A 57,671-nucleotide genomic window follows, 5' to 3' on the forward strand; every position below is an offset into this window, starting at 1 on the left:
TACTCTTATTTAGTTTTCAGGGTGCAAAATCTTGTAAGTCTGGTAGCGACAGCGAAGAGGTCACACCTGTTCCCATGCCGAACACAGAAGTTAAGTTCTTCAGCGCCGATGGTAGTTGGGGGCTTCCCCCTGCGAGAGTAGGACGCCGCCAGGCACATTAAAAAGAGTTAAGCATTATGCTTAGCTCTTTTTTTGTAAAAAAATATTACTGATTTCAATAAGAAGAAAAGGTAATTTTTTATTAATAAAACCATATTATTCTATTGTTTTTGCTATTGTTGCCAATTTATTGACTGTTTTCCAATTACGAACGGTGAATGGAACACCTAATTTCTGAAGTTGATTTGCCAGCTTAGCATTGCGAATACTATTATAAAAAAGAAGATAGATTTCTTTATCTTGGATATGGTACTTTTCTTTTTCATGTTGAAATCCCTTTAAGTTTTCTAGATCTTCTTTGGAAGGAGGATTAAGAAAACAAGCCACATAGAGACTCTCTCCGACAGAAGCTGTTTCTGCTTCTATAATCTCCTCCGCGGAAAAGGGACAATTTGCCATTAGCTGTTCCCATTCTTCTGCAGTTCTCAAAATCGTAAAAATAGAAAGTCCAAAATCTTGCATGATTTTATTCTCTATTTCTTCTCGCAATATCTTCTTCTTCTTGTCCGATTGAAATAAGATATTTCCACTTTGAATATACGTTTGAACGTTTTTAAGATCTAATGCTGTAAGTGATTCTCGTAACTCAGCCATTTTAATTTTATTTTTTCCGCCTACATTAACACCTCGTAATAATGCAATGAAAACTGGCATAGTTTATCAACTCCCTTATATACCTATTTTTATTATTTTACTCTGCTTATTGAGACAATGCAAAATACGAATCAACAATGATAAATGCTAACAAATTCTCTAAGAAGCTGTGGATAGGAAATAACCTGATTTTTTGATATAATAACAATTAGCTTAAATGATGATTAATTTTCAATACATAAAGGAGGTGAGTAAGCATGTTTCTGGAACTTTTTAATAGTGCCATTATAGATTCTTCCATCTTTTATATGTATTTCGGTGTCATGTTGATGACGATGGGGATCATGTACTTTGTTCATTTTCATCATAATAATCCGATTGTATATGATTACGTACTGGGTGATAAACATCGAAATATTAAAATCAATATCAGATATATGGATAAAACGTTCATTATTAATGAGCCCTTTATCATTTGGCTTATCGTAACATGTAAAAGAATAGATGAAAAAGACGATAAAAATGACAGTGCAGCCTCTTATTTTAAGAAGAAGTTTAAAATAAGAGGAGGACAATTATGGAAAAAAAGGGCTTACTCACAGCCTTTAAAAAATATCAGCTTTTAATTATTGTACTATTGTTGACTGTTATACTTGCAGGGTGTGGAGCAAATACTGCTCCTATTGACAGTTCATCGACAGGATTTTTTGATCATTATTTTGTGTATCCTTTTTCACTTTTGATTAAAAAAATAGCTTTTTTGTTTCAAGGTAATTACGGGATTGCAATTGTTTTGATTACAATTATTATTCGGTTTGTATTGATGCCATTTTTTATTCGACAGTCAAAGAATAGTAAAGACTCTCAAAAGAAAATGGCAGTGATGAAGCCGGAGATGGACCTGATTCAAAAGAAATATAAGGGCAAGAGCAGTACAGAAGATCAGCTAAGTATGCAGAGAGAATTAAGCTATCTTTATAAAAAGCATAATTTTAATCCTGTTAAAATGGCGGTAGGGTGTTTGCCACTAATTATTCAGATGCCTATTCTGATTGGGTTCTATTATGCTATTATGCGTACTCCAGAGATAGCGGAGCAGTCATTTCTGTGGTTTAGTTTAGGAGAAACAGATCTTTTATTTGTTGCTTTTGCTGTGCTTATTTATTATCTGCAAGCAAGAGTAAGTCTCATTGGATTAGAAGAAGCCCAGCGAAAGCAAATGGCTATTATGAGCTTCTTATCTCCAATTATGATTGCAGTTATCTCTTTAAATGTCCCTTCAGCATTACCTTTATATTGGGCAGTTAGTGGAATATTTATGATTATACAAACACTCATTATAAAAAAATATGTACATTAATAAAAAGACTTGTAAATAAACGGTATAAAATCCCCCTTTTATCATTATATGGAGGGGGATTATTACTGTAAAAATTAATTTTTCAAGGAATGTAACAACTTAATGGAAGATTTTAAGAGAAAAATATTAAAAAGAAGCAATGCATTTTATATGAAGAGAAAATGGGATAGAGGTGTTCATAACTCCATAGTCATTCGCAATAACACTTATAAACAACACTCAATTTGGATAAACTAATAGAGAAGTAATGATCAAAAAAATAATTAGAAAAAATTTAAAAAGGGTCTTGCATTATTCTCTAAAAGAGGATATAATAAATCTTGTCCCTAATTAAGGGATAGAAAAAATAATCATTCATATCGCGGGGTGGAGCAGTCTGGCAGCTCGTTGGGCTCATAACCCAAAGGTCGTAGGTTCAAATCCTACCCCCGCAACCAAATTAAGATCCAGATTTTTTACCATTGGAGTACTGGATAAAGTAAGCATACATAATTTAGGTCCGGTAGTTCAGTTGGTTAGAATGCCTGCCTGTCACGCAGGAGGTCGCGGGTTCGAGTCCCGTCCGGACCGCCATGATTTTTAAAATAATAGTAATCGGCAGCACATGGTTTCCGCTAAGAAACATGTGTTTTTTTAATGCATAAATGGATTATTGTTACTTGAGATTTAAAAAATAGGTAAAATAGTTTTTATCAATAATTTGTATCGATTTTTATGACATAAATTTTTATTTTTTGGCTTTGATTTGCTATGATAAGTAGTAGATTAAAAAAGCTTGTATTCGTTTATGGTTTAACGAATAGTTCGGTTTGTTAGCTAAGCATATGAAAAGTTGACTTCGTTGTGAAATACTTCTTAGGATGGGGACTGCTCTGCCTGTCCCAACGAAACATTTGTGAAATTTTCCCAATGTGAAATAAAGGAATTGGTGATCGTATGGATGAATTTTCATTTATTAATGCCATCAAACAAAAAGCTTATAGTCAGCCAACATTAGTCAAAGGAATTGGCGATGATGCAGCTGTTTTTCGCAGTACATCGGATATTGTTACAACGGTAGATACGTTTGTTGAGAATATCCATTTTTCTTTAGAAACCATGCGTCCATTTCATATCGGGTATCGGGTACTAGCGGCAAATATCAGCGATTTAGCTGCAATGGGGGCAGAGCCTGCTTTTTATTTAGTTTCTATGTGTATTCCAAAAACATGGAACCAGAAAGCGTTAGAGGAAATTTATCAAGGAATGCATGAGCTGGCATCCTTGCATCAAATGGATCTAATTGGTGGCGACACGGTTTCAAGTGACCGTTTAATGATCTCTATTACAGCAATGGGATATGTACCGAAAGATCAAGCTAGATTTCGAAGTGATGCGCAGCCAAACGATATCATCTTTGCTACTGGAACATTGGGAGATTCCCGGGCAGGCTTAGAAATATTGCTGCAAGGCCAGGAATGTAAAAGCCAGGACTATTATATCCAACGTCATCGCCTTCCAGAGCCGAGAGTGGCATTGGCGCTAGGATTACGGGAAATAAATCGGGTGGCGTTAAATGATATTAGTGATGGAATTTCAAATGAAGCAAATGAGATAGCAGAAGCTTCTGGTGTGGGGATTTTCATTATAGAAGACAGCGTTCCTGTTTCTGAAAGTTTTCATCAGTTTTCTGAAGAGCAGCAGTACGAATGGAAATTGTCAGGTGGAGAAGACTTTGAACTTCTCGGAACAATATCAAAAGCAAATTGGCCGAGGGTCCAGGAAATTGCTGACCAGATAAATACGCCTATCCGGCAGATTGGCTATGTCTATGAAGCGGAAGAACCGCGTGTTCTGATTCAAACACATGGAGAGACAAAACAATTAACGAAAAGCGGATACACACATTTAAAGTAGGTGGAATCATTGTTGCAGTTGTTATTAAAAACAGAAAAGGATACACAAGATTTTGCATATCAGCTAGCTGAGAATTTACAGCCTAACGATGTCTTAACCCTTGAAGGTCAACTTGGTGTTGGAAAGACTACTTTTACAAAAGGGTTGGCGAAGGGGTTGGGAGTGAAGCGTAATATCAGTAGTCCAACTTTTACCATTGTGAAGGAATATCGCGGGCGTTTACCACTATATCATATGGACGTGTATCGGTTAGAGAATTCGATGGAGGATATTGGTTTTGACGATTATTTCTTTGGCGATGGCATCACAGTAATTGAATGGGCTAGTTTTATTGAAGATTTTCTTCCCAAAGAACGGCTGGATATTAAAATGCATTATGCAGATAATGAGAATCAGCGTGAAATTACACTTACTCCTTTCGGGGAGCATTTTGAACAAGTTGTTAAAGCATTGAGTTAGGAGTTTTTTTATGAAAATACTTGCAATGGATACTTCCAATCAAGTTTTAAGTGTGGCATTATTAGGTGATAAACAAATAATTAGTGAAGTCACTACAAATATCGCTAAAAATCATTCCGTGCGTTTAATGCCTGCAGTGGAAAAGCTGATGAAGGATGTGAACGTGACCCCTTCTGAATTAGATCGTATTGTTGTTGCAAAAGGGCCGGGATCTTATACTGGAGTCCGGATTGGATTAGCTACAGCAAAAACAATGGCATGGGCTTTAAATATACCGGTTATAGGTGTGTCTAGCCTGGAGACGCTGGCTTATCAGGGGCTTTTATTTGATGGAATCATTTGCCCATTTTTTAATGCCAGACGCGGTTTAGTTTATACAGGGGCATATCAATGGAAAAATGAAACCCTTGAAACAGTAATGGATGAAGAAAATATTTTAATGACGGACTGGCTTGCAAAGTTGAAAGAATCAGGAGAAAAAATCTTATTTTTAAGTCAGGATATCGAACTTTTTAAAAATGTTATTATAGAGCAGTTGCAGGATAAAGCTGTGATTGCTGATATATCATTTCAACTTCCAAGAGCAGCTCATTTGGCGCTTCTAGGCAGAGGAAAAGAAGCTGACTCTGTTCATGCACTTGTTCCGAACTATCTTCGTTTAACAGAAGCGGAAGCAAATTGGCAAAAGCAGCAAAAGGAGAAAGCAAACCGATGAGTGCGTTTGTTATTCGTGAGATGAAGTTGGAAGATGTTCCAGGAGTGTTGGCAGTAGAAGAAGCAACATTTGAAGGACCGTGGGATGCAGATATATTTTATAAAGAACTCTGTGAAAACGATCATGCTTATTACTTTGTAGCCTGTGTGGATGATCGAATTATTGGCTACATTGGTACGTGGATAGTATTTGGAGACGGACAAATTACAAATTTTGCTGTTCATCCAGATATGCGAGGACAAAAAATTGGTGAGAAATTATTCGGTTATGTGATGACTTTTATGGCTAGTAGAGGAGTAGAACGACTTTCACTAGAAGTACGTGTCTCAAATACGGCTGCACAATCTTTATATAAGAAGTTTGGGCTTGTTGCTGGTGGAATTCGAAAGCATTATTACACGGATAATTTTGAAGATGCTATTGTTATGTGGGTGAATGTAAAATGAAAAAAGACACAGTGATATTAGGTATAGAAACAAGTTGTGATGAAACAGCTGCATCGATTGTAAAGAATGGACGCGAAATTCTTTCGAATGTGGTTGCATCTCAAATTGAAAGTCACAAGCGTTTTGGTGGTGTTGTACCTGAGATAGCTTCAAGACACCATGTAGAGCAAATTACCATGGTTTTAGAAGAAGCAGTTCATCAAGCTGAAGTAGGCTGGAATGAAATCGATGCAATTGCTGTTACAGAAGGACCAGGCTTAGTAGGAGCGCTTCTTGTTGGTGTTAATGCAGCAAAAGCTTTAGCCTTTGCAAAAAATAAGCCACTTATTGGTGTGCATCATATTGCTGGACATATTTATGCAAACCGCTTGGAAAATGAATTTGAGTTTCCACTTTTGGCATTGATTGTTTCAGGAGGACATACCGAGCTTGTCCTGATGAAAGATCATTACATGTATGAATTAATTGGTGAAACAAGAGATGATGCTGCTGGTGAAGCTTATGATAAAGTTGCAAGGATGTTAAAACTCCCATATCCGGGAGGGCCAGAAATTGATCGTTTGAGCAAAGAAGGAGAGGCAACGATTGAATTTCCACGTGCTTGGCTAGAAGAAGGAAGTTATGATTTTAGTTTTAGTGGCCTAAAATCCGCTGTTATCAATACGCTTCATAATGCAGAACAGCGTGGGAAAACGTTAGAGCCTTCAGAGGTTGCAGCAAGCTTTCAGCAAAGCGTTATTGAAGTATTGACGGAAAAAACATATCGTGCGGCGCAAGAATATCATGTGAAGCAGGTTATTGTTGCTGGCGGTGTTGCAGCAAATAAAGGGTTACGAGAAAGTTTAAAAGATCGCTTTAGTAATGGTCATGCTGATTTGTATATTCCACCAATTCATTTATGTACAGATAATGCGGCTATGATTGCGGCAGCAGGAACCATTTTATACGAAAAAGAGAAATTTGTAGAACTTGATTTAAACGCAAATCCTTCATTAATGTTAGAATAGGTATAATAACAATTTAAACTTACTAGCGAGATTTATCGCAGTCCCAGTGGGAAGACCCCGCAGAAAAAAGCGAACTTCTTTTTTCGAAGAGATGAGCTCGGGGCCCGTGGAAAGTGTAGTGTTTTCCGTAGCGGTCGTATTAAGCTGACAACGTAGGTAATCAAAGCCCCAGCCCGTTTCAGTGAGGGATGGAGCAGACTAAGTTCGCGACGTCGTGTCTCAGGCGTCTGCACTAGTACATCCATGTGCAAACCCCCATTGAATAAAGTTTTACTTTATAAAAAATGTCTATGCTGAAATGATTGCTAATACCTATTGTAATAGATTATAATGTGTGATGTTTTCATGGAAATCAGGAAAGCAACAGGAGAAATTTGGTGGGAATCCGATGAATAAAAAACAAAATTATTATTTTCAAACTGATTTAATCTTATTATTGCTTGCTTTTGCAATAATAAGTTTTTTGGCAGTGTATAATGCACAGCAACTAGAGCAGTATAATACGAATTTTCTAATACGGCAAATGCTCTTTTATGCAATTGGGGTTGGAATGATTGCGTCTGTGCAGTTTTTAGACTTAGAGCAATTGTATAAAACAAGTCTCTATATTTATATCGGCGGGATTGTATTACTGGCATTTATTCCTATTAGCCCAGATTTTATTGCAAGAGAAATAAATGGTGCGAAAAGTTGGTATACCTTTATACCAGGATTAACGCTTCAGCCAGCAGAATTTGTTAAAATATCCACGATTCTATTTTTGTCGGCAGTAATCAGCAAGCATAAGGAAAAGTATGAAGTAAGTACGTTAAAGACAGATATACAACTTCTTGGTAAGCTATTATTGTATACAGCAATACCTGTATTTTTAATTATGCTACAGCCAGATTTCGGAACAGCAATGGTTTATTTATTCATAGTAGGAATGCTGATTATTCTATCAGGAATTAATTGGAAAATCATTTTTTCTTTAATTCTATCAGGTGTTGCTGTTATAGCCAGTGCTTTATTTATAGTTATTGAATTTCCAGGGTTTGCTGAAGAAACACTCGGAGTTCAGCCTTATCAAATCGATCGTGTCATGACTTGGTTTGATCCGTCACAGCAGTCAGCAGACGCGAACTTTCACTTTGAACGCTCACATATGGCGCTAGGATCAGGACAGTTATTTGGAAAAGGAATGGGAAGTATTGAGGTAAACTATCCGGAAGCCCAGACGGATTTTATCTTTTCTGTCATTGGAGAAAGTTTTGGGTTTGTTGGCAGTGCTTTCGTGGTCCTTCTTTATTTTATGCTTTTATATAAATTAGTAACACTTGGGTTAAATATATATAAGCATTCGCCATTCGGAGCTTATTTCTGTTTTGGGTTTTTAAGCTTAATGCTTGTTCATGTTTTTCAAAACATTGGGATGACTGTTGGAATTATGCCAGTAACTGGTATTCCTTTACTTTTAATCAGTTATGGAGGAAGTTCCGTTATGTCAACGATGCTTGGCATGGCTGTTATTTATAGAGTAGCGGTAGAAGAAACTATCCAGAATGATTATTTATTTAAATAATATAATATAAAACAAAAACGCATGGAGATTAAATTTTCTCATGCGTTTTTGCTTTATATAATTATCGAATGCGTCGCATATTAGGTTTTAACGTCGCAAACATTTTTAAGTATCCAATGTGTTGAACGCGGGGCGTGGAATCGGCACCTGCCACAAATGTTTTTAAGTGTAAAGTAAGCGTGTCATTGTTGTCCAGGCCAGCTAACCTGACAATAACATTGGTAAGCGTGATCCAAGTCTCAAGACTTGTTCGTTCTTAGGCCATAAAGAAAACTATCCTATAAATTGATGCTCCATCATATCTTCATCATGTACCTTAACAATCACGGATTCAATCTGATTATCCCTTACAGACTGTATGGTAAACAACAGATGCTTATAATGTACCGTATTCTCTTGGTGGTCGGGCTGTTGTTCCATTAATTCGGATAAAAAGCCATCTAATGTCTGATGCGGTGTGTCAATTGGAAAAGCGACGCCAAGAGTCCCTTCTAAGCTAAATAAGCTGATCGATCCATTAATGAAGTAGCGATTACCGGAAAGCGGTAAAATGTCCTTTGATTCTAACTCTGTTGCTATCGGTTTTCGATCTCCCAACAAATCGTTCGTAATATCTCTAATAATATCTTCTAAGGTAATTAATCCGAATGTTCCTCCAAATTCATCAAGAACGATGGCAATACTGTAGTTTCGTTCATTCATATCTTTAAAAACCTCATCCATTTCTTGATTCATTCTGACGTATGCAGCAGGACGAATCAAATGATGGAGGGAAAAGAAAGCAGTCGATGCACCTGATTTTAGACTTTGGAAGAAATCTTTTACATGTAATATCCCTGCAATTTGGTCAATATCTTCATCATAAACTGGAATTCGGGTGAATTCGGTTTCTTGTACAATAGAAAATACTTCTTCCAACGTTGCATCCATTTGTAGAACAGTTAAATCTGTACGATGTGTTGCAATCTCTTCTACATCTTTGCCGCTAAATTCGATAATATTCTGAGCCTCTTGTTGTTGCTCTTCTGACGGTGATGTTGCTTCTATATTTGTTTTTGAAAATGAATTAGGAAACAACCGTGATAAACTTTTTATGATAAGCTGCGGATGATTTTTTGCCAACCACTTTGGAAAAAAATAACCTAAACTAATCCATAAACCAAATAATAAAATACTGGAAAGTCCTATGATAATAAACTCATTCATTGTTTGTGAAAAAGGTAAAACAGAATTAGAGAGAATTTGACCAAGTGGGAGAGTAACAGCCACAGTAAGCCATGCGCTGCTAAAAAGGCCAATAAACATAAGTATAAAGGGAAGGGAATGAAGAAGCGTATTTGCATTTAAACGTACTTCTACCTTGGTTGATTGAGATAACCTTGCTTCTTTGACAGCATAATACATCAAACTGGTAAGAATGAAACAGATAAAGGTAATGATGGGTATCCCCACGAGACAACAACCTCCATTTATCATTTTGAAATATTAGTTTTGTTAAAAAATAAGTTTACTATATTTAGAAAAACGCAGCAACGTTCATCTCATGTAAAAAAGCAGGCAATCATTTTGCCTGCTTTTAGTATACAACGATCTGAAAATTATATCAATTGCTTAATCTTCTTCTAGCACAGTCCATTCATCCATAAACTGGTCTAATTCTTCTTTTAACGTTGTTAATCTATCCGTTAATTCCATTGTCTTTTTATGATCATCAAATACGTCTGGCTTGGTCATTTCTGCTTCGATATCAGCAATCGCTTCTTCCTTCTGTTCAATTAACGTTTCTAATTCTTCAATTCGGCGTTTTCGTTTACGTTCTTCACGCTGGCGTTGCTTTTCTTCCTGGAAGCTGAGTTTTTTTGCAGAAACGGTATTCTCTTCGGTTACTTTTTGTTGTTTTTGGAGCTCTAACAAACGCCATTCTTCTTCTTCTGCCTTTTTCTCTAAATAATAATCATAGTCACCAAGATACATTTTCACACCGCTTGTCTGCATTTCTGCAACTTGATCGGCAATACGGTTAATAAAATAACGGTCATGGGAAACAAATATAATTGTGCCAGGAAAATCGATTAAAGCACTTTCTAATACTTCTTTGCTATCAATATCCAAGTGGTTTGTCGGTTCATCAAGGATAAGTAAGTTTGCCTTCTGCATTTTTAATTTTGCCAAGGCAAGTCTTGATTTTTCACCACCACTTAAGGCGGATACAGGCTTTAAGACATCCTCACCAGAGAATAGAAAATTTCCGAGAATGGTACGAATATCTTTTTCATTAATTAGCGGATAGTCATCCCATAGCTCTTGAAGAACGGTTTTATTCGAGTTTAAATTTGCCTGTTCCTGGTCATAATAGCCAACTTGGACATTTGTGCCTAGTTGTATCTCCCCTTGATCAGGCTGCATCTTGCCAATAATCGTTTTTAACAAGGTGGTTTTACCGACTCCATTTGGTCCAACTAATGCGATACGATCACCACGGTTCGCATGCAAGGTGATATTTTTAAAAGTTGGCTGCTCTGTATCTGGATATTGAAATGTTAACTCTTTTATTTTTAATACATCATTCCCGCTCTGGCGGTTTACCTGGAAGGAAATAGATGCTGAAGATTCATCCCCGGCAGGGTGGTCAAGGCGATCTATTTTTTCAAGTTTTTTTCTTCTGCTTTGAGCTCGTTTTGTTGTAGAAGCACGTGCTAAATTACGCTGAATAAAATCTTCCAACCGCTTTATTTCTGTTTGCTGTTTTTCAAATTCTTTTTTCTCTTGCTCATAATCAAGTGCTTTTTGTGTTAAATAGTTACTATAGGTTCCATGGAATTTTTTAGAATGATGTCTGGAAATTTCATAAACAATAGATACCGTTTTGTCTAAAAAGTAGCGGTCATGGGAAACAATAATGATCGCTCCCGGGTAATTTACTAAATATCCTTCTAACCATGTAAGTGTATCAATATCTAAATGGTTTGTCGGTTCATCGAGAATAAGAAGCTGCGGTTTTTGTAAGAGGAGTCTGCCAAGAGCAAGCCTTGTTTTTTGTCCGCCGCTTAGATCTGTAATTGAAGTATCATAATCATAATCACCAAAGGATAATCCATTTAATACCGATTTTATTTCCGCTTGATACGTATATCCACCGTTCAATTGATACTCATTTTGTAGCTTATCATATCGGATGAGCAGTTGCTGGTAGTCCGCTTCGTCCATACTGGAAGCGTCCGCCATTTGTAATTCCAGCTCCCGTAATTTTTTCTCCATAGTCAGAAGTGGAGAAAAGACATCCAGCATTTCTTTCCAAATCGTTTTTCCAGACTCTAATGTCATATGCTGAGAGAGGTAGCCAAATGTTAAATCTTTTGGCTTGAACATTTCACCACCATCAAAAGGCATTTCGCCTGCCATTATTTTGAGAAGTGTTGATTTTCCGGCTCCGTTCCGGCCAACAATTGCTATACGTTCATTATCTTTAACTTCCATTTTTATGTTAGAAAGAATCTCTTCTGCTCCAAAGGATTTAGAGATTCCGTTTAATTGCATTAAAATCATCGTTGCCATCCTTTCTAAATATGAACAAAGCTGGGAAATGAATATATTTATTCTTTTTTCTTTTTGACTAATCTTACTCAACTATCGCACCTAAGAATAAGCATATATATCTTGCTATCTCAGGATGAACATGTTCTCCAGTACCATGCTTACTTTTTGATTACATATCCGGCCATTTTGGAATTGGTGATTGTGCATAGCTCCCGCTCCGGCCAACCACTCCGCTTTCCATGGGGACGGCTTCAGCTAACTTGAAAAGAAAACCGCTTTTCAAGTGGATCTTCAGCTCGCCCTGTTCCCATAGGAGTCTGCGTGGTTGGCCTCCGCTCTGATGGGATTCTACAGCGAACGAAAGAAATAACATTTTGATGAGTTTGACGAAATAACAGCTTTCGCCTGAACAACCAATGATGACAGAATGGATATGAAATACAGAGAATAGCTTTCATGCACAGAAATCAATCTTAGCAGAACATTTTACCATACAGCATGAAAAATATGTCTTATCTGATCAAACATCTATTAGGTGAGTTGTTTTCCACGTATAGAACATCTAACTAGCGGAGGCGGACCGTTTTGACTCCTGAGGGATCAGCACCATCTGAAGATCCACTTTTGCCAAGTGCTCTTCTTGGCAAAAGTTAGCTGAAGAGCGTGCCCCTAGGAAGGCAAAACGGTCCGCAGCAGCGGCGCTTTACACTTCACCTTCTACTCTTTCTTTGTCAAGGAAGTTATCAAAAGAACGATCAACTCCTGTTTCTATATAAATGAAGTTTCTTTTTAAGGTGAGAAAGTTGAGTTATTATAAAAGAAAGTACACCTTTTATAAGTGTAACGTATCAAAATAGAAGCTACAATAAAATAATGCTAAAGTTCGCCATGTTGGCTGTATTTCTGTTAAAATTGTATAGTAGAGAGTGCATTTTCGAATAAATCATTTTTAACGATATAAAGAAAGCTTTTATCTTAAAATCATAGTAGTATCAATAATAGAAATGAAAAGGTTTTAAAATATAAGTTTTCTTATAATTAGTAACTGAAGAGAGGCCGTTTCAAATGGAACAAAATAAAATTCCACAGGCAACAGCAAAACGTTTGCCATTATACTATCGATTTCTCAATAATTTATATCAGCAAGGGAAGATGCGTGTATCTTCGAAAGAGTTAAGTGAAGCAGTTAAAGTTGACTCTGCAACGATTCGCAGGGATTTTTCCTATTTTGGAGCTCTCGGAAAAAAGGGATATGGATATAATGTTGAGTATTTATTAGGTTTTTTTAAAAGTACACTGGATCAGCATGAAACAACAAATGTTGCTTTAATTGGTGTGGGAAACCTGGGAACTGCATTTTTACATTATAATTTTTTAAAGAACAACAATATCCGTATTACGATGGCGTTTGATGCAGATGAGTCAAAAGTTGGGAATGAAGTTGGCGGTGTTCCCATTTATCATGTGAATGAACTAGAAGATAAAATTAAAGGGATTGAAGTTGCCATTTTAACCATTCCCGCTGAAGAAGCGGATGCTACTGCAAATCGACTTGTTGATATTGGTATTAAAGGCATACTTAATTTTACGCCGGCACGTATTACGGTTCCCAACCATATTCGTGTACACCATATTGATTTAACAGTAGAATTGCAATCCCTTGTATACTTTTTGAAGCATTATTCTTTAGATGAGGAATAGGATAGGGTTGCAATGGAGATGTTATTCTTCCATGTATTTTCTGATTGTACAAAAAAACTAGCTCTTTACGATCCTTCTAAAAGAAGGACGATGCATGAGAGCTAGTTTTTCTTATTTTTTATTCTTTAATTTAAAATAAAATCGGAGCATTCGTAAACCAGCATAGAAAGTTAATGCTGCAAACCCGGCGAATATGATTGTTACCACATCCCAGACGGTGTCTCCTTTACTAAGAACGCCAAAATAAATAAGCAAAGCACCGAATAAAATGTAAACAATAGCTTTTATTAAATATGGACGATGCATGTTAACCTCCAAAGAATATGAGTTGTAATTCGTCAAGCCGTTTTTGGATTTCTTCTGGATCTAATGAAAATTGTGCCAGTACAACAAGTGTATTCATTCCTGCATGCACAATAATCGGAACAATAATTCGCTTCGTTTGTACATAAAGGAAAGCAAAAACAAATCCCATTGCTGTATACACTAGTATATGCAAGAAATCCCAATGAATCACGGCGAAAATAAGGGCGGAAATGATGGCAGCAAAGAAAAAGTTCATTTTTTTATAAAGTGATCCAAAAATAATTTTCCGGAAAATTATTTCTTCTAATATAGGAGCAAGTATTGCCGGAAGAATGACAAAGATTGGGACAGCCCGGGCCATGTTCATGATGCCCTGGGTATTTTCTGAGCCTGGATCAATTCCGAATACCTCCATTTCAATCGTTGCAGCCAACCCTTGAGAAAGAAGGGCCATAAAGATTCCCAGAACAGACCAGACAATAATGCCGCCAACGCCGACAGCATCGGAATGAGCCCGGACTTGCATATCGGGTTTTAACAACAAAAGAACAATAACAAGTCCGATAGTAAAGCTGAACACAGACCAATAAACACTGGCAAGAACAGGATCTGCATTAAATCCAAATACGAGCAGCGGTACGGCAAGTAAAGCAGAGAATTGCATAATGATATATGTAAGTATGACATATATATATCTTCGAGTCATAAAAACGCTCCCTTAATTAAAATGTTCTAGAAACTACTAAAAATGACACATTAGGAACAAGGAAGGGAAGCTTCTGTAAGTTCGTCCACATTAGTCAGTGTGGCAGGTGCAGAAGTCATCGCAACCATTGAAAGACCGTCATAAAATATATTCTAACACATCTATCACTCAAAATTATAATCAGAAGTACGTGGAATCATGCATAAAACCATGAAAAAGTTAATTTAAAAATTATTTATCATCCTACTTGCATTTTTTCCAAGAATTAATTATTATATTAATTGGAGTTAGCACTCGAAGATCAAGAGTGCTAATAAAAATAAAATGATTTGGGATTAAGGAGGCAATTCTACATGATTAAACCATTAGGAGATCGTGTTGTTATCAAACTTGTTGAACAAGAAGAAACAACTGCAAGCGGAATCGTACTTCCAGACTCTGCAAAGGAAAAACCGCAAGAAGGTGAAGTAGTTGCAGTGGGATCTGGACGTGTGGAAAATGGAGAAAAGGTAGCTTTAGAAGTTTCTGAAGGAGACCGTATTATTTTCTCTAAATTTGCTGGTACTGAAGTGAAATATGAAGGTACTGAATACTTAATTCTTCGTGAAAATGATATTTTAGCAATTGTAGGTTAATCAAAAATATACGATGAATCTTTAAGCAAAAGTTTACAGATTAAAATGAAACCGTGAATCAAATTGGAGGAGGAATTTTAACATGGCTAAAGATATTAAATTTAGTGAAGACGCTCGCCGCGCAATGTTACGTGGTGTGGATACCTTAGCAGATGCAGTAAAAGTAACCTTGGGGCCAAAAGGCCGCAATGTGGTATTAGATAAAAAATTCGGTTCACCGCTAATTACGAATGATGGTGTAACAATCGCGAAAGAAATTGAATTAGAAGATGCATTTGAAAATATGGGTGCACAGCTTGTATCGGAAGTAGCTTCTAAAACAAATGATGTTGCTGGTGATGGTACAACAACTGCAACTGTACTAGCTCAAGCAATGATTCGTGAGGGACTTAAAAACGTAACTTCTGGTGCCAATCCAGTTGGAATCCGTCGCGGTATTGAAAAAGCAGTGGCATTAGCTGTAGAAGAATTAAAAGGGATTTCTCAGCCAATTGAAAGCAAAGAAGCAATTTCTCAAATCGCAGCTGTATCATCAGGCGATAATGAGGTAGGACAATTGATTGCTGAAGCGATGGAACGTGTAGGTAATGACGGTGTTATTACGATCGAAGAATCAAAAGGATTTAACACGGAGCTTGAAGTAGTTGAAGGTATGCAATTTGATCGTGGATATTCTTCTCCTTATATGGTTACTGACCAGGATAAAATGGAAGCCGTATTAGAAGATCCATATATTTTAATTACAGATAAGAAAATTGGAAATATCCAAGAAGTATTACCGGTATTAGAACAAGTTGTTCAACAAGGTAAGCCGCTTCTTATGATTGCGGAAGACGTGGAAGGCGAGGCACTTGCTACATTAGTAGTAAACAAATTACGTGGTACATTCAACGCTGTAGCTGTGAAAGCTCCAGGATTCGGTGACCGTCGTAAGGCAATGCTTGAAGACATCGCTGTACTTACTGGTGCAGAAGTCATCACAGAAGATCTTGGACTAGACCTTAAATCAACAAGCATTGAACAATTAGGACGTGCTTCTAAAGTTGTTGTAACAAAAGATGATACAACAATCGTGGAAGGCTCTGGAGATCCAGAATCAATTTCCAGCCGTGTTGCACAAATCCGTGCACAAGCAGAAGAAACAACTTCTGATTTCGATAAAGAAAAATTACAAGAGCGTCTGGCAAAATTAGCTGGCGGTGTTGCTGTCGTTAAAGTTGGCGCAGCTACAGAAACAGAATTAAAAGAACGTAAACTTCGTATTGAAGATGCATTAAACTCTACGCGTGCTGGTGTAGAAGAAGGAATGGTACCTGGTGGCGGTACTGCTCTAGTAAATATTCATGGTAAAGTAAGTGAACTTAGCCTAGAAGGCGATGAAGCAACTGGTGCAAGCATCGTACTACGTGCTTTAGAAGAACCAGTTCGTCAAATCGTTCATAATGCTGGACTAGAAGGTTCTATCATTGTAGAACGTCTAAAAGGCGAAAAAGTAGGGATTGGCTACAATGCAGCAACCGACGAATGGGTAAACATGGTTGAAGCTGGTATCGTAGACCCAACGAAAGTAACCCGTTATGCGCTACAAAACGCAGCATCTGTTGCCGCTATGTTCTTGACTACAGAAGCTGTAGTAGCAGATAAGCCGGATGAAAATGAAGGCGGCGGAATGCCTGATATGGGCGGCATGGGCGGAATGCCTGGGATGATGTAAGTCATTCATTCAAACCCTTGACTTACAAAGGTTTCAAGGCTGCGTAATGCTTGCTTGACCACTAAAAGGTAACATTTTATTTTAAAACAATATCCTGAAAGGCGTTTTCGTATAAAGTTTTGGCTTTTGCGGAAGCGTCTTTTTTATAGTGCTATATACACATAGTTTCTAAGAACCAGCCAATACACGAAAATGATATTCAGAAACCGTCTGAAACCCAAGCTTGTCATATAAGTGAAGAGCAGCTTGATTTTCCGCCACAACCTGTAAATAGACATGAGAAGCATCATTCGTCAAAGCCCATGCAGTCAGGTGCCTCACCAGCTGAACAGCTATTCCTTTTCGGCGATAATTTTTATCTACAACAATATTACTAATACATCCCCAACCATTTTCAACAACGACAGAGCCCATCCCGACAATTTGGTTACCAGAATAGATAGACATAAAATGCTTCATTGGTTTAATCGCTGATAGGATATGAGAATACGCTTCGTACTTATCTGGTGAAGCTTCACTTAAATGTATTAGATTATTAATCCACGCAGACTTTATTTCTGAAGAAGACTGTATAATCCATGTATGATCTGGAATTGTATTCTTTAATATTTTCTCGCAGGGTGCCTGCATGATAAAAGATGGATCGCATTTATCATAGCCCTTTTCTTCTAAAATAACATCCAATTCTGATGGAGATATTTCACTAATATAGAAACAGGGCGTTATCGATTTTACTTTATAAAACTGTTCAATAATCTTAAGCCAATCTTTATTTTCCGGTATTGGGCCGATAGTATGTACGCTGTTAGCTCTTTTAGTTACGCCAAAAGTTGCCCGCAGATTCCAGCTCTCAAATAGCATTTGGGTATATGGGGGCCAAGCATTGACAGCTAATTTTTCAATGCTGTGTACGATATCCGTTTCTGTAGTCATCTCATCCCGCCTAACATTCTTTATTTTTTGTATATTTATACATAATAAAGAATTTATATTCATTTGTAAATATCCAAAATGAGATTTAGTTAAAATAAATGCATGTTATAATTTATATAGTGCGCAAAAACGTTGTCTTAACAAAAAACAAAGAAAATACTTATTTTAAGAAGACTTATTCAAAATAGTAGATTGCTATAAAAGTTGTCATTTTTTTCAAATATCATTTAGAAATCAGGTGTTTTATTGAAAAATATATACATTCTTTTATTTATTGTAATGCTGCTTTGGGGATTTAACGTTTCAGCTATTAAAGTTTTAGTTACAAACATAGACCCGATTTTGGTAACCTCTGTCCGAATTTTTGTCGCAGGTGTTGCTGTACTTCTGATTTGTTTGTTTATGGGCGTATTTCGATGGCCAAGTAAGAAAGAATGGAAGGTTATTCTTTATGTCGGGTTATTTAACGTCGTCTTGCATCATGCTTTAATAAGTGTTGGATTAAAGTATACCTCTGGGATAAACAGTAGTTTAATTTTAGGAACCGGGCCATTATTGACTGTTTTATTAGCTATTCTATTGTTAAAGCAACGTGTCCCTAAAATGCGATTAACTGGATTTGTTTTAGGGTTTATTGGAATCTTTCTCACTACGAGTTCAGGGGGAGGTTTTGAAAGTATAGCGGTAGGAGATGTAGTTGTCTTTTTTGCTGTTTTGACGCAGGCATTCAGCTTTATTCTGATTGGTAAGTACCATGCCGATTTTGATTCAAGGTTAAGCACAGGTTTTATGCTCCTTATTGGTTCATTTTTTATATTTCTGACAAGTCTGTTTTTTGATCATCGTGTTTCCGATTTAACACAGCTGTTTTCATGGAAGCTTGGACTGGTTTTTCTCTTTAGTTCCCTGCTGTGTACGGCATTCGGACATATCATTTATAATTTTGCGATTAAACAAGTAGGACCTGCGGAAACAACATTATTTATGAACTTGAATACACTTTTTGCGGTAATTGGATCTGTACTTTTCTTGAATGAATCGATTACTTTATTTCATTTCATCGGATTTATTTTTATCCTGTGTGGAATATTTGTCGGAACGGGAACATTGGAGTATGTATTATTGAAGCGGAGAGGGAAACTTATTGATAAGTAAGCTTCATTCCTATTTAATATTTTTAAGTATGAAGAATAAAGGAATACAAAAAAGCTTAAACTAAAGTGTATACATAACTATAAAAATATGAATAGGAAAAATCCATATGATAACGAAAAAATTAATACAAACCGCAGACATCCGTAATCCTTTTCCTTGGGTGATGCTCCAGAAATGGGAGCATGTCTTATTTATCCACCTGCCCATATCACCTGAAGCTTTGAGAGAACGCCTTCCAGAGAATTTAGAATTAGATACATTTGATGGACAGGCCTGGATAAGTATGGTTGCTTTTAAAGTAAGCAAAAATCGGATTCGTTATTTGCCAAGCCTTCCTTATTTATGTCCGATGCTGCAGCTGAATGTAAGAACATATGTGAAGAAAAATGAAGAAAAAGGCGTATATTTCTTTACGATGGATACAAATAAATTATCTGTTGTTTTGGGAGGAAAAATAATAAAAGCTCCTTTTCTTCATGCAGATATGACGATGGACAAATCAGCAGATACCTACCATATAAACAGCCTGCGTAAAGGAAAATTATCTGCAAGATTTCATGCAAGCTATACACCGACTGAAGATGCTTTTCATCCAAAAAAAGGAAGCCTTGATTACTGGCTATTAGAACGATATATTTTCTGGGCGTATAAAAATGGTCGACTATATCGTGGAGATATTCAGCATGAACGGTGGAAAGTCCAAAACGCAAAAGTAAACATTGCGAAAGAGTCTCTTTTTGTCTTTCTAACAAAAGAACCTATCGTTGAAAGTCCAATTGTACATTATGCTTGTTCTAAGGTTGCGCTGAATGGAATGATTAAAAAAGTAAAGTGAGAGAGTGATCGGAAGTTCGTTCCTAACAAAAGAAAGTTTTATATAAGTCTAAAACGTAACAGTTATATGGAATTAATAATCATTAAAATACAAATTAGTGGGAAAAGATGACGGGAAAGTATCCTGCCATCTTTTTAATTTTGTGTAAGGTACTGTTGGCTTTCCCTCAATGCGATTTTCAACTAATCATAAAATGAAACTTTATTCCAAGAGAGTTTTTGCAGAAGCCCATTGATGATAAAACAGAAAAACAATTTTTCGAATGAAAATCTGATATTCTATTTCAATTTTCAAAAGCATATCCTAATACAAACCAAATAGTATAGCGTGGATAAATTCAAAAACGAACTTAAAGTATCGAAATGGATTAATACCAAATGATAGAAAAGCGAGGTCAGGATATATATGAAACTTCATTTAACAGGTGATGTATCACAAGTAAAAAAAGGGCTGAAACAGCTTTTAAAGGAGCTGGATATTGAATTATCAGAGGAAGGTCATCGGATCCAGGTGATTCAAAAAGAAGGACCCTTGTCTGTGAAAAATAATCATGGGAAAAGTGAAATCGTATTTCAGGAAAAGATTCATTTTTTTAGAGGTTTTGGATTATGGTTAGAGCATTTTTATGCACAAAAAGACTTTAACCTTGTGGAATATCCACAATTTACGATGCAAGGTGCGATGCTGGATGCCTCACGGAATGCAGTGATGACGGTGGATGGGATAAAAAAATTAGTACGAAAAATAGCTATGATGGGATTAAATACGTTGATGGTATATACGGAAGATACATATACGGTAAAGGAATACCCTTATTTTGGCTATATGCGTGGAAGATATACAGAAGAAGAGTTAAGGGAATGTGATCAGTATGCAGCAAATTTAGGGATTGAAATGATTCCATGTATTCAGACATTAGCTCATTTAACGGAAGCATTAAAGTGGAATTATGCCATTCCTATCCGCGATACAGCCGACATTTTATTGGCAGGATCTAAGGCTACTTATACGTTTTTAGAACATCTTATTGAAGCTGCAAGCCGTCCATTTCAATCAAAACGGATTCATATCGGCATGGACGAAGCACATCAGCTAGGATTAGGAAAGTATTTGGATGTACATGGATATGAAAAACGATTTGATATTATGAATAAACATTTGCAAGAAGTAACAGCTATTACGGAGAGAAAAAAGCTGAAGCCAATGATTTGGAGTGATATGTATTTTCGTCTCGGCTCCAAGCATGGAGGATATTATGATTTAGAATCCGATATTCCAGAGTCGGTTATATCATCCATTCCGGACGCCCAGCTTGTGTATTGGGATTATTACCACGATGATGAACAATTTTACCGTACATTTATTCAGAAGCACAAAGCATTAAAAGATAATCCTGTATTTGCGGGTGGCGTATGGACGTGGAATGGAATTTCTCCTAACTATGGCAAAGCCTTTGCCACAACGGAAGCCGCTTTACGTGCTTGTAAAAAAGAGAAGGTCAAGGAAATTTTCGTGACAATGTGGGGAGATAATGGTGCAGAAACGCCAATGATGACAGCTTTGCCGGTCTTACAGTTATTTGCCGAACATGCTTATCATGAAACTTTTTCAGAGGCTCACCTACAGAAACGTTTTCAATTTTGTGCAGGAGCAAATTTTGATGATTTCATACTTTTCAACCAATTAGATGAAACACCTGGAGTAAATAAAGATAATCTGCAGACCTCCAACCCTTCCAAGCTTTTATTGTGGCAAGATATTTTGATTGGTCTATACGATGAGAATATCAAAAATCTCCCCTTAAACAAACATTATGAACTTTTGACAGCTAAATTGGAGCAAGCAGCAAAAAGAAATACAGATTGGAGTCTGTTATTTCATTTCTACCAGCAATTATCACATGTTCTTAGCATCAAAGCGGAATTAGGCAGGCAAATCAAAGAACTATATGATAAACAAGATCGAAGCAAGCTTCAAACAATAATTCCAGTCTTAGAAGAAGTAAAAGAGCGTGTGGATACAATGCGAAAAATACATCGGACATTATGGTTTTCTATCAATAAACCTTTTGGTTGGGAAATTATTGAGATTCGATATGGCGGTGTACTTACGCGTATAGATACGGTAATGTACCGTTTAAACCAGTACATCGAGGGAGAAATCAGCAAAATCGGTGAGCTGGAAGAAGAACGGCTCTATTTTGAAGGCCCCTATCCGATGCAAGCAGGTTCACTAGGAAGAAATTTATATCATCGTATTGTTACAGCGGGTAATTTATCATAATTTCTGTGCAATCGAATAAAGGAGGATGTTTCGTGAGTAATAAGAAGTTAGCAAGAAAAATTGGGCAGCTGCTCGTTGTCGGATTTAATGGAAAAGCAATAACGCCCGAAATAAAAGAATTAATTCATGATTATTATGTTGGTTCCATTATTTTGTTTAGCCGTAATATCGGAGAGCCAGAAGAGGTACTTCAATTAACTTCCAGCTTACAAAAAGAAGCAAAAGCCGCCGGATATGAAAAGCCATTATTTATTTGTCTGGATCAGGAAAACGGAGTCGTCAGCAGAATGCATCAAGGCATGACAACATTTTCAGGGGCGATGGCGCTTGGCGCGACAGATGAACCGCAATATGCGTATGAGGTCGGTTTAGCAACTGGAAGAGAATTAAAAGCGTTGGGAATCAATTGGAATCTGGCACCGGTCTTAGATGTGAATAATAATCCGCAGAATCCAGTCATCGGTGTTCGTTCTTTCAGTGCAAATCCTCAAAAGGTTGCAGAATTTGGAGAAGCAATGATGAAAGGATTGCAGGATGCAGGGGTGATGACATCGCTAAAGCATTTTCCAGGTCATGGTGATACAAGTGTAGATTCCCATTTAGATTTACCAGTGATATCTCATGAGATGGACCGGTTAGAAAAAGTGGAATTAGTTCCATTTACAGCTTGTATTCGAGCTGGTGCAGATTCTGTCATGGCTGCACATGTTTATTTTCCTGCAATTGAACCGAAAGCAAATACGCCTGCAACCTTATCGAAGCAGGTTTATGTGAAACTTTTACGTGAAAAGTTAGGATTTCAAGGAGCGATTACAACGGATTGTATGGAGATGAAAGCGATATCAAATACCATAGGAACAGAAAAAGGAGCAGTAAAAGCATTGCAGGCAGGTACTGATTTTGTCATGGTTTCTCATACGTATCCTGTTCAAAAAAGAACGATTCAAGAAATTACCGGTGCAGTTGAAAGTGGAGCATTGTCTGCTTCTAGTATCGAAGCATCGTTTCAGCGTATCCAGTTGTTAAAAGAAAAGTATGCAACTTGGAATGGCACTTCATTATCAGATAAAGAAGAAACCTTACAAATTGTTGGTTCCAAGGAACATCATCAGTTAGCTCGGAAAGTATATAGAGAAAGTGTCACAATGGTTCATAATGATCAACTATTGCCATTAAAAAGAGATAAGCTGCGGAAAGTACTTGTGCTGGAACCAGTTCAAGGATCTATGGCATTAGTAGAAGATAAAAAAACGCAACAGAAATCACTTGGATCCGCGGTAAGAGAATATATTCCTCATGCGACTGTGAAAGTGTATGACGAAAATAAACTGAAGCAGGAAACGAAAGAACTCTTTTATGCTGCCAAAAACGTGGATTATATCATTTTAGGAACAGTGACCGTGACAGAAAATAGCCCTGTTATCACGTTTGTTAATCAATTAGTAAAAGAAAATAGAAATATTATTGGAGTCGGTATGCGGAACCCATATGATTTTCATTTTCTAAACAAGCTGCAAGCCTTTATCAATACCTATGAATTTAGTTACCCTGCATTACAGGTTGCCGCTGGAGCTATCTTTGGCAAAGAAAATGCCAGAGGTACACTCCCGGTAGAAATTTGATAGAAACAATTTAATAGTTGAATTGTTTATCAGCTACAAAGGAAAAAGTACGAAAGGAGGAGGGAAAGTTGATTTAAAAAGAAGTGCTGAAAGTAAAAAATACTGTTCACTGTAAGATAGATTAAGCGTAGTAGCTGCATAAATATCTTGCGTTTTTAATCTAAAGGTGGATAAAAAAGAAAAAAATAATATGGGGGAGGTTTTTGAGTGAAAAAGAATAAAAGAATCTTATTTCTATTATGCATCTCTTTTTTAGTCGTACTGGTTGCGTGCAGTAAGAATGAAAAAGAAGATGTCGGGGGAAGTGAAGAGGCGCTCGAAAATCTGAATCAAGAAGGTATGCCGATTGTGGGGGAAGAAATTACGATTGATGTATTTGCAGGGAAAGCTGCTTCAGCGGCTGATGATTGGAATGATGTGCCTTTATTAAATGAATATGAAAAAATGACGAATATTGATATGAACTGGAATCAAGTTCCGGTTGATGGATTAGAAGAAAAAAGAAATTTGGCACTGGCTAGTGGGGATTTACCCGATCTTTTCTATGGTTCTTATATGCCTAATTCCGATTTATATAAATATGGCGAACAAGGGATTTTTATCCCTCTTAACGATTTGATTGATGAATACGCTCCAAACATCAAAGCCTATTTAGAGGAATATCCCGAGATTAAGCAGGGAATCACGTTTCCAGATGGAAATATCTATGCTATCCCTCGGTTAAGAGATCCAGAATCTCCGACATCTTTGATGGATGATAAACCATGGATAAATCAAGACATCCTGGATGAGACAGGGATGGATAACCCGGAAACCACGGATGAATTCTATGAATATTTAAAAGCGGCAAAAGAATTATCCGTTGATGGTAATGAAGTTATTCCATTTAGCAGTGTATCGATGGATCGTTTATTTCATTGGTTAACTGGTGCATTTGGTGTTTCGAATAAAGGAATTTTGCATCCTTCCATTGATGAAGACCCGGAAACAGGAGAATTACGTTTTTACCGTACAGCGGATGAGTATAAACAATTGCTTGAATACATGAACAAACTATATACAGAAGGCTTGATTGAACAAAATATCTATTCCATTGAAGTAGACCATTTTCTCGCGAATGGGGCAGAAGGAAAATATGCAGCGATGAACTTCTTCAATCCGAAAGATTATTTTGGAGAAGAAGTGGGCGGCCGCTACATTCCTGGTAATGCACTAGAAGGTCCGAATGGAGATAAGCTGTTTACCTCCGTGATTTCACCCGTAAATAGTTTGGGGCATTTTTCCATTACTAATGTCAATGAAAACCCAGAAGCAACCATTCGTTGGATTGACTATTTCTGGAGTGATGAAGGAGCGAAGATGTTCTTCATGGGGTTAGAGGGTGAAACATATGAAGAAACGTCGGAGGGTCCAGAATTAACGGAAGAAATCACCAATAATCCGAATGGATTAACGGTACAAGAAGCATTGGCGCAGTATATCATTAATCCAGGCGGGGGACATCCAGTGATTGAAAATCCAGAGTATTCGACAGCTCCAGAGTTTCAGCCTGAAGATCTCGAAAATGCAGAAAACATGGCTCCCTATCTCATTGAAGAGCCTTGGCCATTTTTCTTCTATGAAGAAGAGGAACAAGCAACCTTGGATGCTTTAGGAGCGGATATTCAAAAGTACGTTGCTGAGATGGAGGCACAATTTGTTACAGGGGAAACATCCTTTGATGAATGGGACGATTATGTGAAAACCTTAGAAGAGATGGGCCTTGATGAATATATGGAAATTCAAAAGAAAGCACTTCAACGTTATGAAGAAGGACAGTAGATAAATAGCCTCATTATAAAACGAAACTTCATTCAGTGGGAGTTTTTCGACGCACAACTCTTTACGATGGGGCGAGTAATCACAGCTCCAGCAGTCTCAGGACTTCGCGAACTTAGTCTGCTTCCTTCATTCTCCCACTGAATTAGCCTTAGTGATTCAGGGAGCTAGCTCACCTGATCTCCCGCCTAAATACATTTATTTTCGCTCTTTATTTTGAGGCGGGAGTTTTACGGGCGGTTCTCCGTGATAAAAATAGGCATTCGTTAACCGAAGACTTAAAAGCAGATTTTGCTTTCTTAGACCCTCTTTATACTTTTGAGAGCAATTTCTGGGTGAATGCCTAAGTTCTGCTTATGCAAATAGGGGAGTTTATATTTTTCTATTTGCTAAGTGGGAAGGGAATCACTTTCTCTATCCACTTTATAAAAGGGAGGTATTTCCTGTGAAAATTAAAAAGAAATTCATTATGTTAGCAGCTGTGCCATTAATTGCCCTATCTGCGTGTAATAACGACGACAAGGAAGAGATCGGCGGTAGTGAAGAGGCACTAAATAACTTAAATACGGAAGGCATGCCAATTGTGGAAGACACGGTTGAATTAGAGATATTTGCTGGTAAAGCTGCAACAACAGCGGATGATTGGAATGATGTTTTACTTTTGAATGAATATGAAGAAATGACAAATATGGATATAACATGGAATATGGTGCCGGCAGATGGATTGGAAGAAAGAAGAAACCTGGCTCTTGCCAGTGGAGACTTGCCGGATGTTTTCTATGCTGCCAATTTGCCTATTTCTGATGTTCAAACATATGGGAGTCAAGGAACTTTTATCCCTTTAAATGATTTGATTGAAGAATATGCGCCAAATATTAAAAAAGTTTTAGATGAAAATCCAGATATCCGGAAAGGAATCACGTTCCCGGATGGAAATATTTACTCCATTCCGACCGTATATTCACCAGATTTTTCATCCTTATTAATTGGTGCTAAAGGGTGGATGAATGGAGATTGGTTGGAACAATTAGATATGGATAATCCAGAAACAACCGAAGAATTCTATGAATATTTAAAAGCAGTGAAAGAAACTGATTTAAATGGGAATGGAGAAAATGATGAAATTCCATTAAGCAGTGTAGCGGAAATGTCCCGCATTATTCACTGGATCTCAGGTGCATTCGGCGTTCAAAACCGCGGACAGCTTCATACCTTAATTGATAGTGATCCAGATTCAGGTGATATCCGTTTTTATCCTATTGATGATCAATATAAAGAAATGTTGAAATATTTAAATAAACTTTATGAAGAAGAGCTGATTGAGCAAAATATTTATTCATTAGAGGTTGATCAGCATTTAGCTAATGCGGCAGATGACCGTTATGGTGCTGTACAATTCTATAACCCGATGGAATTATACGGAAAAGAAATAGGAGAACAGTTTATTCCAGGCAATGCATTAGAAGGTCCAGATGGTACAAAAATGTACACGGGAATTACGTCTCCTGTTCTTTCATTAGGAAACTTTCTGATCACAAGTGAAAATGAAAATCCGGAAGCGACGTTAAGATGGATTGATTATTTCTGGAGTGAAGAAGGCCAAAAGATGTTCTTTATGGGGATTGAAGGAGAAACATACGAAGAAACAGAAGAAGGCCCGAAACTGACAGAAGAAATAACGGATAATCCGGATGGATTAACACTGACGCAGGCTTTGGCTGAATATATTATCAATCCGGGTGGCAACCATCCTGTCATGGTCACAGATGAATACTTTACCGGTTCGGAGAATGCACCAACAGATGTAGAAGCTGCGGAACAATTAGAACCGTACTTAATTGATGAAATTTGGCCGGCGTTTACGTATACCGCAGAGGAAAATGACCGTATCGCTGTATTAGAAACGGATTTGCAAAAGTATGTAGAAGAAATGCAGGCAGGTTTTATTACAGGGGAGAATGATTTCTCTGAATGGGATGCATATGTGGAAACGATTAAAGAGATGGGCTATGACGAATATATGGACATTCAAAAAGCTGCCTATGAGCGCTATAAAGAAAATTAAAAGCTTTTTAGATTGTAACGGTTCACTTTATCAGCGGTTGGGTGTCAATCCATCCGCTGATAAATAAAGGGGGTTGAAGAATGAAGGGAGTAAAAAATGATGTTTCTGTACCAGCCCAAAGTAAATTTTATCAAGTGAAAAAGAACTTCGCCCGAAATTGGCAAATATATGTCTTCTTGCTTCCAGCCATTACGTACTTTATCATCTTGCATTATATACCGATGTATGGTGTGCAAATTGCTTTCAAAAACTTTTTTGCCAATCTTGGAATCTGGGGAAGCCCTTGGATCGGATTCGATCACTTCGAACGCTTTTTTTATTCCTACTACTTTTGGAGACTGCTTAAAAATACTCTGGCTTTAAGCGCATATCAATTAATTTTATTCCCATTACCTATTATTCTAGCACTCTCTCTACATGAAGTGAAAAATAGCATATTTAAAAGATGGGCTCAGACATTAACCTATGCTCCGCACTTTATTTCTGTTGTCGTTGTTGTCGGAATGATTGTCATCTTTTTAGATCCTACAACAGGCTTAGTAAATCGTCTGATTGTTGTTTTTGGCGGGAGCCCGATTGATTTTCTAACAAGTCCAAGCTGGTTCAGACATATTTTTACGTGGTCTGGCGTATGGCAAACCCTTGGGTGGGGATCGATTATTTATCTGGCAGCTTTATCCGGTGTTAATCCCGAATTACATGAAGCGGCAAAAGTGGATGGCGCATCACGGCTGCAGCGTATTTTCCACATTAATATACCAAGCATTCTACCGACGATTGTTGTGTTATTTATTCTAAATATTGGCAGCTTTATGACAGTCGGTTTTGAAAAAGTATTACTCATGCAAAATAATTTAAATGCAAAAACATCCGATGTGATTCAGACATTTGTGTATCAAACAGGTCTATTGGAAGGACAATACAGTTTTGCTGCGGCAATCGGACTGTTCGATTCAGCAATCAATATTGCATTGTTAGTCGTATTTAACTATACAGCCAGAAAGGTAAGCGGGAATAGTCTATGGTAAGGAGGGTTGAAAGATGAAAAGATTTTCCCTGTCGGATAGAGGATTTGATCTGATTAATACGATATTTTTGTTAATTATCTTAGTTTTGATTGTCTATCCTTTGGTCTTTGTTCTAAGTGCTTCTATCAGTGATCCGCAAGCAGTCAGCTCAGGCAGGATGTGGCTCTGGCCAGTCGATATTACATTTAAAGGATATGAGCGCGTCTTTGCAAATGATGCAATTTGGATAGGTTATAAAAACACCATTATTTATACAGCGGTAGGTACAGCCATTCATTTATTTGTTTTATTGCCTTGTGCATATGCACTATCCCGTAAAGAATTAATGGCTAAGAAATTTATCCTTTGGTTTATTTTATTTACCATGTTGTTTAATGGAGGACTAATTCCTACTTACCTTGTTGTTCAATCCATGGGGATGCTGGATACGATGTGGGCTATTATCATTCCGAATGTTGTAGGAGCCTGGTCTATTTTAGTCGCTAGGGCTTTTTTTCAGCAAAGTATTCCAGACCAATTAGTAGAAGCGTCCAAAATTGATGGAGCCTCTGATTTCTATATTTTTATACGGGTTGTATTACCGCTATCTTTGCCGATTATTGCAGTTATGGCACTGTTTCATGCAGTCAATTTATGGAACCAATATTTTAATGCTTTGATTTATTTATCGGATCGTGATAAGTATCCATTGCAATTAATTTTAAGAGAGATTCTTGTTGTGAATCAAATGCAATTGAATGATCCGGGCGGGTCAGCTGAATCGTTGGTGGATCAGGTGAAGACAGCTGGTCTTATCAAATATGCAGTGATTATTGTATCATCGCTGCCATTATTATTAATTTACCCATTTGTGCAACGCTTTTTTGTACAGGGCGTATTAATAGGGTCCATTAAAGAATAAGAGAAACCGGGAAGGATTTTTGAAATAGACGGGAGGGATGGCGATGAATGGCTTTGTTGCCGGATATTATCGTTTTGCTGTATGGATCACGAGGTTTGCTTATCTCAATTTACTATGGATTGCTTTCTCGCTGCTTGGGTTGGGTCTACTTGGATTCTTTCCAGCTACGGCAGCAATGTTTGCGGTGGTACGGAAATGGATTGATGGAGAGAAAGATATCCCTGTCTTTTCTGTTTTTTGGAAGTCTTATAAAAAAGAGTTTTTGAAAATTAATGTGTTGGGGTATATTCTGGCTGGAACAGGTTATCTCATGACAATAGAATTTCAAATTTTGCGGACTCAAGAACATATCGCGTATACGATGGCCAGCTTTGCGGTTGTTGGTTTGTTTTTGTTATTAGCTGTGATTACGCTTTATCTTTTTCCGCTTTTTGCACATTTCCAATTACGATCACTGGACTATATTAAATGGGCATTATTTATTGGAATCGGACACCCTTTATTAACGATATTTCTACTTGGGATTGTCATTGCACTCATCTATCTTTCGTTTGTTACCATCCCTGCTCTACTCTTTTTCTTTGGTGGAAGTGTAGTTGCATATATCCTCATGTGGGGAGCACATTTAACTTTTGAGAAAATAGAAGAAAGTCTCGCATAACTTATGCATGGAGGTGTAAATATTGGTGCGTTTAGGTCTGGATGTATTTTTAGAAAAGGGATATAAACGGGTGGAAGGACTTCGGGTAGGCCTGGTTACGAATATGACAGGTGTAAACGAAAAACTTCAACCATCCATCGATTTATTTGCGGAGCATCCGGCAATCAACCTGGTTGCTTTGTATGCTCCGGAACATGGCATACGCGGAGACGCGAAAGAAGGAGAGAAAGTATCCTCTTCCAGAGATAATGCAACAGGACTACCTGTCTACAGCTTGTATGGGCAAACGAGAAAACCAAGTCAAGAAATGATAGCAGATGTGGATGTACTTGTATTTGATTTACAGGATATTGGCTCAAGATATTATACGTATATTTATACGATGGCTAGTGTCATGGAAGCGTGTATGGAATATGGTAAGAAGTTGATTGTTCTTGATCGGCCTAACCCTGTTTCCGGGATAAATATGGAGGGTAATTTGGTAGAACAAGATGTACGCTCTTTTGTTGGATTACTTCCAATTCCAAATCGTCACGGCATGACAGTGGGGGAATTGGCGTTATTATTTAAAAATGAGTTCGCTTATTCATGTGATCTCTCTGTCATACCGATGGAAGGGTGGAAACGCAGGATGTATTTTGATGATACAAATTTATTCTGGGTTCCTCCATCCCCCAATACACCTGTAATTGATATGGCTATTTTATACCCGGGAACCTGTCTTATCGAAGGGACGAATGTATCAGAGGGAAGAGGTACAACCAAACCATTTGAATGGATTGGAGCTCCTTTTATAGATGGGCAGAAACTTGCGAAAGTATATAATGATAGAAGTCTGCCTGGAGTGCTCGCCCGCCCTATTTCTTTTGTTCCTACTTATCAAAAATATAAAGGTGAAGTCTGTAACGGTGTCCAGCTTCATATTGAAAATCGCAATACACTCCATGCTTTACAGGCAGGTGTCGCTTTAGTGGAAACAATCGCAACGATCTATCCAAATCAATTCCAATTTATCCAAAATGAAAATGAAAAGTATTTCTTTGATCTACTGGCAGGTACCAAACGGTTAAGAAAATATATCTTAGCTGGAAAAGCGGTACGCTATTTGGAAGAAAGTCAACAAGAATTGGATGAATTTAATAAAACAAGAAAAAAGTATCTATTATATCGTTAAAGAATCATTATGAAGTATATCCTTTTCAGTTCAACAGGAGTTTGGGACATGAATCTATACAGAAAATATAAACAAATGTAAGTTTCCACCTTGAAAGCTTGATTATAAGCTGGTTTTTCTAAGAAGAGAGACAAAGAAATGAGTTGATCCTATTGCCTTTTATAAACGGAGGAATAACGAGAATTAATGAGATGCTTTCAAGTCTCCCGCCATCTGAAAAGAAGATAGCTGATTATATTTTAAAAAATCCGGAAAAAGCAATTTCGTTAACAGCAAAGGAGCTTGGAAAAAGAAGTAAAACAAGTGGAGCAGCCGTGATTCGCTTATGTAAGTCTTTGAATCTGAAAGGTTTCCATGATTTGAAAATCCGTATCGCAGGTGATTTACAAAGAAAAGAAGAATACGGTTTTCGTGATATTGATCCAAATGAGACAACTTTATCTATTATTGATAAAATGACGAATAACAGTATTCAAACAATCAGGGAAACAGCACATTTACTCGATATGGATCAACTGCATACAGGAGTTCAATTAATGAATGATGCATCCAAAATTTTGTTTATTGGTGTTGGTGCATCTGGAATGATTGCTCGGGATGCGGTGCAAAAGTTTATTCGGATTAATAAAAATGCATATGTCTTTGAAGACATGCATATGGCAGCGACTTTCGTTGCCAATATGGGTAAAAAAGATGTTGTTTTTGGAATTTCTTTTTCTGGAGAAACTGTTGAAATTGCTAATATGCTTCACCTTGCCAAAAAAAGAGAGGTAAAAACGATCAGCTTGACAAAATACGGAAAATGGCCTGTTACGGAGCATGCAGATATAAAACTGTATACATCTACGACAAGAGAGCCTATTTTCCGAAGTGGAGCTACATCATCCCGAATAGCACAGCTGCAGGTCATGGATATTTTATTTATGAGCGTCGCTACATTACAATATCCTGTTACAGTGAAGCATATTGATGAAACAAGAGATGCGGTTGATTTTTTTAAAAAAGGAAATGAAAAGATAAAGAAATGAATAAGAGTTGTTACAGTAGTAATCATTGTGTTACTAACATTATAAAAAAGGTAGGGAGCAATCGATGATGAAATTGGAGACATGGAGTGACCACCGAATAGATGCACTTGTTCAATTATGGAATCAAGAGATTGGATGCGAATTTCCAATGCGAAAAGAGTTATTTCAACAAAATAGTTTCAAGGATGAAAATATATGTAAACAAGCTTCAGCTATTGCTGTGGATGACAAAGAACGTGTAATCGGATTTGTGATTGCCAAAAGATATCGAGAAAATCTGGATGTCGGTATAAGTAATGAAATCGGTTGGATTCAGGTACTGCTTGTGAAACAGGACCAGAGAAACCAAGGAGTAGGCTCAACATTATTAGCAAATGCTGAATCGCAATTACAGAATGATGGTGTAAAACAAATCCTGCTGGGACGCGATCCGTGGCATTATTTTCCTGGTATTCCAGTGGAATTGGAGGAAACGAAAGCCTGGTTTGAACATAAGGGGTATAAAAACACTGGTACAGAGCATGACATGATTCGAAAATATAGCATAAATGATAAAATAGAACCCCCAAATATAGAAGGTATAGAATGTAGCGTTTTAGAGCTGGAGGATAAGAAATTATTTCTTGATTTTTTACATCGCTGTTTCCCAGGAAGGTGGGAATATGAAGCAATTCATTACTTTCAAAATGGTGGCACAGGAAGAGAATTTGTGATTCTGAAAAAAGGTCAAAAAATTATTGGGTTTTGCCGAATGAATGATGCAAAATCAAATTTAATCGCTCAAAATGTTTATTGGGCTCCTCTATTTAAAGAAGAATTAGGCGGGATTGGACCTTTAGGAGTGGATGAAAAGGAAAGGGGCCAGGGATATGGCTTAGCTGTTGTTGAAGCAGGAATCTATTATTTAAGAAAACGGGGTGTTTCCCGTATTGTGATTGATTGGACGGGGCTGGTAGCATTTTATAATAAGTTAGGATATAACGTTTGGAAAACGTATTCTGCTTATAATAAAGATATTTAATTACTTATTTATCGATTGTTTTATTCATCTCAGGCTCTTAAAGAGAAAAGTAAAGAAATAGGAATAACTCCTTTTTTATCACGGAGAACCGCCCGTAAAACTCCCGCCACAAAATAAAGAGTAAGAATGAATTTATTTAGGCGGGAGATAACGGGCGCTAACTCCCTGAATCACTCAACTAATCATTCAGTGGGAGAAGGGCGAAAACTCCCACTGAATGAAGTTTCGTTTTATTAGGACATCATTTCAGGCACCTCTTCCCGTATACCAAGGAAGAGATGTCTGAAAATCAGTTGATTCTTTTTTTAGCAATTAATCACAAAAATACCTTCATGGAAAAGCTTGTTTTTATTATACTATATGAGTGATAATTGAATGTATAAATTGATTTACCAAGGAGGTCATAACAGAATGACATTTAGAATTTTATTTTCAGATTATGATTACGCTTCCGTAGAAATAGAGGAAAAGGTTATCCGAAAATCTCTTCCTGATGTTGAATTTATCCATGCACAGTGTAAAACAGAAGAAGATGTTATCGAGGTTGCTAAAGGAGTAGATGCAATTATTAATCAATATGCTCCGATTAGCCGCAATGTTATTGAAAAATTATCAAATTGTAAGGTTGTAGCTAGATATGGAGTAGGAGTTAATACGATTGATATAGATGCAGCAGCTGAGAAAAATATTACAGTTTGCAATGTAACGGATTACTGTTTAGATGAAGTATCAGATCATGCGATGACATTGATATTATCGTTAGCTAGAAAAGTGACCTTGTTTAACAATCAAGTAAAAGAAGGGGATTGGGATTTTAAAGCTGGTTCCCCAATTTTTCGTTTGAGAGGTCGTGTACTAGGGTTATTAAGTTTTGGAAATATAGCGAAAAAAGTAGCGGTGAAAGGACAGGCTTTTGGACTGAAGGTAATTGCCTACGATCCATTTATACCCACGGAAGTAGCAAAAGAATATAATGTTGAACTGGTAGAGTTAGATGATCTATTACGTCGAAGTGATTTTGTTTCTATTCATACCCCGTTAACGAATGATACTCATCATATTATTGGAGCAGAACAATTGAAATTAATGAAAGAAGAAGCGTTTATTGTTAATACTTCCAGAGGTGCATTAATTGATGAAAAAGCCTTGATTCAAGCTTTACATAATAATGAAATAGCTGGTGCAGGATTGGATGTACTAGAGGTAGAGCCAATCCCAGTTGATAATCCATTACTAGAAATGGATCAAGTACTTATTAACCCACATGCAGCATGGCACTCTGTTGAAGCACAAGAAGAATTAAAAACAAAAACAGCTCAGAATGTGGCAGATGTTTTAACAGGGGTTGAACCTAAATATATTGTTTATCCCGGGAAAAAATAAAATGAAGATACTGAGGCTTGAATAAAGATCAGTAAAAACAGAAAAAGTGGCTTTCTACAATTGAAGTAGAAAGCCACTTTTTAGATTGTATGACAGATGGTTATTTTAAAGTTATACCTTACCAAAACAGCATTGGAAATATTTTGTGAATATCTAATAGAACCTTGTCAAATGAATGAAGTAATAACTTTCATTTATTTGTTGAAGCTTGTTAACTTGCTTGTAATTTTTCATTTTACAGTTGTTATTTAAAAAAAGACATGTTAAAGTTTAATTATTAAAATCATATACAAGATGTTAAATCACATATGTGATAGGAGGTGTATGTATGTCAGTGAAATCTGCGGAACGTGTTTTACGGATTTTTGAATTACTAAGTGCAAATATGGATGGAATGACAATTAAAGAAATTAGTGAAACATTGCAGTTACCACAAAGCAGTACATCTGGATTAATCAAAACATTACTCTGTGAAAATTATTTATCTGTTAATCAGCAAAATCGCTTTATTTTAGGACCAAAACTTATTCCGATTGGTAATGCAGCAATGGAATCGTTGGATATATCTTCTTTGGGATATCCGTCTTTAAAAGAATTGATGGAATTAGTGGAAGAAACGGTATTTATGGCGGTATTAGCAGATAAAGAATTGGTCTATGTTGCTAAGATTGATAGTAACCGTTCGATCAGAACTTCTGCTTATCTAGGCGGTCAGAAGCCACTATATTGCACTGGACTTGGAAAGGTTTATCTTGCATTTATGGATGAAGCGGATCGGACTGACTATTTAAATACTATTGAATTGAAGTCGATTACCAAGCAGACCATTACAGATAAAGAAGAACTAAAGAAAAAACTTCAAGAATATAGGCAGCAAGGGTATTCCATTGATAATGAGGAGAATGAAGATGGTCTTTACTGTTTAGCAGCTCCGATATTTGATATGAAGGGTGATATCCAAGCAGCGGTTAGTGTGGCTGGACCTAAAGAAAGAATGCTGAGACAGAAAGCCACTATTATTAAACATTTAAAACAAAAAGCAAATGCTATTTCAGCAAAGCTGGGGTATGTGGAGTAAGGAAGGTATGTAAATGGATGTATTGAGTATTGGGGAAACAATGGTTTTGTTTTCTCCAAAGACCAGTGGACAACTACGATATGCAAATGATTTTTCTGCAAGAATTGCTGGTGCAGAAACGAACACGTTAATAGGATTAGCAAAGCTTGGATATCAGACAAGCTGGATTAGCCGAGTAGGGAATGATGAACTTGGTGCGAAAATTGTAAGCGCTGTAAGAGGAGAAGGAGTCGACACAACGCATGTAAAGCAGGATAAGGAAGCATCTACTGGACTTTTCCTGAAAGAAAAAACAAATGCGCAAACAAGCTCGATTTTTTATTACAGAAAAGATTCCGCTGCTAGTAAAATGACTCCCAAAGATATTGAAAATATAGATGTTTCAGATACAAAGTACCTCTATTTAACAGGGATTACTCCTGCTTTGAGCCAATCTTGTGAAGAAGCAATTTTTACACTTCTCCATAAAGCAAAGCAAAAAAAAGTAACCATTGTTTTTGATCCAAATATCAGGAAAAAATTGCTCGATAAAAATAGTGGAGCAGAACAAATTAGAAAAATAATTGGATTATCTGATATTGTGCTTCCAGGAAAGTCAGAAGGTGATTTTTTATTTGATACAACGGAAACAATAGAGATTAGCCAAAGATGTAGAGATCTCGGAGCTGGAACAGTTGTCGTCAAGCTGGGAGAAAAAGGGGCGTACTATGAAAATAAAGAAACAAGTGGATTTGTAGATGCTTATTCTGTTCCTTATGTTGTTGATCCAGTTGGAGCAGGGGATGGTTTTGCAGCGGGCCTGTTATCAGGGTTATTGGATGGATTAGCTTGGAAAGATGCTGTGAAACGGGCATGTGCTATGGGAGCTTTAGTAACGCAGGTTGATGGTGATATTGAGGGGTTACCGAGTAGAGAACAATTAAAAATATTTATGGAGTCAAACATGCAGGACGATGTAAATCGATAGGGAGGGATCTTTTTGAATACGCTTGAGGCAATTTATCATTATAAAATTATTGCAATTATTCGGGGAGCTAAGAAAGAAGATTTGTTACAAATTGGAGCAGCTCTAAAAGAAGGAGGTGTCCGTCTTATTGAGGTGACATTAAATTCTCCAGGTGCAATCGAAGGAATTAAACAGTTGAAGGAAGCGTTTGGAGAAGAAATGAAAGTTGGAGCTGGAACGGTTTTGGATCCAGAGTCTGCGAAAGCAGCCATGGATGCAGGTGCAGATTTTATTTTATCGCCAACAGTAAGTAAAGACACCATAAAAATAACAAAACGTTATGGAAAAGTAAGTATACCCGGGGCATTTACGCCAACAGAAATTTTGACAGCTTATGAAGAAGGTGCAGATTTAGTAAAAGTCTTTCCAGCGAGTATTGGAGCAGCTTATATAAAGGATATACGTGGACCTCTTTCCCATATTCCATTAGTTCCAACTGGAGGAGTGAATAAGGATAATATTATTGATTTTCAAAAGGCTGGAGCAGTAGCTTTTGGAATCGGAAGCTCTCTTGTAAATACAAAGGAAGAAGTGAATGAAACATATCTAGGGGAATTAACGAATAACGCACAAGCATTTATTGAGGCAGTTTCAACTAAATAGTTAACTTTCTTATGAGATAGATCTGAATAAAAAAGGATGGCAGGCATTTATGAAAATTACAAACTATGAATTATTTCAAGTACAACCAAGATGGTTATTTTTAAAAATAGAGACAGATGAAGGGATCACTGGCTGGGGAGAGCCAGTGATTGAAGGACGGGCCGCTACTGTAAAAGCTGCAGTTAAGGAACTCATGGAGTATTTAGTAGGGAAGGATCCGTTGCAGATTGAAGATCATTGGAATGTGATGTATCGTGGTGGATTTTACCGTGGAGGTCCTATATTAATGAGTGCTATTTCTGGTATTGATCAAGCACTTTGGGATATTAAAGGAAAATATTTGAATGTACCAATCCATCAGCTGCTTGGGGGCAGAGCAAGAAAATCTATTAAAGTGTACTCTTGGATTGGTGGAGATCGTCCATCTGATGTTGGGGCAGCTGCTAAAGAAGTGGTTGATAAAGGGTTTACGGCTATTAAAATGAACGGTACAGATGAACTACAATACATCGACTCTTATGAAAAAATAGATCGTGTATTAGCTAATGTATCAGCCATTCGTGATGCAGTCGGTCCTTATATAGGAATAGGAATTGATTTTCATGGACGTGTCCATAAGCCAATGGCAAAGGTGTTAGCAAAAGAACTGGAACCATTCCGTCCGATGTTTATTGAAGAACCTGTTTTACCGGAAAATAATGAAGCGTTGCGTGATATTGCTAATCACACCGTCATTCCGATAGCTACGGGAGAAAGAATGTATTCGAAATGGGATTTTAAAAATCTATTAAAAGATGGGTATGCAGACATTATCCAGCCGGATTTATCCCATGCCGGCGGAATTACAGAAAATAAAAAAATCTTATCGATGGCAGAAGCATTTGATGTAGCGGCTGCACCACATTGTCCCCTAGGACCCATTGCTTTAGCAGCTTGTTTACAAGTAGATGCAACATGTCATAATGCATTTATTCAGGAGCAAAGTCTGGGTATCCATTATAATCAGGGCTCTGACTTATTAGATTATTTAAAAGATGATAGCGTATTCAAGTACAAAGATGGATATGTTGATATTCCCGACCGCCCAGGTTTAGGAATTGAAATCAACGAGCAGTATGTGCGTGAGATGGCTGAACAAGGTCATAATTGGAAAAATCCAATTTGGCGTCATCAAGATAATAGTGTAGCTGAGTGGTAAAGGGTAGATACAAAAGGAGGGAAATAAATGTCTTCAATGGGTTTAATATTAATAACTATTTTAGGTATAGCGGTTCTACTATATTTAATTATGCATTCAAAAATGCAGGCATTTTTAGCTTTATTAATCGCTAGTATCCTCATCGGTCTTTTTACAGGGATGGAGCCAAGTTTCCTATTGGAAGTAATAGAAGATGGAATGGGAGGTACCCTAGGATTTATAGCAATTGTAGTTGGGCTTGGTGCAATGTTCGGAGAAGTACTTAGAGCATCTGGAGGTGCTGAGCGTTTAGCTTTTACACTTGTTGATAAGTTTGGAGAAAAACGTGCACAATGGGCGCTGGGTTTAACAGGATTTATTGTAGCTATTCCAGTATTTTTAGATGTTGCCCTTGTTATTCTGATTCCTATTCTTTATAGTTTGGCAATGCGTACAAAAAAGTCATTACTTTACTATGGAATTCCACTTTTGGCGGGTTTAGCAGTAGCTCATGCGTTTATCCCGCCTACACCTGGACCAATTGCAGTTGCATCAGTACTTGGCGTAGATTTAGGTTGGGTAATGTTATTCGGTATCATTGCTGGTATACCAGCAATGATTATAGCTGGACCGATATTCGGCCGTTATATTGGGAAAAGAATTCATGTCGATGTTCCTGAGCACATTCAAGAGGAAGAAGAAGCAAGAAAAAAGGATGGTGGGGAACGAAAAGCTCTTCCAAGCTTTGGTTTAATTTGCTTCCTTATTCTTTCGCCGTTAGTTTTAATTTTATTCAATACAGCAGGCGACGTCATATTAAATGATAGCATTTTCAAAGAAGTCATTACGTTTATTGGACACCCGTTTGTGGCTCTAATTATTGCAACACTTTTATCCATGTATTTCCTTGGTAAACGACGTGGTGTGACAAAAAATGAGATGCAATCCATGACAACAAAAGCACTGGAACCTGCAGGAATTGTTATTTTGATAACAGGAGCAGGCGGTGTTTTCAAAGAAGTGCTTATTGAAAGCGGTGTCGGTGATGTGATGGGAGAAATCATGGCTGCTTCCGGATTCCCGCTTGTATTGCTTGCGTTCCTTATTGCAACATTTGTCCGTGTTGCTCAGGGTTCAGCAACTGTAGCAATGATTACAGCAGCAGGATTAGTCTCACCTATCCTGGAAATGGCTAATCCGTCTCAACCAATGCTGGCATTGATTACGATCGCTATTGCATCTGGATCAACTGTTCTTTCCCATGTGAACGATTCCGGCTTCTGGCTTGTTAATCGTCTGTTCGCCATGTCAGAAAAAGATACGCTCAAGTCATGGACCGTGATGGAAACAATTATTGGGGGAGTAGGATTCCTGGTTGTGTTTATCATAAGCTTTTTCATTTCATAATTAGCAATGTAAATAAAAGTTTACCAACTTATAGAGTACTCTCCTTTTGTAATTCGGGAGAGTATTTTTATTTTATAGATTTTATTTCAAAATACAGATAATTCAAGTTATAATCGTTGTGTTAAATAGATTTTTAGTTTATTAAAATGAGAAGCTTATAAAAAGGGAAGTGAAAAAGGATGGATAGTATAGCTCTTTTAAAAGAATTTGGATTTTATGTAGCAGAGGAACAAAAAAGTATTTACCCATTTTCTCCAGTCTATAAGATTCAAAACTATATTATAAAAAGAACACAGTATCCTTTGGAAAGAGCATGGAACCTCGTCAGGTATAGTATGTATTTAAAAGAAAAAGGCGTTTCCGTAGTAACACCGGTAAATCTAAAAAGCAGTAATCCAAAACAAATAGATGATGCATGTTATATTTGTTATCCATTTATTAATGGAAGCAGCTATCAAGGAACAGAAGCTGAAATTATCCAGGCTGGAGAGCTTCTTGGGCGTATTCATGCACTTTCTTCTTTAGGAAATACTTTTGGTTTAAGCGAATATGATGTTTTTGATTTTTATCATCATGAAGTGGATGATCACATGAAGAAAATCAGTAATTTTGCCAGTATTTATCAAGCAGATATCAATATTCAAAAGCTTAAAGGTTTATTGCATACCGCGGTGGAAAATCAGGGGAAATTAAAAAACATGTCATTAAATTGGTTGGAAACACCACACGACTTTAAAGCAAATAACCTTGTATTTCAAAACAAACCGGTTCTTATTGACCCAGATAATGCTGTGTGGATTCCCCGCATATTTGATTTGGCATTGGTACTATTATTGTTTCATAATGAATTGTCTTCCGCTCCCAACCGTACTTTTACACCAATGGAATGGAAAGTATTTTTAGAAGGTTATTTGAAGCATCAAACATTGACAAATGGAGAAATAAAAGCTTGGGAGGAAGCTGTTTTACATGTATTCTTAGACGAAGTTATGTGGTTGATGGCTGAAGTGGAAGAGGATTGGGAAAGGCAAGACCAAAGAGATTTGTTTAACAGTGTGGTACAAACGTTATTTCATATAAAGGATTATCCTATTTAAATAAGAAGATATGTTGCAATATTGTAACCAAAAAATAAATAAAATGAGGAGAGGTAATGTGGATATAAAGAAGCAGTTGTACAAGGAAGCAGTGAAGTTAATAAAAAATAGATACCAACTGGATGGGGTGGTGCAGCCGCTATATATACCGAATCAGGACAGATATTAACGAGTGTGGCTCCTGAAGTGTTGAATCCTTCTACCGAATTATGTATGGAAACAGGTGCTATTTTAGAGGCTCATAAATTGAATACGAAAATAACTCACTCGATTTGTATAGGCAGAGAGGACGAAAATGCTGCATTCCTTATTTTAACACCATGTGGAGTTTGTCAGGAACGTCTGTTTTACTGGGGGGAAGATGTGAAAGCGGCTGTAACAAATATAGATAACGAATTGCAATTTAAAACGTTGAAAGAACTTCAGCCATATCATTGGTATAAAGCTTATGAAGAGGAATAAAATGCAAACTCACTCTGGTTATGAAGCATACTTCCCGGCCTTATATTAGTTTTTCAGCAGATAAATAAGGGTATAGGTAATAGAAGGAAGAGAAGACTTTTAGAGTGCAGGAGTGTGTAAGGTGACTTTAGGAGCGTTTATTGTTGGGATTATATTGATTACAATTCATTTATTAACAAACCAGATCCTGCCTTCTGATCGGATAAAAAGAGATCGTTGGTTGTCCTTGTCCGGAGGGATTGCAGCTGCATATATATTTGTCTATGTGCTCCCGGCTTTCCATGAAGAACAGGCAAGCTTGGAAGATACAGACGGATTGGCCATGGAATCAGAGCTATATTTCGTCGGATTAATTGGTATGCTGCTTTTTTTCGGTATTCAGAATTTAGTAAATCGTTCTTTGAATAGATCAGAGAATAAATCTGATGAAGCTGAGACAAAAGTTATAGAAAGACGCGTTTTTTGGGTGCAAATTTTCTTTTTCAGCATTTATAATATGTTAATTTCATTTGTTGTTATTCAATCTCAGGTACAAGGAGTTCAGGTTGCTTTTTATTCTTCAGCTATCGGACTTCACTTTTTTGCAGTAGCTCATGATATGTGGAGAGAAAATTCAGAAATGTACAATAAGTATGGGCGGTATGTGTTAGCAGCAGGGATAGTTGTTGGATGGCTGGTTGGCTCATTTGTAACATTTGATACACTTATTCTCGCTATTATTTTCTCTTTTATTTCAGGTGCGATGATTTTAAACGTTATAAAATATGAAATGCCGGCGGAAAGAGAAGCGCACTTTAAATGGTTTTTAACAGGAGCAATAGGATATTCACTTATTGTTTTGATGTTAAAATTCTTTTTTGATTGGTAATAAGTTTTATCTACGTTTCTTTGTGAAAAAAGACGATCTATGGAATCGTCTTTTTTCACGTAAAGAAAGTATTTACATGTTAAAGAATAAAGTTAAGTGCAACAGTTTTTATGGGGGAAACAAATACAAAAACTTTTTGATGAGGCGAGTAAACACATCTTAGTTCAAAGTATTTGCTTAAAGGATTATTATATTTATCAATCATAAGCATTCTCAGAAGCTCTAAATAAAGACTTGTCCTCTATTTTATGCGTAACAAACATAAGAATCACTCCAAAGAAAATCATACCGCCAGCAACAAAAGTAATTTCTCTGAATGAAAAATGGTTGGTCAATAAGAGACTTCCTAAAGTTGCACCAATGGAGTTTGCTAAGTTAAACACGGACGCAGCAATCGTGCCGGACAAAGCAGGTGCCTCGGTAGCTGCCAGAATAATCTTTGCATTTAATATTGGTGTTGTTCCAAAGGTACCAGCGCCAAATAAGAAGCAAGCAACATAAGTGAAGAATGGGTTTGCGAGTAAGAAAGTAAAGCTGAGCAGTACAGTGCCTAAAATAGCCATAGCTACAATTAAGCGTTCTGTCAGCACCTCAGGTTGAATACTTCCGGAAACAAAATTCCCTATCACAGCACCAAGCCCAAATAAAAATAATCCAATCGTGATACTTGTTACATCAAAGCCTGCAATTTCTCTTAACATCGGCTCTGTGAACGTATAGGCGGTAAATACGCCGGAAAAACCGAAGACAATAACGGCAATTAGCATCCAGACATTCTTATTTTTTAATATAGCCATTTCATTTTTTAATTTAGGAATTTCTTTTTGTTTAATATCTGGTGTGACGATCAAGAGACCAATTAAATTGATAAGTCCCATCAATGCGATAAACCAGAATACGAGTCTCCAATCAAGCATGCCGCCGATATAGGAACCAAAAGGTACGCCCAGCATAATAGCGATCGTAAGTCCTCCCTGGACAGCAGCGATGGCGCTTGTGCGTTTATGGGGCGGTGAAATGTCAACCGCCATACTCATACACAGTCCAAAAAATGGAGCATGCATCGTTGCAGAAAGTAATCTGGAGAGAAGCAGAATTTCAAAGTTTGGTGCAGTAGCTGCAATAATATTACTTATTATAAAAATGGCCATTAGTGCGATTAATAATGGTTTTGGTGAAAATTTTACGGTTAATGTTCGAAGCACCGGTCCACAAATAGCAACACTGATCGCATAAACGCTGAGCAATAACCCTGTTGTTGACACGGCTACGTCTAAATCAGCAGCAAATTGGGTTAATAAACCAGTAACTGCATATTCTGTCATGCCAATCGCAAATGTGCCAATCATAAATATAGTTAAAATCGTAGTGCGAGAGAATTTCATTGTCATTTTCAACGCTCCCTTTTTTCGTTTTTTCGCGAAACATTGTTCCTATATTAGAGGATGCGAGACCTGTTGTCTAGGCATCTGTTTAATAAAAATAAAGAAATAATTTTCAGATTAATGGAAACGTATAGCATTGGAGAATATAAAGATACAAGATATACAAAAAGCAAATTAAAAGAAACAGATGAGATATTAAAATGGTATAGTAAAAGTATCTTGATACTTTTAAGAAGGAGGAAAATATAATGACATCAAACTCCAAAAATATCGTGCCGCATCTCTGGTTTGACAAGGAAGCAAAAGAAGCTGCCGCATTTTACACGTCTGTTTTCCCGGATTCTCAGGTTTGCAGTGAAATTGTTGTGAAGGATACACCATCAGGGGATTGTGATTTGGTTTCTTTTGACTTATGGGGGCAACGTTTTATGTCTATCAGTGCCGGCCCATATTTTTCATTTAATCCGTCGATTTCTTTTATGGTTAATTTTGATCCTGCAAGAGATGAGCATGCATCCAAACGGATAGAAGAGGTTTGGGAGAAGCTGTCGGATGGCGGCCAGGTATTGATGCCGTTTGATGCGTATCCTTTCAGCGAAAAATACGGCTGGATTCAAGATAAATATGGAGTCTCCTGGCAGCTTATTCTGACCAATCCAGAAGGGGAGGAAAGGCCGCCGATATTGCCATCAATGATGTTTACTGGAGAGAATGCAGGTAAAGCAGAAGAAGCGGTGCAATGTTATTTATCCATTTTTAAAGACAGTAAAGAAGGCGTATCGGCTAAGTATCCTGCCGGCATGGAACCAAACCAGGAAGGAACTGTCATGTTTTCTGATTTTATGCTTGAGAATGTCTGGCTGACAGCAATGGATAGTGCATTGGAGCATGGTTTTCAATTTAATGAAGCAGTCTCCCTGCTTGTGAACTGTGATACACAGGAAGAAATCGATTATTATTTTGAACAACTATCAGCAGTTCCGGAAGCAGAACAGTGCGGATGGCTTAAGGACAAGTATGGAGTGTCCTGGCAAATTGTCCCGAAAGATCTGGATGAAATGATGAGCGAGCATGCAACACAGGAACAAATTGACAGAGTGAATCAGGCGATGATGCCAATGAAAAAATTAGATATGAAGACATTGCGAAAGGCATATGAGGGGTGAAGAGATGTATCAGTTAAAAACGAAAGAAACAGATAATAGTGTAATTGAATTTATTGAGCAAGTCGAGCAGCCTAAAAAGCGGGAAGATGCATACCGCCTGCTGGATATATTTACAGAAACAACTGGCTTTGAAGCAGCTATGTGGGGGCCGAGTATTATCGGCTTTGGCAAGTATCATTATAAATATGACTCGGGTCATGAGGGAGATGCGCCATTAGTGGGCTTTTCTCCCCGAAAAGCGAAAATCAGTCTTTATTTTGCGACGGGGGATACCGAGCGCGAACACTTACTAGCGAAATTCGGCAAGCATACAACGGGTAAGGCCTGTGTGTATATTAATAAAGTAGCAGATATTGATGAAGAGGTATTGAAAGAATTGATTAAGCAGTCTGTACGGTTTTTACAGGAGAAATATCCAAACGAGTAAGTATCCGTAAGATTGAAACCAGAAGGGTAAGATAAGCTATCATTGTCAACTTTAGAATAGCAAAGAAATTGTTAAATTTCACATTCATTCCATGGATAAAGTACCTTATCAAAAAGAGCAATAGGAGAAACATAAGATCACGCATGTTGCTGTTATAAAGGGAGCAGAGAAATTGGTTATCTAACCTTTTTCTCTGCTCCCTTAAATCGGTACCATTTGTTTGGAGAACTCACAAAATTATCAAATTTACAAATCAGTGATGTAACTCTTCTTTTGAAGTTAGGAGCATTGGCTTTTTAGATATTATCCTGTTCCATCATCTCTGAATTTAATCCATTTTTTATAATAGGAAAAAATGAATATAATGAAACAAGCACCAATCGTAATGACCGTAAAAAGCCAATGTTGACCATTCAAGATAAATAAAGGTGCAAACGTAATAAGCATGATTTCTACAGGGGCGATAGGAATATATGCCAGACCGAATTCATCCAAAGTTTTACTTTCCAATTTAGGATCTACCGTTCTTAATAATGCAATTCCCATTGCTACAGCACCTGTAATCCATCCGAAAGTAAAGATCCCTTTTTCAAACCAATTTTCTTGAAAATAATATTTTGACACTACTTTATAGAAGAAATAGTTAAAGAGTATTCCAAAGATAAGTAAAATAGTAAATGGTACTACATTGTCAGCAACTACTGTAAGATTGATAGATGCAATACCAAATGCGACAAGAAAGTCGGTAGCACTTCCGCCTATTTTGGACATCACGCTTTTATCAATGTAATCATCTGCTTTCGCAACCTGCATCAGTTGTCTTATCATTAGTCCTACTAAAAAAGAGAGTGCAAATGCAGGAATGACTAGGTTAGGATATAAAGATTCGCCCAATTGACTTAAATAATATCCAATTGTTGTAGCGAAAGCAACCAATCCTAAATGGAAACTCAAAGACTCGATAGAAATACTGGAGACTGTATCAGTTCCCATAGAATGACGTTTACCTTTAGGGATAAGTCCTGTTTTTAATTCTTCAGAGAGTCGATCGAAACTGCTGATATAATTTGCATAACCTTTGTTGGTACCGGATTTGATTAATGCTAGACCTACAGCAATAGATAGTATTGCTCCTATCGTTGCTGAGGTCATAGCCAGAGCGGTGGCTTCCTCCCAACCTTGCTGAGCAAATGCATCTCCTAAAGCAGCTGCGGTTCCATGTCCTCCTACGAAACCAGCGGCGAATAATAAGCCGAATCCGTTATGCACATCGAATGTTGGCACAAGTAAAATAAGGGCGAAAAGCAGTCCACCTCCCCAAGCTAGGAGCATGATAATCTGGGAATAAGACCATAATGAACCTACTTTCCCCATGATTTCCGACCATTTAAAATTTTGGGTAGATAAAGGAAGTGCTCCTAATACGACTGCAATCAGAATACCTGGATAATCACCAATAAAATCTGAAAATGGAATAATACCGAATCCATTGGGGCCAAAAATCAAACCTAAGATCCCCGCCAGTATACTTGCTGGCATGAAGGAACGCTGCAATAATCTTATTTTTGCTCTTAATACCACTGATAACACTAGTAGTAAAGATATTAAACCGATATCCGTCACAATATTCCATACACTGAATTCCATTTTATGCCTCCCTCTTCACTTTATATATACGAACATTATTGAAAAAATATATAGATTTCATATAATAATGTGTTATTTTAAAAGACTGGTCAATTCTTTTAAATTGGTTATACGCTCTAAATTAATGATTTTTTTAACGATTTCTTCTCTATGCGTATAATCAATAAAATTTTTGGAACATAAATGAAACTTATTGATTAAGTCATCCCATGACAGTGGATTTTCAGGATCTCCTTTAATCAATTTCACTTCCTTGGTAAACACGCTTTTATTCTTCATTTTAATCTTTACTCGAGCAGGTCTCTTGCTTGGAAACTCTTTTTCCATATCCTCGACGGGGATCATACGTATCTTTTTTGCTAGGTTGTATATACTATCATTTTTTAAATGCTTTTCAGATATATGAGAAGGTTCAACTGCACCGTAATAAAGAGCAGTAGCAACAAGAAATGGAATACTATACTGTGCTGCTTCTGTCGTTTCTGGTTTAATATGATTAAGTGTTGTAGCCTTTTGAAATGTTTCAATAATGATTTCATCGATTTCTTTTAAATCAGGGTTAGATTCTTCCATAATTTGAAGCACTGCGGTTATTGGTGAGTGCGCCCATTTGCAAGCAGGATATTGTTTAAAATAAGTATTTCTAATTTCATATTTTTCTCCCAATGTTTCGAAGGTTTTTTCTATATCACAGTTGTATAAATGTTTATCTATTAAAATGTTATCGGGCCCTGTGAACCCATGTTCAGCTAATGATACCCCCATAAATGCTGTCACAGCACCCCAACCGACACTTTCTTTTGTCATCGAACCAGCGGCAATGGATTTTCCACATTGTGCTGTCGGCCCGTAAACTTCACCGATTGTTAATGCATTTTCTAATGTTTTTCCTGTTAAACTTTTCATTTTCGCTAAACCAGATGCGGAACCAAACAGCGCCCAGCCGCCAGAACCATAAAACAGTTGTCCGTGATTGGAATTCATAACAATGCCACAACGAATCCCGACTTCATATCCTGTAACAATAGCTGTAATGAAGTCTTTTCCTGTACTATTTTTAGATAATTCACCTGCAGCTAATACTGGTGGAATAACCATACAACCAGGATGACCAACTGGTTCCCGATGTCCATCATCTATATCCATACAACTGGCCAAAGTTGCATTAATAAATGTTGCTGCAAATGGAGAAACTGTTTTTTCAGTCCCCATTATGGAACAGTGTTCTTTGCCTCCTAGCCAATCAGCAGATTGAAAAGCAATATCAGAAGATTTACATTGGTATCCAGCGTAGGCTGAAGCTAAGAAATCTAATAAACTTTTTTTTGCCTTTGTAATGACTTCTGGTGATAAACGTTCATAGTTTTCATTCTCAATATAAGGTAGAACTTTTGATAATGGCATTATTTACCTCCGTTCGATTTATTTGCTTAATTCTTGTATAAAAGGGTGTTTGGGAGTAACTTAGTTTATCATGGAGAATCATTTGTAAAACGCCTTTCTCAAAATAAAGCATGAAATAAAAATATTCGGGAGGGAGATAACGGACGCTAACTCCCTGAATCACTTAAGGCCAACTCAGCGGGAAAAAATCCCTGCCGGGTAAAGTTTCGTATTGTAGCCCATAAAGCATAAAGCGAGGCTACCATGAGAGAGGGCATTCTATGCTGGAGAGGGCAAGATTTATCGAGGTGCAGGCGTCCATTATCCCTCATTTCGGTATATTTGGTATTTACCCGATATGGGTCTTACGGACGTTTGCACCTAGATAAAATTTATTAAATTTGTTTATCTATAAATGATTTGTATATTTTTTCATAATTGTGATTTAAAGGTAAAATTAATAACTAGATTTAAAACATCGCAGGCTCGGACCATAATTTTACTTCCGTACCAAGTTCTTTTTCTATTGCATTTTTATAAATTCTATAGCTATTAGCTGTATCTGTTGCACAGATTCCAAGTGTAACAAAGAAAACGGAATCATCTTCACTCTCCCTGCAAACTTGTTTGTTCGTTATTACCTGTCCTAATTCAACAATATCCTCTGATTTTAAGCGACCTGATTTAGTTAATTCAGAAAGTGGATACTTATCATCCTTCAAGCGTAATTTATAATCCATGCAGTATTTATTAAAACCTTCCAGAATTGCTTCATCCTTATGATCCCACATAGAGACGCCAGAGTGGAATGATCCTTTTTTAATCCATTCTTTAGGAATATATTCATTGTCAAGATTAACATTCGTTGCTGTGTATACAATATCTGATGGAGCCACAGCTTGCTCGATATCATCACAAATTTCAAAATTGCAACCAAGGTGAGCCCATTTGGAAGCAAACTGTTCAGCTTTATCTTTATTAATATCATAAAGTCTCACGGTTTTAATATTTTTCATCACTTTGCTTGTTGCCTCGATGTGAGCATTCTGGATCACACCGCATCCAACAAGTCCGACAGATTCTGAATCAGAGCGTGCACAGTATTTTGCCCCCAGAGCACTTGAGGCACCAGTTCTGAGTGCGCTTACAATTGTGTCATCCATGACTGCAAATGGATATCCAGTATCTTCATGATATAAAATGATTATTCCATTTGAACGGGGTGTCTGATAATTTACCGGATTCATTGGATTGCTTGGGATTCCTTTAACCGCCGCAACTTTCATTTCTTCAGAGCGTATCAGCGAAGCATGTACTCCGATACGTTTTCCAGAATAATTTCCTTCTTCCCATAGCAAATGTAGAAGTTCTGGTTCCACAACTTTTTCTTGAGCTAACCAAAGATTAACTTTTTCTACATATTCTAAAATCATATCCATGTTTTTAGCCCCAGCCTCAATACATTCTTCCTGAGATAACCAACGTACGTTTACTTCCTGATTAGTCGCTGTTTCTGAATTCAATTTAAAACGCCTCCTGTTTTGTTTGAATTATTTCTAGATATAGAATAATATAAAAATAGATTAAAGTAAACCATTTTTTAAAAAAATGAATAAAAATAATCCTTTTATGCTTTTTTTCAAATATGATATACTTTTTATAAAGGAAATTTGGTTCTGTTTAATCTGGTTGATTTATGTCATATCATTCCTTTTTAAAGTAGTATATGAATAATCTAATTCAACCATTTGATATATTGTTATAATTGAAAAAAAGGCTATGAAATCAAGTATTATGCAAAATCTAATTCGTTTTGTGGTCTTGCAAATTTACTCCAAATGAAAATAGAAGGGTGATACAATGGAGGATAAACAGCAGGAAGTATTGAAGAGTATCTTAAATATTAAAGAAGATTTGCCGAAAAAACAGAAGCAATTATGTGATTACATGGTCGAAAACTTTGAGTCACTTGAAATGTATACTTTATCTGAACTATCGCAAAAAGCGAACGTAGGCGTTTCCACAATTATGCGGGTTATAAAGGAAATAGGATTTGAGAGTTATAAGGAATTAAGAAAGCAAATTCATGAAGAAGTAACTAGCTCACGGACAACTTGGTGGCATATGCAGAAATCATTTGAGAATATTAAAGAAAGTCATGTCCTAACAGATGTGTGGAAAGAGGTTAATGATTTAGTGGAGCAGACAATTACCAAGGCAATTATGAGCGAATTTGATCGCGCGGTAAAGTTAATGCTTCAGTCTAGAAATATAAGTATACTTGGTCTTCGTTCTTCGAAGGCATCAGCAATTTATTTTGGACACTTGTTAGAAGAATTTTATCCTAATATTATACAGCTTAGTCATGAAAGTGATCTGATTTATGATAGAGTATTTCGTCTCACTGAGAATGATTTACTTGTACTTGTTAATAATGCTCCCTATACTAAATTAAGCGTGGAAATTGCAAAATTTTGTTATGATCGTCAAATTCCAGTAATTCTCATTACAGACAATCTATCTGGGCCAGCTTCATCTTATAGCTCTATTGTTCTTCATACTAGAGGCAGTGAAAAGCAATATTCTATTATTCCAACGATAGCTATTTTAGAATCACTTGTGATTGAATTTGGGCGTGAGAAATCAGATACTTCCATTTCACAGTTAGAAGAGTTAGGTAATATTTTGAGTAAACGAAATATTCACTATTATTGAATGATACATGATAAAAAAATTTATAGAAACAACATTATAATTGGGAGAATATCATAAAGATGATAATGTTATTTTTGATATGACGAAAAGAAAATTCCATGCCTTAGCCTAGAAATTTCTTTAATATACGTGTAATAATAGAAGAGTGAGGATGAAAAAAGAGGAGAGTTAGTAACAATGAATGAAAAAGTTATCAACCAAATCGAAGAAATTATTGAACAGAAGCGAAAAGCTTTCTTTAAAGTAAGTGATCAGATTTGGGAAACCCCTGAAATACGTTTCGAAGAAGAAAAATCCTTTAAATACTCGGCTGATTTTATGGAAGAACAAGGCTTTCAAGTAGAACGAGGAGTAGTTGACATTCCTACTGCATTTACTGCAAGTTTTGGAGATAACGGCCCCGTCATTGCGATATTAGGGGAGTATGATGCTTTACCTGGACTAAGTCAAAAAGCCGGTGTAACAGAGTTTGATCCAGTACAAGCTTATGGTCCCGGGCATGGTTGTGGTCATAACTTGCTTGGCGTGGGTTCGATGTCTGCAGCTGTTGCTGTAAAAGAATACTTAGAGAAAAATAAATTAAAAGGAACGATCCGTTATTATGGCTGTCCGGCAGAAGAAAGTGGTTATGCCAAAACATATATGGTCAAAGCAGGATTGTTCGATGATGTAGCGGCATCTTTTTCCTGGCATCCGCATTACACAAATAGTTTATTTCATGGACCATCACTGGCAGTTCTCCATTCTACCTTTACTTTTAAAGGGATAAGCTCTCACGCAGCAGCTTCTCCAGAGCTGGGAAGGAGTGCATTAGATGCAGTGGAACTGATGAATGTCGGTGCTAACTATATGCGTGAACATATGATTGATGAAGCACGTGTCCATTATGCAATTACGAATTCTGGAGGCATGTCTCCAAATGTTGTCCAAAAAGAAGCAGAGGTTTCTTATTTTGTACGTGCTCCGCATGCAGACCAGGTACGGGCTTTGTTTAAACGCCTCACAAAGATCGCAGAAGGTGCTGCTTTAATGACAGAAACTTCGATGGATTACCGGATCGAAGGTGTATGCTCTAATCTTGTTCAAAATGCGACGTTAGATAAGCTACTTCATAAAAACATGAAAGCTCTGGAACACCCGCATTTTACAGATGAAGAGCTGGAATTAAGCAAGAAATATTATCAGACATTAAATGAGGATGATATTGCTTTTGCTGCATCCCTGGTCGGTAAAAAAAAAGCGAAGGAACTTGCTGCGCGTCCGCTTATTCATGAAGTTGATGCCTATCGCGAGGCTCCAGCGTATGTAAAAGGATCAGGATCTACGGATGTGGGAGCAGTCAGCTGGATAACACCTACTGCCCAGCTGATGGCGGCAACTTGGAGTTTCGGTACACCATTCCATACATGGCAGGTCGTGTCTCAAGGGAAAACTTCCTATGCAAAAAAGGGAATGCTTTTTGCAGGAAAAGCAATCGCCAGCACTATCATTGATGTTTTGCAAAACCCAGAGATACTGGAGGATGCTGCTAAAGAGCTTCGTGACCGTGAAGCAGGTCCGGAAAACTATGTGTCCTTGCTCCCGGAGGGTCAGGATCTACCTTATATGCTTCGTAAGTGAACTGGAAAGAGGTAATCTTGCGAAAGTAAGATAAGAACACGAAACACCAAATCACTCATTATGAAATGTTCCCTTTATCGCTGCTGACAGAGAAATACGAAAACCGCTTAAATACGATAATGGGAGCATTTTACTATTCATAATACCGGTCCAGCTGCTTGAATTTATTAACCACGAATTTAAATACAATCGCTATTAGAATATAAGGAAAAAAGGAATAGATATGTTTCCAACTATGCAATTCATATATTTGTAACCACACTAAAAGTGGTTCCAGTATAAATGCGAAAACAAAAGCATTTATGGTAGAGGCAATTAAAAAGGATTTCCATGTATGAAAATACTGATAGACAAGCATATAAATAATAGGCATTTGTATGGTATGTATCTCAGCAATCTGAGAAACAGGTAATAATGTATTAGTATAATGCCATAACATTAGTGAGACACCTATTGCATCCCCTATCACTCCTGTTGCTGTTACAAAAAAACCGTATGTGACAATCTCAAATATTCTCTTTTTATCTAAAAAAATAAGCCATACAACAAAAATACCAACAGTGGTAATAACAAGAATCCACCAACTGATGGTAAATAAGTTTTCGTGTAACCAGTACCCCATTCTTGTATCTCTATACTGCTGGAATGTTTCAACAACATCACTCCAAGTAGATTGCATGTATACCCACTCCTTCATTTATAGCAAAAATAAAATGTTGAATATAGATCCATAATCATTTTACTTTTGCTACGCCTAATGCAAGATGTTCCCATAGAATATTTTCTACTAACTCAGCCATAGTTTTTTCACAATCAATAATAAGAATGACCTCCGGACGTTTTCCTTTTAAAAGTCTTTTTCGCTTCTTAACAACCTTTAATGTAAACAGTCTGATAGCGAATCCTATAACAAATCCAATAAATGCAAAAATCAAGCCCCAATAAATCGGCCCCCACGCTAATTCAAAACCAATACTGGTTCCGAAGACAGAAAAAGCCGTAGCAAGCGCTACCCCTATATCAATCAATGAGGTGCCATCAGAGCTATGCAAACTATCAAATAATTTGCGATCTTCACTTCGGTTATCAAGGGGAACCGCATAAATGCTCGTTTTTGAAATGCCATTTTTTTCTAAGGTCGCAATGGCCATTTCTACATAAATATTATTTTCCAGCGCCGCGTAAACTTGCATCATTATTCATTCACTTTCTCACCCTTTAGAATTTGAAAATTGGAGTCCTGGTAATTGTCCTTTAAAAATCTACGTTGTTCTTTTTCAAAAAGTTTATTATTTTCCACCGTATTTACATACGCATCATAAATCGAAAATCCATATATAGAAGGTAACATAAGCAAAAATTCCTCTCTTAACACAGCAGTTGACTGACTGAGGTCGCCTAAAATCAAAAGTGTGACAGCTTCAAGGAGATGTGACCAATACAAAAAGATAACAGCCCAGCTAATGACAAAAAGAGCCGTAACAAGTCTATGAATATAGAGCTGTCCCAAACCTGGGACAAAAGCTGACCAAATGGCCGCCATCATAGGGTTTCTTTTATCTAAGTAGTTGATTTCCATCGATCCGATACTAAATAGGTTGAAGTGATGATCTTCACGCTCTGCAAGCATATAAACTTTGTTCATATCTACCGTAGTACGGTGACTATCCCATATAGCAAAAAAATAGACGGGTAAATAGGCTAAAAGCCAGCGAGAATCCAGCACATTCGTAGCCATATCAAATTTGCCTTGAAATGAATAAAGAATAGCCAAATTCACGTTCGCATTTAAATTAATAAAAACTTCCCAAATAAATAGGACAAATCCGCGAAGATACTTCGACAAAAGCAGATGACCAAACCCTGGATAAGCTGCGCTCCACCAAGCAATGATGGAGGGACTTCTTAAATGAAGCTGCGTGGTACCAAGAATGCTGACATGGGCTTTATAACGTCTGGCGGTATTATTGGTTACATGATTATCCATGAAGGGTCTCCTCGTTTTCCTGTTTTCTAACATCTTTTCCTTTTATCAAATGTTTTATACAGAATGTCCTATAAAAAGGAAATATGAGGAAATGGACAATCAGGCGTTAAATTTTATATACGAAAAATTGCTATCCATCATAATTCTGGTCCATTTTCTTGAACTTATGAATGAGGAATTTGAATCCAACAGCTATCAGAATATAGGGAATAAATGAATAGATAAATTTCCAATGAATCGTTTCATATATTTGTAACCATACTAAAGTCGGTTCGAACACAAATGCGAAAATAAATGCATTGATGGTGGAGGCAATGAAAAAAGCTTTCCATCCAGGGAAATATTGATAGATAAGCATGTAAATAAAAGGCATTTGTATTCTGTGTATTTCAACAATGAGAGGTAAGGGAAATAATGTGTTTGGATAAATCCATAACCACAACATAACGCCTATTGCATCACCTATCATGGCTACGGATGCGACAAAAAATCCATATGTAATAATCTCGAATATTCGCTTTTTATCTAGAAGAATCAGCCATATAATTAAAACAATAATGGTTGTAACGAGAAGAATCCACCAACTGGAAGTAAATAGGTTCTCATGTAACCAATATTCCGTTTTTATGTCCATAGTCTGCTTCGTCAATTCCTTAACATCTTGCCAATTGGGCTGCATACTTGCACACGCTCCTAAGCTTGAATTAACTCATGTTTTTAAGGCCGATATATAATGTCGTGTGTCTCCCAGATTTAGGAGACCTCTGCAGATGATAAAGGAAAAAAGCTGCTGTCTAAAAATTACAGCATTTTTTTCCGTTAAACTCCAAACAAGCATTTTCACACAACTTCTTCCGCTTCATCATCAGCATATATTTTCAACAAAATCCACCTTATAATCCCGCCAACAGCTAAACCAATCGGCGTAGAAATAATTGGAACCCACAATGGGCCGATTAATGCGCCGAAAAGGGTTAATGTCGGTGAAAAAATTAATCCTACTGTCACCATGTAGGCTGTAAAAGCAAGTGGCAGATAAGCAAAGGCTTTTTTCCCGCCGCCTGCGCTCCTATAAGCATCCCAAATAGCGTAGAAGTATAAACAAGGATAAAACATTAACCACAAATAGTTGGTTTGTGCGATTGCTTCTTCAATTCTAAGATGAAAGCTCAAAATAATAATGGTGTTCAAATTTCCCATCACATTAATTAAGATTTCCAATCCAATAAATAGAATACCCTTTAGATAATGGCAATTTAGTAACTGTGCGAACCCGGGCAAAGCGATGCTCCAGAGTACCGCTTCGAGTTTCTTGCTTTTTTTAGTTAGTTTTGTCTCCGTAGACATAACTACTCCGTAAACTCTTTCTGTGAAATGGAGAAGCATATCTTTTTCATATTTTTACCCCTTTCTCTTTTCTGTCTTCGCTAACTCTTCTCTATCAACCATCCGCGGCGGTTCTTCCAACCAGCCATTATCAATCAGGATATTGGCGCCATCTTCTGCGTAAAGTAAGGTTTCTCCAACCAAACGGATATAATTTGCTCCGATGTCTTTTCTGGTTTGGGTGGACATACTAAAACCATAAAAGCCGATACCTAGTGTAGTCATGCCCGTTGTATGAAGCATCATCAATTTATCGGAAAAAGGGGAAACCTCCGCAGAATCTGTTACCAAGGAATCGGAGCCCATTGGAACGGAAACATCACTTCCTTGTAATAATTCACTGAATATATTCACATGTTTTTTAGCAATATTGATGCCCCTTAATAGATAGGATCTAACTTCTTTTGACTTTGCCACCTGGCTAAATCCGGTTAAAATAGCGGCGCCCAATGCATTTCGCTCAATGTCGGAATATAATGTTGTGATTTCCTGGGCTAATAACGGTCTGCGATCACCTAACCATCCCTTAAGGAAGTTTTGCTTTTTCACAAAATCCACCTTTTTTGGAATAGGAATGGAAGGGGGCGGACGAACGTGCCGTGGGCCAGCGAAATTTGGGTCGCCTTGTGATGAATTGCATGACAATCCTGGAATCCTTTACTGAAGAAATCGTAAACATCCTCACGGGCACTGCTACTTATAGCCGCCGTCATAACGGTCATCCCCAGCATGCCAAAATTTAAAGCATGCTGGAGCATATAGCCGTCTGTGTATAACTTTTGTGCTTGGATATTTACATCTTCATCCGTAAGTCCTTGGGGTACGGGATGATTTTCATTGATTAGAAAATGTTTGAGCTTCCCTAAGTGATCTTGACACACATTAAATATATCGTCGATCAACGGACGTATTTCCTCATTTTCCACCTTCTCCTTAAAATAAGTGAATACAGTATTGTTAAGGCTGGCGTTCATATAAGCTCTCCATATGAGGGAGATCTCTGCTGCTGTTAAATTTATTTTATTGTCCATGTTTTCCCGCCTCCTAGTTAACGTTTATCTGTTTAAAAAGTACATAGGTGAATTAGCTTTTCCCTTTATTCTTTGCTAAAAGTTCCCGATCTTTTGTACCGGGCGGCTGTTCGAGCCAATTATTATCAATCATGATATCTGCGCCGCTTTTCGCAAGTTTAGCAACTTCCATAGATAAACGTCCGTAATTCACACCTAAATCCGATCGCTGGCTGGTCGATCCTGCGGTGGCATAGTTTCCTACTCCAGCGGACATAAGCAAGGACATATGAAACATCATTAATTTATCGGAAAAAGTCTGTGTAGTGGAATCACTTACTGCTACATCAGGCAATTGTGGAGCTCCAAGATTACCCTCCATTAATTTATCCACGAAAATTTTGATATGCTTTTGTGAAATGTTTTTTCCTCTTATCATAAAATCCTGTACGACTTTGGAAGGGGAGGTTTGGGCAAATGCCATGCACAATTTTGACCCTATTTCATTTGTCTGGATGTTCGTATATAACTGCGATATTTCAAC

At 37.1% G+C, this 57,671-nt stretch carries 53 protein-coding genes, 2 tRNA genes, 1 rRNA gene and 1 pseudogene (1 of these 57 running past the window's edge); 39 read left to right on the forward strand and 18 right to left on the reverse strand.

The features are described 5' to 3' along the window. Window positions 1-38 precede the first annotated feature (38 nt). A 5S ribosomal RNA gene (gene rrf, locus BN986_RS20905) occupies window positions 39-154 on the forward strand. 101 nt (window positions 155-255) lie between these two features. Here the strand turns inward: rrf and BN986_RS20910 are convergent. Beyond that, the gene (locus tag BN986_RS20910; RefSeq protein WP_040983867.1) at window positions 256-813 is read right to left on the reverse strand and encodes a DUF1697 domain-containing protein; all 558 of its coding nucleotides are present in this window, start codon (window positions 811-813) and stop codon (window positions 256-258) included. Window positions 814-1,010: 197 nt separating this feature from the next. Here BN986_RS20910 and BN986_RS20915 point away from each other — a divergent pair, with 197 nt between their 5' ends. From BN986_RS20915 to BN986_RS20960, 10 genes are all read left to right on the forward strand, one after another. Continuing rightward, window positions 1,011-1,379: a hypothetical protein gene (locus tag BN986_RS20915; RefSeq protein WP_040983869.1), complete on the forward strand. Its 369-nt coding sequence runs from the start codon at window positions 1,011-1,013 to the stop codon at window positions 1,377-1,379. Further along, complete coding sequence (gene yidC, locus BN986_RS20920) at window positions 1,331-2,113, forward strand: membrane protein insertase YidC (protein WP_052401007.1); 783 nt, start codon at window positions 1,331-1,333, stop codon at window positions 2,111-2,113. Before BN986_RS20915 ends, yidC begins: the two co-directional genes overlap by 49 nt. Window positions 2,114-2,473: 360 nt before the next feature. Next, window positions 2,474-2,550 (forward strand) — tRNA-Met (locus BN986_RS20925). 59 nt (window positions 2,551-2,609) lie between these two features. Then, window positions 2,610-2,686, forward strand: a tRNA-Asp gene (locus tag BN986_RS20930). Window positions 2,687-3,049: 363 nt separating this feature from the next. Next, entirely contained in the window at window positions 3,050-4,009 is a 960-nt protein-coding gene (gene thiL / locus BN986_RS20935) for a thiamine-phosphate kinase (RefSeq protein ID WP_040983871.1), read from the forward strand. Between the two features lie 12 nt (window positions 4,010-4,021). Beyond that, a complete protein-coding gene (tsaE, locus tag BN986_RS20940; protein ID WP_040983873.1) occupies window positions 4,022-4,468 on the forward strand; it encodes a tRNA (adenosine(37)-N6)-threonylcarbamoyltransferase complex ATPase subunit type 1 TsaE in 447 nt (148 codons plus the stop codon). Between the two features lie 10 nt (window positions 4,469-4,478). Continuing rightward, on the forward strand, window positions 4,479-5,183 hold the full coding sequence (tsaB, locus tag BN986_RS20945) for a tRNA (adenosine(37)-N6)-threonylcarbamoyltransferase complex dimerization subunit type 1 TsaB (protein WP_040983875.1): 705 nt from the start codon (window positions 4,479-4,481) through the stop codon (window positions 5,181-5,183). Further along, window positions 5,180-5,629 carry a ribosomal protein S18-alanine N-acetyltransferase gene (gene rimI / locus BN986_RS20950; protein WP_040983877.1) on the forward strand — a complete coding sequence of 150 codons (450 nt, stop codon included), beginning with the start codon at window positions 5,180-5,182 and terminating at the stop codon, window positions 5,627-5,629. Before tsaB ends, rimI begins: the two co-directional genes overlap by 4 nt. Further along, a complete protein-coding gene (gene tsaD, locus BN986_RS20955) occupies window positions 5,626-6,636 on the forward strand; it encodes a tRNA (adenosine(37)-N6)-threonylcarbamoyltransferase complex transferase subunit TsaD (protein WP_040983879.1) in 1,011 nt (336 codons plus the stop codon). Before rimI ends, tsaD begins: the two co-directional genes overlap by 4 nt. 388 nt (window positions 6,637-7,024) lie before the next feature. Then, a complete protein-coding gene (locus tag BN986_RS20960; RefSeq protein WP_040983881.1) occupies window positions 7,025-8,197 on the forward strand; it encodes an FtsW/RodA/SpoVE family cell cycle protein in 1,173 nt (390 codons plus the stop codon). A gap of 273 nt (window positions 8,198-8,470) precedes the next feature. Here BN986_RS20960 and BN986_RS25870 read toward each other — a convergent pair whose 3' ends face one another. Further along, window positions 8,471-9,649: a CBS domain-containing protein gene (locus BN986_RS25870; RefSeq protein ID WP_052401009.1), complete on the reverse strand. Its 1,179-nt coding sequence runs from the start codon at window positions 9,647-9,649 to the stop codon at window positions 8,471-8,473. Between the two features lie 159 nt (window positions 9,650-9,808). Continuing rightward, window positions 9,809-11,743 (reverse strand): ABC-F family ATP-binding cassette domain-containing protein, encoded by a 1,935-nt coding sequence (locus BN986_RS20970; RefSeq protein ID WP_040983882.1) that lies wholly within the window; start codon window positions 11,741-11,743, stop codon window positions 9,809-9,811. A gap of 1,056 nt (window positions 11,744-12,799) precedes the next feature. Here BN986_RS20970 and BN986_RS20980 point away from each other — a divergent pair. Continuing rightward, window positions 12,800-13,435: a redox-sensing transcriptional repressor Rex gene (locus BN986_RS20980; protein ID WP_040983885.1), complete on the forward strand. Its 636-nt coding sequence runs from the start codon at window positions 12,800-12,802 to the stop codon at window positions 13,433-13,435. Between the two features lie 111 nt (window positions 13,436-13,546). On the opposite strand, the gene BN986_RS20985 is transcribed toward BN986_RS20980, so the two are convergent. Both BN986_RS20985 and BN986_RS20990 read right to left on the reverse strand, forming a co-directional pair. Continuing rightward, entirely contained in the window at window positions 13,547-13,741 is a 195-nt protein-coding gene (locus tag BN986_RS20985) for a YdiK family protein (RefSeq protein ID WP_040983887.1), read from the reverse strand. Window position 13,742: 1 nt separating this feature from the next. Further along, window positions 13,743-14,447, reverse strand: coding sequence for a CPBP family intramembrane glutamic endopeptidase (locus BN986_RS20990; protein ID WP_040983888.1), 705 nt, complete (start codon window positions 14,445-14,447; stop codon window positions 13,743-13,745). A gap of 353 nt (window positions 14,448-14,800) precedes the next feature. On the opposite strand from BN986_RS20990, the gene groES reads away from it, so the two are divergent. Continuing rightward, window positions 14,801-15,082, forward strand: coding sequence for a co-chaperone GroES (gene groES / locus BN986_RS20995; protein WP_040983890.1), 282 nt, complete (start codon window positions 14,801-14,803; stop codon window positions 15,080-15,082). Window positions 15,083-15,164: 82 nt separating this feature from the next. Then, window positions 15,165-16,796, forward strand: a complete 1,632-nt coding sequence (gene groL / locus BN986_RS21000) for a chaperonin GroEL (RefSeq protein ID WP_040983892.1) — start codon at window positions 15,165-15,167, stop codon at window positions 16,794-16,796. 168 nt (window positions 16,797-16,964) lie between these two features. Here groL and BN986_RS21005 read toward each other — a convergent pair whose 3' ends face one another. Beyond that, a complete protein-coding gene (locus tag BN986_RS21005; RefSeq protein WP_040983894.1) occupies window positions 16,965-17,729 on the reverse strand; it encodes a GNAT family N-acetyltransferase in 765 nt (254 codons plus the stop codon). 246 nt (window positions 17,730-17,975) lie between these two features. Here BN986_RS21005 and BN986_RS21010 point away from each other — a divergent pair, with 246 nt between their 5' ends. The 21 genes and pseudogenes from BN986_RS21010 to BN986_RS21110 all read left to right on the forward strand — a co-directional run bounded on the left by BN986_RS21010 (window position 17,976) and on the right by BN986_RS21110 (window position 42,401). Further along, a complete protein-coding gene (locus BN986_RS21010) occupies window positions 17,976-18,884 on the forward strand; it encodes a DMT family transporter (protein WP_040983896.1) in 909 nt (302 codons plus the stop codon). A gap of 106 nt (window positions 18,885-18,990) precedes the next feature. After that, window positions 18,991-19,719, forward strand: a complete 729-nt coding sequence (locus BN986_RS21015) for a YqjF family protein (RefSeq protein ID WP_052401010.1) — start codon at window positions 18,991-18,993, stop codon at window positions 19,717-19,719. A gap of 405 nt (window positions 19,720-20,124) precedes the next feature. Next, the gene (locus BN986_RS21020; protein ID WP_040983898.1) at window positions 20,125-22,002 is read left to right on the forward strand and encodes a beta-N-acetylhexosaminidase; all 1,878 of its coding nucleotides are present in this window, start codon (window positions 20,125-20,127) and stop codon (window positions 22,000-22,002) included. A gap of 32 nt (window positions 22,003-22,034) precedes the next feature. Beyond that, window positions 22,035-23,624 (forward strand): beta-N-acetylhexosaminidase, encoded by a 1,590-nt coding sequence (gene nagZ, locus BN986_RS21025; RefSeq protein WP_040983900.1) that lies wholly within the window; start codon window positions 22,035-22,037, stop codon window positions 23,622-23,624. Window positions 23,625-23,831: 207 nt separating this feature from the next. Beyond that, window positions 23,832-25,445, forward strand: a complete 1,614-nt coding sequence (locus tag BN986_RS21030) for an extracellular solute-binding protein (protein WP_040983902.1) — start codon at window positions 23,832-23,834, stop codon at window positions 25,443-25,445. Between the two features lie 442 nt (window positions 25,446-25,887). Beyond that, complete coding sequence (locus BN986_RS21035; protein ID WP_040983904.1) at window positions 25,888-27,507, forward strand: extracellular solute-binding protein; 1,620 nt, start codon at window positions 25,888-25,890, stop codon at window positions 27,505-27,507. 80 nt (window positions 27,508-27,587) lie between these two features. Continuing rightward, window positions 27,588-28,535 carry an ABC transporter permease gene (locus BN986_RS21040; protein WP_040983906.1) on the forward strand — a complete coding sequence of 316 codons (948 nt, stop codon included), beginning with the start codon at window positions 27,588-27,590 and terminating at the stop codon, window positions 28,533-28,535. 13 nt (window positions 28,536-28,548) lie between these two features. After that, a complete protein-coding gene (locus tag BN986_RS21045; RefSeq protein ID WP_040983908.1) occupies window positions 28,549-29,436 on the forward strand; it encodes a carbohydrate ABC transporter permease in 888 nt (295 codons plus the stop codon). Window positions 29,437-29,479: 43 nt separating this feature from the next. Then, window positions 29,480-30,097 (forward strand): YesL family protein, encoded by a 618-nt coding sequence (locus BN986_RS21050; RefSeq protein ID WP_040983910.1) that lies wholly within the window; start codon window positions 29,480-29,482, stop codon window positions 30,095-30,097. A gap of 25 nt (window positions 30,098-30,122) precedes the next feature. Continuing rightward, window positions 30,123-31,271, forward strand: a complete 1,149-nt coding sequence (locus BN986_RS21055; protein WP_040984487.1) for an exo-beta-N-acetylmuramidase NamZ family protein — start codon at window positions 30,123-30,125, stop codon at window positions 31,269-31,271. 152 nt (window positions 31,272-31,423) lie between these two features. Further along, window positions 31,424-32,299, forward strand: coding sequence for a MurR/RpiR family transcriptional regulator (locus tag BN986_RS21060; RefSeq protein WP_074435728.1), 876 nt, complete (start codon window positions 31,424-31,426; stop codon window positions 32,297-32,299). Window positions 32,300-32,363: 64 nt separating this feature from the next. Beyond that, on the forward strand, window positions 32,364-33,320 hold the full coding sequence (locus BN986_RS21065; RefSeq protein WP_316244937.1) for a GNAT family N-acetyltransferase: 957 nt from the start codon (window positions 32,364-32,366) through the stop codon (window positions 33,318-33,320). 411 nt (window positions 33,321-33,731) lie between these two features. Then, window positions 33,732-34,703, forward strand: coding sequence for a C-terminal binding protein (locus BN986_RS21070; protein ID WP_040983914.1), 972 nt, complete (start codon window positions 33,732-33,734; stop codon window positions 34,701-34,703). A gap of 328 nt (window positions 34,704-35,031) precedes the next feature. Further along, window positions 35,032-35,781 carry an IclR family transcriptional regulator gene (locus BN986_RS21075; RefSeq protein WP_040983916.1) on the forward strand — a complete coding sequence of 250 codons (750 nt, stop codon included), beginning with the start codon at window positions 35,032-35,034 and terminating at the stop codon, window positions 35,779-35,781. A gap of 13 nt (window positions 35,782-35,794) precedes the next feature. Beyond that, window positions 35,795-36,748: a sugar kinase gene (locus BN986_RS21080; RefSeq protein ID WP_040983918.1), complete on the forward strand. Its 954-nt coding sequence runs from the start codon at window positions 35,795-35,797 to the stop codon at window positions 36,746-36,748. Window positions 36,749-36,760: 12 nt separating this feature from the next. Continuing rightward, window positions 36,761-37,390 (forward strand): bifunctional 4-hydroxy-2-oxoglutarate aldolase/2-dehydro-3-deoxy-phosphogluconate aldolase, encoded by a 630-nt coding sequence (locus BN986_RS21085; RefSeq protein WP_040983920.1) that lies wholly within the window; start codon window positions 36,761-36,763, stop codon window positions 37,388-37,390. A gap of 49 nt (window positions 37,391-37,439) precedes the next feature. Beyond that, on the forward strand, window positions 37,440-38,588 hold the full coding sequence (gene dgoD, locus BN986_RS21090; protein ID WP_040983922.1) for a galactonate dehydratase: 1,149 nt from the start codon (window positions 37,440-37,442) through the stop codon (window positions 38,586-38,588). A 27-nt stretch (window positions 38,589-38,615) separates the two neighbouring features. After that, window positions 38,616-39,974 (forward strand): GntP family permease, encoded by a 1,359-nt coding sequence (locus BN986_RS21095; RefSeq protein ID WP_040983924.1) that lies wholly within the window; start codon window positions 38,616-38,618, stop codon window positions 39,972-39,974. Window positions 39,975-40,153: 179 nt separating this feature from the next. Then, window positions 40,154-41,071: a phosphotransferase gene (locus BN986_RS21100; protein WP_040983926.1), complete on the forward strand. Its 918-nt coding sequence runs from the start codon at window positions 40,154-40,156 to the stop codon at window positions 41,069-41,071. Between the two features lie 58 nt (window positions 41,072-41,129). Further along, window positions 41,130-41,533: pseudogene (locus BN986_RS21105) on the forward strand (cytidine deaminase). Between the two features lie 121 nt (window positions 41,534-41,654). Beyond that, window positions 41,655-42,401 (forward strand): hypothetical protein, encoded by a 747-nt coding sequence (locus BN986_RS21110; RefSeq protein ID WP_040983929.1) that lies wholly within the window; start codon window positions 41,655-41,657, stop codon window positions 42,399-42,401. Window positions 42,402-42,598: 197 nt separating this feature from the next. Here BN986_RS21110 and BN986_RS21115 read toward each other — a convergent pair whose 3' ends face one another. Then, window positions 42,599-43,792 carry an MFS transporter gene (locus BN986_RS21115; protein WP_081922293.1) on the reverse strand — a complete coding sequence of 398 codons (1,194 nt, stop codon included), beginning with the start codon at window positions 43,790-43,792 and terminating at the stop codon, window positions 42,599-42,601. A gap of 242 nt (window positions 43,793-44,034) precedes the next feature. Here BN986_RS21115 and BN986_RS21120 point away from each other — a divergent pair, with 242 nt between their 5' ends. Both BN986_RS21120 and BN986_RS21125 read left to right on the forward strand, forming a co-directional pair. Next, window positions 44,035-44,952, forward strand: coding sequence for a VOC family protein (locus BN986_RS21120; protein WP_040983931.1), 918 nt, complete (start codon window positions 44,035-44,037; stop codon window positions 44,950-44,952). A gap of 4 nt (window positions 44,953-44,956) precedes the next feature. Further along, window positions 44,957-45,379, forward strand: coding sequence for a DUF1801 domain-containing protein (locus tag BN986_RS21125; protein ID WP_040983933.1), 423 nt, complete (start codon window positions 44,957-44,959; stop codon window positions 45,377-45,379). Between the two features lie 303 nt (window positions 45,380-45,682). Here the strand turns inward: BN986_RS21125 and BN986_RS21130 are convergent, their stop codons facing one another. The 3 genes from BN986_RS21130 to BN986_RS21140 all read right to left on the reverse strand — a co-directional run bounded on the left by BN986_RS21130 (window position 45,683) and on the right by BN986_RS21140 (window position 49,932). Further along, entirely contained in the window at window positions 45,683-47,026 is a 1,344-nt protein-coding gene (locus BN986_RS21130) for a sodium/glutamate symporter (RefSeq protein ID WP_040983934.1), read from the reverse strand. Window positions 47,027-47,098: 72 nt separating this feature from the next. Beyond that, the gene (locus tag BN986_RS21135) at window positions 47,099-48,430 is read right to left on the reverse strand and encodes an MmgE/PrpD family protein (protein ID WP_040983936.1); all 1,332 of its coding nucleotides are present in this window, start codon (window positions 48,428-48,430) and stop codon (window positions 47,099-47,101) included. Between the two features lie 449 nt (window positions 48,431-48,879). After that, window positions 48,880-49,932, reverse strand: coding sequence for an ornithine cyclodeaminase family protein (locus BN986_RS21140; protein ID WP_040983938.1), 1,053 nt, complete (start codon window positions 49,930-49,932; stop codon window positions 48,880-48,882). Window positions 49,933-50,269: 337 nt separating this feature from the next. On the opposite strand from BN986_RS21140, the gene BN986_RS21145 reads away from it, so the two are divergent. Together BN986_RS21145 and BN986_RS21150 are read left to right on the forward strand one after the other, a co-directional pair. After that, entirely contained in the window at window positions 50,270-51,124 is an 855-nt protein-coding gene (locus tag BN986_RS21145; protein ID WP_040983940.1) for a MurR/RpiR family transcriptional regulator, read from the forward strand. Between the two features lie 177 nt (window positions 51,125-51,301). Further along, complete coding sequence (locus tag BN986_RS21150; RefSeq protein ID WP_040983943.1) at window positions 51,302-52,744, forward strand: M20 family metallopeptidase; 1,443 nt, start codon at window positions 51,302-51,304, stop codon at window positions 52,742-52,744. A 133-nt stretch (window positions 52,745-52,877) separates the two neighbouring features. On the opposite strand, the gene BN986_RS21155 is transcribed toward BN986_RS21150, so the two are convergent. The 8 genes from BN986_RS21155 to BN986_RS21185 all read right to left on the reverse strand — a co-directional run. Then, window positions 52,878-53,423 (reverse strand): CBO0543 family protein, encoded by a 546-nt coding sequence (locus BN986_RS21155; RefSeq protein WP_040983945.1) that lies wholly within the window; start codon window positions 53,421-53,423, stop codon window positions 52,878-52,880. 55 nt (window positions 53,424-53,478) lie between these two features. After that, on the reverse strand, window positions 53,479-53,937 hold the full coding sequence (locus BN986_RS21160) for a hypothetical protein (protein ID WP_040984494.1): 459 nt from the start codon (window positions 53,935-53,937) through the stop codon (window positions 53,479-53,481). Window positions 53,938-53,939: 2 nt separating this feature from the next. Continuing rightward, window positions 53,940-54,731: a DUF5683 domain-containing protein gene (locus BN986_RS21165; RefSeq protein ID WP_040983947.1), complete on the reverse strand. Its 792-nt coding sequence runs from the start codon at window positions 54,729-54,731 to the stop codon at window positions 53,940-53,942. Window positions 54,732-54,861: 130 nt separating this feature from the next. Next, window positions 54,862-55,410 carry a CBO0543 family protein gene (locus BN986_RS21170; RefSeq protein ID WP_040983949.1) on the reverse strand — a complete coding sequence of 183 codons (549 nt, stop codon included), beginning with the start codon at window positions 55,408-55,410 and terminating at the stop codon, window positions 54,862-54,864. Between the two features lie 161 nt (window positions 55,411-55,571). Continuing rightward, window positions 55,572-56,078, reverse strand: coding sequence for a hypothetical protein (locus tag BN986_RS21175; RefSeq protein ID WP_052401015.1), 507 nt, complete (start codon window positions 56,076-56,078; stop codon window positions 55,572-55,574). A gap of 54 nt (window positions 56,079-56,132) precedes the next feature. After that, complete coding sequence (locus tag BN986_RS26775) at window positions 56,133-56,666, reverse strand: DUF3231 family protein (protein WP_052401017.1); 534 nt, start codon at window positions 56,664-56,666, stop codon at window positions 56,133-56,135. Next, complete coding sequence (locus tag BN986_RS26780) at window positions 56,663-57,148, reverse strand: DUF3231 family protein (RefSeq protein WP_052401019.1); 486 nt, start codon at window positions 57,146-57,148, stop codon at window positions 56,663-56,665. The genes BN986_RS26775 and BN986_RS26780 overlap by 4 nt, the downstream gene beginning before the upstream one ends. A 52-nt stretch (window positions 57,149-57,200) precedes the next feature. Beyond that, window positions 57,201-57,671, reverse strand: the final stretch of a protein-coding gene (locus BN986_RS21185) for a DUF3231 family protein (protein WP_040983951.1). The gene runs 549 nt beyond the window's last position; the window shows 471 of its 1,020 coding nt (coding positions 550-1,020); its start codon lies beyond the right edge, outside the window; its stop codon occupies window positions 57,201-57,203.

The sequence above is a fragment of the Oceanobacillus jeddahensis genome (genome assembly GCF_000750635.1).
Lineage (GTDB): Bacteria > Bacillota > Bacilli > Bacillales > Amphibacillaceae > Oceanobacillus > Oceanobacillus jeddahense.

What these genes read in the sequence shown, in the direction of transcription:
- BN986_RS20910 (WP_040983867.1), bottom strand. Translation starts at nt 813, where the DNA reads ATGCCAGTTTTCATTGCATTATTACGAGGTGTTAATGTAGGCGGAAAA.
- BN986_RS20915 (WP_040983869.1), top strand. Translation starts at nt 1,011, where the DNA reads ATGTTTCTGGAACTTTTTAATAGTGCCATTATAGATTCTTCCATCTTT.
- yidC (WP_052401007.1), top strand. Translation starts at nt 1,331, where the DNA reads ATGGAAAAAAAGGGCTTACTCACAGCCTTTAAAAAATATCAGCTTTTA.
- thiL (WP_040983871.1), top strand. Translation starts at nt 3,050, where the DNA reads ATGGATGAATTTTCATTTATTAATGCCATCAAACAAAAAGCTTATAGT.
- tsaB (WP_040983875.1), top strand. Translation starts at nt 4,479, where the DNA reads ATGAAAATACTTGCAATGGATACTTCCAATCAAGTTTTAAGTGTGGCA.
- rimI (WP_040983877.1), top strand. Translation starts at nt 5,180, where the DNA reads ATGAGTGCGTTTGTTATTCGTGAGATGAAGTTGGAAGATGTTCCAGGA.
- tsaD (WP_040983879.1), top strand. Translation starts at nt 5,626, where the DNA reads ATGAAAAAAGACACAGTGATATTAGGTATAGAAACAAGTTGTGATGAA.
- BN986_RS20960 (WP_040983881.1), top strand. Translation starts at nt 7,025, where the DNA reads ATGAATAAAAAACAAAATTATTATTTTCAAACTGATTTAATCTTATTA.
- BN986_RS20970 (WP_040983882.1), bottom strand. Translation starts at nt 11,743, where the DNA reads ATGATTTTAATGCAATTAAACGGAATCTCTAAATCCTTTGGAGCAGAA.
- BN986_RS20980 (WP_040983885.1), top strand. Translation starts at nt 12,800, where the DNA reads ATGGAACAAAATAAAATTCCACAGGCAACAGCAAAACGTTTGCCATTA.
- BN986_RS20985 (WP_040983887.1), bottom strand. Translation starts at nt 13,741, where the DNA reads ATGCATCGTCCATATTTAATAAAAGCTATTGTTTACATTTTATTCGGT.
- BN986_RS20990 (WP_040983888.1), bottom strand. Translation starts at nt 14,447, where the DNA reads ATGACTCGAAGATATATATATGTCATACTTACATATATCATTATGCAA.
- groES (WP_040983890.1), top strand. Translation starts at nt 14,801, where the DNA reads ATGATTAAACCATTAGGAGATCGTGTTGTTATCAAACTTGTTGAACAA.
- groL (WP_040983892.1), top strand. Translation starts at nt 15,165, where the DNA reads ATGGCTAAAGATATTAAATTTAGTGAAGACGCTCGCCGCGCAATGTTA.
- BN986_RS21005 (WP_040983894.1), bottom strand. Translation starts at nt 17,729, where the DNA reads ATGACTACAGAAACGGATATCGTACACAGCATTGAAAAATTAGCTGTC.
- BN986_RS21015 (WP_052401010.1), top strand. Translation starts at nt 18,991, where the DNA reads ATGATAACGAAAAAATTAATACAAACCGCAGACATCCGTAATCCTTTT.
- BN986_RS21020 (WP_040983898.1), top strand. Translation starts at nt 20,125, where the DNA reads ATGAAACTTCATTTAACAGGTGATGTATCACAAGTAAAAAAAGGGCTG.
- BN986_RS21040 (WP_040983906.1), top strand. Translation starts at nt 27,588, where the DNA reads ATGAAGGGAGTAAAAAATGATGTTTCTGTACCAGCCCAAAGTAAATTT.
- BN986_RS21045 (WP_040983908.1), top strand. Translation starts at nt 28,549, where the DNA reads ATGAAAAGATTTTCCCTGTCGGATAGAGGATTTGATCTGATTAATACG.
- BN986_RS21050 (WP_040983910.1), top strand. Translation starts at nt 29,480, where the DNA reads ATGAATGGCTTTGTTGCCGGATATTATCGTTTTGCTGTATGGATCACG.
- BN986_RS21065 (WP_316244937.1), top strand. Translation starts at nt 32,364, where the DNA reads ATGATGAAATTGGAGACATGGAGTGACCACCGAATAGATGCACTTGTT.
- BN986_RS21070 (WP_040983914.1), top strand. Translation starts at nt 33,732, where the DNA reads ATGACATTTAGAATTTTATTTTCAGATTATGATTACGCTTCCGTAGAA.
- BN986_RS21075 (WP_040983916.1), top strand. Translation starts at nt 35,032, where the DNA reads ATGTCAGTGAAATCTGCGGAACGTGTTTTACGGATTTTTGAATTACTA.
- BN986_RS21080 (WP_040983918.1), top strand. Translation starts at nt 35,795, where the DNA reads ATGGATGTATTGAGTATTGGGGAAACAATGGTTTTGTTTTCTCCAAAG.
- dgoD (WP_040983922.1), top strand. Translation starts at nt 37,440, where the DNA reads ATGAAAATTACAAACTATGAATTATTTCAAGTACAACCAAGATGGTTA.
- BN986_RS21095 (WP_040983924.1), top strand. Translation starts at nt 38,616, where the DNA reads ATGTCTTCAATGGGTTTAATATTAATAACTATTTTAGGTATAGCGGTT.
- BN986_RS21100 (WP_040983926.1), top strand. Translation starts at nt 40,154, where the DNA reads ATGGATAGTATAGCTCTTTTAAAAGAATTTGGATTTTATGTAGCAGAG.
- BN986_RS21115 (WP_081922293.1), bottom strand. Translation starts at nt 43,792, where the DNA reads ATGACAATGAAATTCTCTCGCACTACGATTTTAACTATATTTATGATT.
- BN986_RS21120 (WP_040983931.1), top strand. Translation starts at nt 44,035, where the DNA reads ATGACATCAAACTCCAAAAATATCGTGCCGCATCTCTGGTTTGACAAG.
- BN986_RS21125 (WP_040983933.1), top strand. Translation starts at nt 44,957, where the DNA reads ATGTATCAGTTAAAAACGAAAGAAACAGATAATAGTGTAATTGAATTT.
- BN986_RS21130 (WP_040983934.1), bottom strand. Translation starts at nt 47,026, where the DNA reads ATGGAATTCAGTGTATGGAATATTGTGACGGATATCGGTTTAATATCT.
- BN986_RS21135 (WP_040983936.1), bottom strand. Translation starts at nt 48,430, where the DNA reads ATGCCATTATCAAAAGTTCTACCTTATATTGAGAATGAAAACTATGAA.
- BN986_RS21145 (WP_040983940.1), top strand. Translation starts at nt 50,270, where the DNA reads ATGGAGGATAAACAGCAGGAAGTATTGAAGAGTATCTTAAATATTAAA.
- BN986_RS21150 (WP_040983943.1), top strand. Translation starts at nt 51,302, where the DNA reads ATGAATGAAAAAGTTATCAACCAAATCGAAGAAATTATTGAACAGAAG.
- BN986_RS21155 (WP_040983945.1), bottom strand. Translation starts at nt 53,423, where the DNA reads ATGCAATCTACTTGGAGTGATGTTGTTGAAACATTCCAGCAGTATAGA.
- BN986_RS21160 (WP_040984494.1), bottom strand. Translation starts at nt 53,937, where the DNA reads ATGCAAGTTTACGCGGCGCTGGAAAATAATATTTATGTAGAAATGGCC.
- BN986_RS21165 (WP_040983947.1), bottom strand. Translation starts at nt 54,731, where the DNA reads ATGGATAATCATGTAACCAATAATACCGCCAGACGTTATAAAGCCCAT.
- BN986_RS21170 (WP_040983949.1), bottom strand. Translation starts at nt 55,410, where the DNA reads ATGCAGCCCAATTGGCAAGATGTTAAGGAATTGACGAAGCAGACTATG.
- BN986_RS21175 (WP_052401015.1), bottom strand. Translation starts at nt 56,078, where the DNA reads ATGTCTACGGAGACAAAACTAACTAAAAAAAGCAAGAAACTCGAAGCG.
- BN986_RS26780 (WP_052401019.1), bottom strand. Translation starts at nt 57,148, where the DNA reads ATGGACAATAAAATAAATTTAACAGCAGCAGAGATCTCCCTCATATGG.